This window comes from Pseudomonas sp. MWU13-2100 (assembly GCF_023242365.1).
Classification (GTDB): domain Bacteria; phylum Pseudomonadota; class Gammaproteobacteria; order Pseudomonadales; family Pseudomonadaceae; genus Aquipseudomonas.
Genome location: NZ_JALLIX010000002.1, coordinates 173,015 through 229,915 on the forward strand (window position 1 = coordinate 173,015; position 56,901 = coordinate 229,915).

Genomic DNA, 56,901 nt, shown 5'->3' on the forward strand with positions numbered 1-56,901 from the left:
AGGTGTCCCGGACATCATTTTCGGCGGGGTCATCTATCTTCCTTGAAGTTTACAGGCAGCCGGATACGCACCTTTATTCGATGGCCGACGAGCCGCTCGGGAATATAGGTAATTTCAACATGAGCCGCTCTTTCGCGCGCCATAAAGACTGAACGAGAAAACAACTAACAGACACGGGGCATCAAGTGCTCGCTTAATCGATTTGCCTCTGAATACTCAGGGCGTATCGCGCATCAGTACCAGGACGGCTCCATTCTTCAAGCGCACTTCATAACGATCCGCCTTCTGCCGATTGAAATGCACGATGCCGGTTCCTTCGCCCCCATACAGCCACAGGCCATCGGGGGTCGGTTCCCAGTTGGCCGGACGCTCGCCCAGCCAGCCGGCGATGCACTCCAGGTCACCACTCAAGCGCGGCGACCGCAGCGCCAGATCAAGCTCGCAGACCTGGTTTTTTTCACCTTCGGGGTACATCCGCCACTGGCCGACAAGGGCCTCGGGGCTGGTCATGAGCAGGCTGCTCGCCATGGTGACTTCTCCAGAAAACGCCAGAAACGCAGCCATCAGCCACGTCGAATAGGTACTGCGGACAAAGGTCTTGATCATGGACATGGACTACCAGGCCAGAAGGCAGCGCTGCAGCGCTGCCCTTACCGCATCAACTCAAGCCACGATATCCGTGACCGCTGCCTGGCCCACGGTGGTCACCAGGAAATCGGCGACGCCGTGCCCGGAAAAGTCCACCGCCAGGGTACCCAGGTTGGTGCCCGAGGCATACGTCAGCACCGCATCGCCGGCGTGACCGGTGAACGCATTGACGAAGCTCAGGCCCGCACCATGGGTGATCCCGGACAAATCGATCTTGTCCTGGCCACTGGTGAAATCCATGATCCGATCGACCGCTTTCGGCGCCGAGTCGGAAACCGCGGCGAACACGAAGGTATCGTTGCCCGAACCGCCCCAGAGCTTGTCGGCACCGCCAGCCCCGTAGAGGATGTCGTTGCCGGCACCGCCGCGCAGTTCGTTGGCCGCGTCGTTGCCGATCAGCAGGTCATTGCCCGAACCGCCAATGGCATTCTCGATCGTCACGCCCTGGGCAATGGAGATATTACCCACCATGCCGCCAACGTCGGAGAACGAGCCGTCATGCAGGTTGATCTTCTGGTTCTGGGTGAACCCGGAGAAGTCCAGGGTATCGTTGCCGCCACCGTCCCAGACCGAGAACACCAGCTTGTCCGCAGACGAGGTGGCGCTCATGTAGTCACGCCCGGCATTGGAGTTGAAGCCGTAGGTGGTATCACCGGAGCGGGTGCTGTAGTTGGCGCCGTAGAGCTTCTGGATCGCCGCGATATCATCCATCAGCGGGCCCGAGGAGTAGGCCTCGACCCCGCCTTTGCTGAAGTTCTGGCTGGTGTTGCTTTCGCTCCAGTAGCTCATGACGCTATAGCCACGGGTGTCCTGCCCATAGGTCGCGTCATTGTAGGTCGGGTTGCCTTCACCGGCGTTGTAGTCGCCGGGATGAGCCAGGCCAAGGGTGTGGCCGATCTCATGGGTCAGGGTCTGACGACCATAGTTGTTCAGGCCAGGCGTCTTGTTGACGTTGTAGCCGCTGCCGGTCAGGTACCAGGACTGGCCGTCGAAACCCGGCTCGGTGCCCGGCAGGAAGGCGAATGCGGCCGCGCCTTCCTGTCCGCCGCTGTAGTTACCGAAGGTCATATGACCGTCGCCACCCTTCGCCGCCTCGGTGAAGGTCACATTGGCCACGTCCGCCCAGGATTGCATGGACAGAACGGCCTGCGACTTCTGCAACGCGCTGAACTGACTGAACCCGGTGACGCCCAGACCGCTGAAGTTCGAGGTCGGGGACGTCAGAAAGGTGTAGCTCAGATCAATCCTGCCGTCACCGTTCGAATCGTGCCAGGCGGCACCGTCACGCAGCAATTGCGTGGCAGCCTGATCGACGGAGTAGGAGGGTTTGCCATTGACCGTGAGGTTGTCGCCACGGTCGTATTGATGGCTGAAGCTATCGATCTGGTTAAAGGCGGAACTGGTACCGTTGGCCGCCAGTGCCGCATCCGAAGAAACAATAGCTTTGGTTTTGACTTTCGACATAAACACACTTCCTTGTTTGCAAGTGAAACAGTTTTTGTCAGATAGCGACAATCCCTTGGCGAGATCATCCTATCACTCGCCCTTTTTGGAGGCAGCGAGAAACTGACACAATCTGAAATCAAACGTCCAGCGCTTTTTTTGATACCAAATCGCCTAAATACGGAAAACACCTACAAACATTGACCAAAGTCGTGAAAGTTTTTTCTGACAGTAACAGCTGACTCCTGCAAGCAGACTTTCGGAAAACTTCAAGTCACAAGAATGCATATGGGAAGTGCATCAATAAATGACCAGTTAGTCATTTTATTACTTATAAATTCCCAGATCGACCGTTCGTTCTCAATACATCCGGGACAACTTCGCCTTTTAACGCCGGCACCGCCGCTGGAGTCCTCGGTGCCGCCGCCGGTACGGGCGATACCGATGGCAACCCGTTGCGCCGGGCGCTGGGCCCTCGCTTCCCACCCGCCCATTCCCCTATCGGGGTACTGTCGAGCCCGTGCACGGATCTTCTAGACTGGGACATGGCTGCCAGCATTCACTGAAGCACTGCATGATTGACCACGACTCCGGAAACCCCATGTCCAGCACCATCAACCACTGGGTCGACCTGAACCAGGACCGGGACACCGGCATCGAAACCCTGCGCGCGCGTTTCCAGGGCCATAGCCATGCCTATGATGCCCACTGGCACGACAGCTATCTGGTGGGGGTTACCGAACAAGGCGTGCAGCAATTCAACTGCCGACGCACCCGCTACCAGAGCCTGGCGGGCAACGTCTTCCTGCTCGAACCCGGCGAGATCCATGACGGCGACGCGCCCACCGAAGGCGGCTTCACCTACCGCACGATCTATCTCGATCCGCACTGGCTGGAACGGGAACTGAGCGCACTGTTCGAAGAGGCTCCTGCGGGCAGCCAACTGAGCTTTGCCAACACCCTGGCCACCGACAGCCGCTTGGCCCAGGCGACCAGTGCCGCGTTCCAGGCCATTCACACCCAGGAATTGCGTATTGTCCGGCAAAGCGCCCTCGACCGCTTGTTCGACAGCCTCACCGACCATCTGCACTGGCGCGCCCGCTACCGTGAGGACCCGCGCCTGCCGCGGGTCGCGCAGGTCGCCCGCGAGTACCTGCACGCCCATCTGCAACACGACCTGAGCCTGGATGAGGTCGCCGCCGCCTGCGGTGTCGACCGCTTCCGCCTGACCCGCGCCTTCAAGGCCGCCTACGGCCTGCCACCCCACGCCTACCTGGTGCAATTGCGGGTGGCCAAGGCCCGGCAAATGCTGTCCCGGGGCGAAACGCCGGCGAACGTTGCCATGACCCTCGGCTTTGCCGATCAGAGCCACCTGGGCCGCTGGTTCGTGCGCGCCTACGGGCTGACACCCGCCGCCTACCGCAAGCGCTGCTCAAATCTTCCAGACGCCTGAGGCGGCACACCGGAAGATCGCTGTATCGATCTTTACCCGGAGCCCGCCGCCATGTTGTCCAGTTTTTCCAGCCTCCTGCCCTTTATGCTGTTCGCCATCGTCGCCTCCGTCACCCCCGGGCCGAACAACATCCTGGTGCTGAGCAACAGTGCCCGCCACGGCCTCGCGGCGGCGCTGCCGATCATCCTCGGTGCCGGTGCCGGAGCGGCAGTGATCGTCCTGCTGGTGGGCAGCGGTGTCGGTGGATCCCTGGCACAGTTGCCCCAGGTGCGCACGGGCATGCAATGGCTCGGCATCGCCTGGCTGAGCTACCTGGCCTGGCAGATCTTCAGTGCCCCGGCCAGTGACATCAACCCGGACGCGGCCCCGGTCAAACGTCTCGGCCTGCTGGGCGCAGCCAGCCTGCAACTGATCAACCCGAAGGTCTGGATGATGGCCCTGGCGGTGGTCGGCGTGTTCGCCGGCAGCGGCGCCGAGCGCCAGGCTCATGTGCTGTCGCTGTCGCTGGTGTTCTTCCTGGTGTCGTTGCCGTGCATGAGCCTGTGGGCAATGCTGGGGGTCGGTTCCGCGCGGCTGTTTCGCTCGCCTCTGGCGATGAGGCGTTTCAATCGCTGCATGGCGCTGTTGTTGCTGGTTTCGACCTGGCTGAGCCTGCTGGTATAACGGGGCGGGAGTCGCCGCAGTGCAAAAGCCGGTCGCACTGGTGCGCTTTTGCCAGCAGCCGGCTGCGTAACGTGGCCGGACGGTGCGTGAAGACACCGAACTCCACAATAAACGACCTGCCGCGAGACCTGCGTATCATGAAAAGACTGTTCAACAGCTGTCTGTTCCTCTGCGGTACCGCCCTGCTGAGCACCAGCGTGCTCGCCTCCGAAGACGCTTCCTGCAAGACCGTGCGCATGGGCGTGGTCAACTGGACCGACGTGATCGCCACCAGTGGCATGGCCGATGTGCTGCTCAACGGACTGGGCTATGAAAGCAAGCAGACCAGCGCCGTGCAGCAGATCATCTTTGCCGGGATCCGTGACAAGCGCCTGGATATCTTTCTCGGCTACTGGAAACCGGCGATGGACAAGAACATTGCACCTTTCATCGCCGCCAATCAGGTCAAGGTCCTGGCCCAGCCCAGCCTGTCCGACGCCCAGGCCACCCTCGCCGTGCCGCAATACGTGGCTGACGCGGGGCTGAAGACCTTCGCCGATATCGCCAAGTTCAAGGACAAGCTCGGCGGCAAGATCTATGGCATCGAGCCCGGCAGTGGCGCCAATACCACCATCAAGACCATGATCGACACCGATCACTTCGGCCTCAAGGGCTTCAACCTGGTGGAGTCCGGGGAAGCCGGGATGCTCGCGGCGGTGCAGCGGGCGGTCAATCGCAAGGAGTTCGTGGTCTTCGTCGGCTGGACCCCGCACCCGATGAACATCAATATGAAGATCGCATACCTGACCGGCAGCGAAGATGTCTACGGGCCCAACGAAGGCGCGGCTACCGTGTCCACCGTCACCGCCCCGGACTACGCCCAGCGCTGCCCGAACGTCAACAAGCTGCTGGAGAACCTGACCTTCAGCGCCGCCCAGGAAAGCCAGTTGATGGTGCCGATCATGGAGCGCCAGACGCCCCAGGACGTGGCGAAGAAATGGCTGCGCGATCACCCGGAAGATCTGCAGAAGTGGTTGAGCGGCGTGACCAGTGTCGATGGCAAGGACGGTGTGGCGAGCGTGCAGGCCAGCTTGAAGTAACGCCAATTGTAGGAGCGCAACGGCGGTGTTTGTGTGGGAGCGGTGCTTGCCCGCGAAGTGGCCCTCAAGACCGCCGCCACGGGCTCTCCCGCCCCCTGGTACAGGACTGAGACTGCGCATGACCGACTACCCGCTTTCCCCCGAACTCAGCGCCTTTGTCGCCAAGACCCTTGATTTCAACTACCCGGACAGCACGATCAATGGCCTGCGCAACGGCTACAGCGAGATGTGTCGGGCATTTACTCCGGCGCGTCCGGCGAACATCAGCGTCAACGAACAACTGATCGGCCAGGTGCCCGTGCGTCAATACCGCCCGACTTCAGCAACACCGGCCGATGGCTGGCCCTGCGTGGTCTACCTGCACGGTGGTGGCTGGGTGGTCGGCGACCTCGACTCCCACGATTTCATCACCGCTGAACTGGCCTCCCTGCTCAATGCCGTGGTCATCGCCGTCGACTATCGACTGGCACCGGAACACCCCTTTCCCGCCGCCTTCGATGATTGCCTGGCGGTGTGGCGCGGCTTGCAGGCCAGTGCCGCAACCTGGCAACTGGACCCGCAACGCATGGCGGTTGCCGGCGACAGCGCCGGCGGCAATCTGGCCGCCGCCGTATGCCTGGCGCTGCGCGATGCCGGGCAAGCGCAGCCGCGGCTGCAGGCCCTGATCTACCCGGGACTGGGTGGCGACGACCGGCTGCCCTCGCGCACCGAATGCGCCGACGCCCCACTGCTCAGCACCAGCGATGTGCACTGCTATCACGCGTTGTACCTGCCGGGTCCGGACAAGCCCTCGGCCTATGCGATGCCGTTGCAGGCCACTGATCTGCGAGGGTTGGCCCCGGCGTTTATCGCCGTGGCGCAATTCGACCCCTTGCGCGATGACGGCGTGCAGTACAGCGAGCGCCTGCAAGCGGCCGGCGTCGGCGTGGACTTCCATCCCGGTCACGGCCTGGTGCATGGTTGCCTGCGGGCCCGGGGCATCGCACCGGAAGTCGATCGGCTCTACGAAAAACTCCTCGCCGCCCTGCGCCGGTCCCTGGACCTGTAGCAAAAGTTACTTGACGACCGACCTTGCCTTGAGTTCTTCTGAAACCGGTTTCAGTACCAGTACAGCAACCGCCTGCTGATAACTCCAAGAAAAGGTTTCAGGCCGTGAACAGTTTTTCCGCTGCCCAACGCAGCCGCGTGACCATGCTCGATGTCGCTGAACGCGCCGGGGTCTCCAAGGCCAGTGTGTCGCGTTTTATCGGCGATGACCGCGCCCTGCTCTCCGAAGCCATCGCCCTGCGTATCGAGCAGGCGATCGGCGAACTGGGCTACCGCCCGAACCAGATGGCTCGCGGCCTGAAGCGCGGACGCACGCGTCTGATCGGCATGCTGGTGGCCGATATCCGCAACCCTTATTCGATTGCCGTGATGCATGGCGTGGAAACCGCCTGCCGTGCCCATGGCTACAGCCTGGTGGTGTGCAATACCGACCGCGACGATCAGCAGGAACGCCTGCATCTGGCGGCGCTGCGTTCGTACAACATCGAAGGCCTGATTCTCAATACCCTCGGTCATCACCTCGAAGAACTGCAGGAACTGCAGCGGGAAATGCCGGTGGTGCTGGTGGACCGCAAGGTCGAGCAGTTGGACAGCGACCTGGTCGGCCTCGACAACGGTACCGCCGTGCGCAGTGCCGTCGAGCACCTCGAAGAACAAGGTTACCGCGACCTGATGCTGGTCAGCGAACCCCTCGACGGCACCAGTTCGCGACTGGAACGGATCGAGCATTTCAACCTCGAGATCGCCAGGCGTGGCGCTCTGAGCGGTAGCATCGGCCATACCGGCGAGTCATTGCAGCTTCAGTTGCAAGACTTCCTGGCCACACCAGGCGCCGGTCCCAAGGCGCTGTTCTGTGCCAACGGCATCGCCGCCCTGGCCTGCGTACAGGCCCTGCGTGACCTGGGCTGCAACCTTTTCAACGATATCGGCCTGATCGCCCTCGACGACCTGGAATGGTTCCCGCTGGTCGGTAGCGGCATCACTGCCCTCGCCCAGCCCACGCAGCAGATCGGCGCCCATGCCTTCGACTGTCTGTTCAAGCGCCTGCGGGGCGACAAAGGCGCCGCCAGGGTCCTCGATTTTCCCGCGCAGCTGATCGTCCGCGGCTCCACCCAACGTACAAAATTGGCCTGAAGTATTGCGGCATCTGAATCACGCGGTAAGTGCCCGGGCAAAAATGAAACCGGTTTCAGAGGTACAACAACCATGAAAGAACAGCTGTTTCCCGTCTCCATCAGCCTCTCCAGCTATGGCGCGACACTGGTTCGAGAACGTGGCCAGGAAAGCTTTATCGAACTGCTGGTCGAGGCCGGCGCCCGCCGGATAGAGGTTCGCGAAGAACTGCTGAGCGATGAGGATCCGCAGCGCTTTGCTAGCCATGCGGCGGCCATGGGCCTGGAGTGTGCCTACTCTTCGCCCCTGGAGTTATGGCCCGCTGGCCAGTCGCGCCCCGACCCGCAACTGGCGGCGACCCTGCAACGCGCCGAAGCCTTTGGCGCGCGCTGGCTGAAAGTCTCCCTGGGCTACTTCAGCGAAAACTGCGACCTGTCGGCACTGGCTGGATTGCTCTCGGCATCACCGCTGCGCTTGCTGGTGGAGAACGACCAGACCACCCAGGGCGGACGCATCGAACCTCTGCTGCGCTTTTTCGATCAGGTCGAGCAACAGCGCCTGCCGGTGAAAATGACCTTTGATATCGGCAACTGGCACTGGCAGGACCAATCCGCCAGCAGCGCCGCGCGCCTGCTCGGCCGGCATGTCGACTACCTGCACTGCAAGGCCGTGGCCCGGTGCGCGGATGGCAGGCTCGTCGCCCTGCCACCGAGCGCCCTCGACCTGGATCTGTGGGAACCTTTGCTGGGCCAGATGAGTCAAGGCGTAACCAGGGCCGTGGAATACCCACTGCTGGGCGACGACCTGCTGGCCGTTACCCGCCAACAGGTGCACAACCTCGCCCGCCTGGGCCGCGCCATGGAGGAAACCGCCCATGCCTGAGATCGAAATCCTCTCGTTCGGCGAAACCATGGCGATGTTCGTCGCCGAACAAACCGGCGACCTGGCCCGGGTCGGACACTTCCACAAGCGCATCGCCGGAGCTGACAGCAACGTCGCCATTGGCTTGGCGCGTCTGGGCTTCAAGGTCAATTGGCTGAGCCGGGTCGGCGCCGACTCCCTCGGGCGCTTCGTCATCGACACCCTGCAAGGCGAAGGCCTGCACTGCGATTACGTCGACATTGACCCACGCTATCCCACCGGTTTTCAACTCAAGTCCCGGGAAGACCGGGGCCAGGACCCGCAGGTGGAATATTTCCGCCGGGGCTCGGCCGCCAGCCACTTGTCAGTGGCCGATATCCGCCCAGAGTTGCTCACGGCTGACCATCTGCACGCCACCGGCATTCCTCCCGCCCTGTCGGCCAGCGCCCGCGAACTGTCGTTCGAACTGATGACGCGCATGGCGGCCGCCGGACGCAGCGTGTCCTTCGATCCCAACCTGCGACCGAACCTGTGGACCAGTGAGAAACAGATGATCGAGGACGTCAACGCCCTCGCCGCCCTCGCCCACTGGGTCCTGCCGGGACTGGGCGAAGGTCGCTTGCTGACCGGCTACCAGGAGCCGCGCGATATCGCCGCCTTCTACCTCGACCAGGGCGCCGCCGTCGTCGCCATCAAGCTCGGGGCCGACGGCGCCTATTACCGGACCCAGCGGGACGAGGGTTTTGTCGCCGCAGTGCCAGTGCAAACCGTGGTGGACACGGTCGGGGCCGGTGACGCGTTCGCCGTCGGCGTGGTCAGTGCGCTGCTGGAAAACCACAGCGTGGCCCAGGCCATGGCGCGCGGTAACTGGATCGGTGCCCAGGCGGTGCAGAGCCGCGGCGACATGGAAGGCCTGCCGACCCGGGAACAACTGACAGCGGCCGGCCGGCCCGTATCCGCCGGCTAAGCAAGACCGTTTTTTTGAATGCCACCTGCTGCGACAAAAACAACAAGCTCAGGAGCCACACCATGCATACGCTGAAACTCGCCACCCGCCGCTGGTGGTACATCATGCCCATCGTTTTCATCACCTACAGCCTGGCGTACCTGGACCGCGCCAACTACGGCTTCGCCGCGGCCTCGGGCATGGCCGCCGACCTCAACATCACTCCCGGCCTGTCGTCGTTGCTCGGTGCGCTGTTCTTTCTCGGCTACTTCTTCTTCCAGGTACCCGGCGCCCTCTACGCGCAGAAACACAGTGTGAAAAAGCTGATCTTCGTCAGCCTGATTCTCTGGGGCGGCCTGGCCACCCTCACCGGCATCGTTTCCAACGCTTATATGCTGATCGGCATCCGCTTCATGCTCGGCGTGGTCGAAGCCGCCGTGATGCCGGCGATACTGGTGTATCTGTGCTATTGGTTCACCCGCGCCGAACGCTCGCGGGCCAATACCTTCCTGATCCTCGGCAATCCGGTAACCATGCTCTGGATGTCAGTGGCCTCGGGTTATCTGGTGCAGCACTTCAGCTGGCGCTGGATGTTTATCGTCGAAGGCCTGCCGGCGGTGATCTGGGCCTTTATCTGGTGGCGCCTGGCCGACGAACACCCAGCCCAGGCGAGCTGGCTCAGCGCCAAGGAAAAAAGCGATCTGGACAACGCCCTGGCCGCCGAGCAGGTCGGCATCAAGGCGGTGAAGAACTATGCGCAGGCCTTCCGCGAACCCAAGGTGATCATCCTCGCCCTGCAGTTCTTCTGCTGGAGCATCGGCGTCTACGGCTTTGTGCTGTGGCTGCCGTCGATCCTGAAAAGCGGCTTGAAGATGGACATGGTCGAAGCCGGCTGGTTGTCGGCGTTGCCGTACCTGGCCGCGGTGATCGCCATGCTCGCGGTGTCCTGGGGTTCGGACAAACTGCAGCGACGCAAACGCTTTGTCTGGCCGCCGCTGCTGGTGGCTTCGGTGGCCTTCTATGCCTCCTACGCCCTGGGCGCGGAACATTTCTGGTGGTCCTATAGCCTGCTGGTGATCGCCGGCGCCTGCATGTACGCGCCCTACGGGCCGTTCTTTGCCATCGTCCCGGAGATCCTCCCGGTCAATGTCGCCGGTGGTGCCATGGCGCTGATCAACAGCATGGGGGCCCTCGGTTCCTTCGGCGGCTCCTACCTGGTGGGCTACCTGAACAGCGAAACCGGCTCACCGGGCGCTTCCTACCTGCTGATGAGCGGCGCCCTGCTGCTTTCAGTGATTCTGACCGTTTTCCTCAATCCCGGCGTCAGCGACCGGGCAGCCCCCAAGGGTTTGCCGAGGCCGCGTGCGCTCTCCCATCCCTGAACTCTGTCGAGCGAACCCGATGAAAAAACCGATAGTGTTGTACAAGAAGCTCTCGCCCCCGCTGATGGCCCGCCTGCATGAGCACACCCAGGTCACCCTGATCGACGACCTCGGTGACAACGGCCAGGCGCAACTGCGCGCCGCCCTGCCCGAGGCCCGTGGCCTGCTCGGTGCCAGCCTGAAGCTGGATGCCGCGCTGCTCGACCTGGCGCCACGGCTGGAAGCCATCGCCAGTGTTTCGGTAGGTGTCGACAATTACGATATCGATTACCTGACCCGTCGACGGATCCTGCTCAGCAACACCCCCGACGTGCTCACCGAAACCACCGCCGACACCGGCTTCGCCCTGATCCTGGCCAGCGCCCGGCGCGTGGTGGAGTTGGCGAACCTGGTGCGCAACGGACAGTGGACCCGGAACATCGGCCCGCTGCATTTCGGCACCGATGTGCATGGCAAGAAGCTCGGCATCATCGGCATGGGACGTATCGGTGAAGCCCTGGCCCGGCGCGGGCATTTCGGCTTCGGCATGCCGGTGCTCTACCACAGCCACTCGCCCAGGCCTGAAGCGGAACAGCAGTTCAATGCGCGCTACCTGGGGTTGCACGAACTCTTGCAGGAAGCCGACTTTGTCTGCCTGACCTTACCGCTGACCCCTCGGACCGAGGGGCTGATCGGTGCCAGGGAATTGGCCCTGATGCGCCCGGAAAGCATCCTGATCAATATTTCCCGGGGCAAGGTGGTGGACGAACAGGCGCTGATCCAGGCCTTGCAGAACCGACAGATCCGTGGCGCCGGCCTGGATGTGTTCGAGCGCGAACCGCTGGCGCCGAACTCGCCGTTGCTGAACCTGGCCAATGTGGTGGCCACGCCGCATATCGGCTCGGCCACCTATGAGACCCGCGAAGCCATGGCACGCTGTGCGGTGGACAATCTGCTCGCGGCCCTGGCCGGAGAACGCCCACCGAATCTGGTCAATCCCCAGGCCTACCAACACTGAGCCCCATGCCGGCAGCGAGCGTTGCCATGGCGCGGCAACGCTCGAAGGTCAGATCACGAAGCGCGCGACCATGGCATTGAGGTCCACCGCCAGGCGCGACAGCTCATGGCTGGCGGCGCTGGTCTGATTGGCACCGGCGGCCGACTGGGAAGCCAGGTCGCGGATATTCACCAGGTTGCGATCCACTTCGCGGGAAACCTGTGCCTGCTCTTCCGAGGCGCTGGCAATCACCAGGTTGCGCTCGTTGATCAGGTTGATCGAGTGAGTGATCTGCTCCAGCGCCACACCGGCGGCACGGGCCATCTCCAGGGTACTCTGGGTCCGCTGGTTGCTTTGCTGCATCGATTGCACGGCCTGACCGGTGCCATTCTGGATACCAGCAACCATCTGCTCGATCTCCTTGGTCGACTGCTGGGTACGATGGGCCAACGCCCGCACTTCGTCGGCCACCACGGCAAAACCGCGCCCGGCCTCGCCCGCCCGTGCCGCCTCGATGGCGGCGTTGAGGGCCAGCAGGTTGGTCTGTTCGGCAATGGCACGGATCACGTCCAGTACCTGACCGATGTCACGGCCCTGGGTCGCCAGGCCTTCGATCAGCACCGAGGTGTTTTGTACGTCCTGGGTCATGGTCTGAATCGCCTCCACCGTCTTGACCACCCGGTCACGGCCTTCCCGTGCCGCCTGGTTGGATTCCTGCGAGGCTTCGGAGGTCGACACCGCGTTGCGCGCCACTTCTTCGACTGCGCTGGTCATTTCGTTGACCGCCGTGGCTGCCTGCTCGATCTCGTTGTTCTGCTGCTGCAGCCCGCGGGACGACTCCTCGGTCACTGCGCTGAGCTCTTCGGCCGCCGACGCCAACTGGGTGGCCGAACCGGAGATCTGTTCGATGGTCTTGCGCAGATTGCCTTGCATTGCCAGCAACGCGCCGAGCAAACGGGCCGGCTCATCTTTGCCTTCAACGGCAATGGCCTTGGTCAAGTTACCGCCGGCAATGGTTTCAGCCGCCTCGACAGCCTTGTTCAACGGCACTACGATACTGCGAGTCAATAGCCAGGCCAGCAGCACGGTCATCAGCGCCGCCACCACCGAGACCAGGATAATACCGAAACTGGCATTGCCGTATTGCTCACCGGCCTGGGCCGACGCAACCTTGGCGCCAGCCTTGTTGATCTCAACCAACTGATTGAGCTGTACCCCCATCAGGTCCGTACCGGCCTTGATCTGGTTGTTGATCAGATTACGCATGTCCTCGATCTTGTCCTGCCGTGACAACTCCAGCATCTGGCTCTGGTCCCGAATATAAGTGTCGAGCGTGACCGAAAACTCCTTGTACTTGGCCAGTTCTTCACCTTCAGCAGGCAAATCGGCGTAACTCTTCACGTCCTTGCGAACTTTGTCCACCAGAGCAGCAACCCGCGTATTAGTGTCCTGCAAGGATGCGGAATCACGGTTGAGCAGCAGGCGAAAAGACAGGATGCGCATACGCAGGACGTCTTCGAGCGCATTGCCGAGAAACCCGACGCTAGGCAGTTGATTCGTTTCCATATCAATGGACGCCTGGCGAATCACCGTCATGCGGGTCTGGGAAAAGACGCCCAGCACAATCACCAGCAATGCAATGAACGCAAAACCGAGAAACGCACGCGGGGCGATATTCATATTTCGTAGGGACATGGGCTGTTCTCTATAAGACGTGAGGACTACTAGCTTCCATGCCGGACACCTGTCAGATGGCAAGTTGCCATACCGACAGTGTTGCACCACTCTTCGTCTGCGACGGTGGGCTTACAACTGATTATCGGCAGAAGTTGTGAATTCATTCAGCGGGATTGAAAAAATATTTCACTCTATGACTTGGCATCGCCAAATATTTCATCATTGATACATTTGCTGCCCTGCACACTTTAAATCATGGCTATAGGCCATTAACTGTACAGGCATGTTCAATGTTCTGGAGCTGTAACTTGTGGGAACACTGAACTCCCACAAGCGAGCGTGGGCTTGTGGCGAATCATTCTCCGGTCTCGATCTCGGCTTGCAGGATATCGCCGGAGAAACCGACCGCGACGCAGATATCGCCGTTGGTCACGCTCGTCGAGGCCTTGCTTGTAAAGTTTATCCAGGTAGGCGCGCAGGCTGCGTTCCTGCTCGGGGTAACGCGCGGCGCAGTACAAAGCCCCACCCTTGCGGTAGTCGCAGTCGATGCCTTCGCGATCGATAACCCGCCGGACCTCGTCGGGCCTGGCATAGGCCTTGGGCGACAGGCCAGTGCGCTGGCGAAAGCACTTGTAGAAGGCCGACAGGGAATTGAACCCGGCGGCGATCGCCAGTTCGTCGATGCATACCGGTGGCACGGCCTGGTCCAGCGCCGCCAGCAGGTGCTGCAAGCGCGCCTGGTTGACGTGGCGGTAGAAACTCTTGTGGCGCACTCGAATCAAGATATATAGACGCAGATCAACTTACACGAAAACAATCGCCGAACGGCTTGAAAAAACTCTCCTGCCCCATTGAACGGATGCTATTTTTAAGCCTTCTGCTGGTGGGACCATGAGGTCCCGCCGTTCCTACCCGCGAGCAAAAGGAAGCGCTCAAAGAAACAGGTGGGCGACATGAGTAAAGTCTTCAGCCAGGTGACCTTCCCCAACGCTTGCCAACTGATGCGCTGGCATTTTCATCCCATGGGCTTCGAAGCCAGCATGGATGCGCCAGACAGCATGGTCGCCCGGCTGTTCGACCGGGCCAGTGGCGAAACGCTGATCGCCATCGCCGGTATTCCCTGCGCCACGGTGATGAACGCCGCCGATGTGGAACGGATCATCGAGGCGGTTGAGGATGAGCTCGAATCCTTCGTACCGCCCATGAGCCTGCGCGCCCTCAATTGACTCGAAGGCTTGCCAGCCAGTCAAGGCCAAACACCACAACCTGTGGGAGCGGAGCTTGCCCGCGAAGCTTCTGGCGTCCTCACCGGCGTCTTCGCGGGCAAGCTCCGTTCCCACAAGTTACCGGGTGCTTTCAACCCCTCTGTACAACTTGATAGCTCAGCGCAACCCTCAGGGTTTGACCCGTAAATCGGCGAAAAACGCCTTGTCCCCCGCCACCCGATCCGAGGCCTTCGGCCCGTTCGTGGCCTGGCCGTCCTGCCCGTCCAGATACCAGTAGCAGTGCTTCACCGCCCGGGTGATGCCGACGTAGGCCAGCCGCAGGATCTCATCCTTCTGCGCATTGTCGTAGGCCTCGGCATCGCCCTCGTCCCCCAGCCCGGCCATGCGATAGACCTGGTTCTTGTAGGGCGAACGGGTCAGGTGCAGGCAGTCGCCCAACAGGAATACCACATCGGCCTGCAACCCCTTGGCACTGTGATAGGTCAGTTGTCTGAGCCGGCGCTGCTCGGCAGGCAAGCTAGAATCAACATTAACTACAGAAGATATATACTCATTAATCAGTAACTTATCGCTACTTTTTCGAAACAACATTAAGATACTTTCGCCACGCCGGTAGTGCTCTTCCAAGCGCGCGGCCAAACCGGCATCGTCACGATCCAGCACATTGACCGGCCACAGTTCCTTCGGCTCGCCGCTGGCCTTGGCCTTCTTCCCGGCAATCGCCGGTGCCGCCCGGACGATATGCTCGGCCGCATCGATGATGTGCTGATGACTGCGATAATTGTCGCTGAGCATGACCCGGGTAGTCGCCGGCGAGGGGAACTGTTTGCTGAACTCCATGAAGTACTTGGGCGAGCTACCCCGCCAGCCATAAATGGACTGCCAGTCATCGCCCACGCACAACAGCGACGAATGCCGGGCCGCGCGACCGACCTGCATCGCCGGACCACGACGACGGATTTCCCGCAGGCTGGCCCGTAGCCAGGAGACGATCTGCGGTGAAACGTCCTGGAACTCGTCGATCATCAGGTGCGACAACGGACGCAAGAGCTCGTCGCTGAGCAGCGCCTGGTTTTCCGGGGTATTTTCGCCGAACAGCGAAAACATGCGGTTATAGGTCATGATCGGTGGCGACTGGACCAGCAGATGGGTCTCCAGGGCCTTCCAGAACAGACTGAGGGCTTCGAAGAAGAAACGGTCCGGATCGTCCCCGGCGAACCTCATCCGCGCCACGGCGGCAGGCACATCCAGGCCGAGGTTCTCGATAAAGCCGGCGGCCATCACAAAGCAGTCTAGCAGTGGCGCGGATGCCAGCTCACCCTTGACCTTGTAATCGAAGCCGGGTCCGGCCGTGGCATCTCCAGCCAGAGAGGCCAGGACACACTTTGCCGATTCATAGCTATCCAGCCATATCAATGGCTTACGACAGAAAGCTTGAAACAGCGTGCGTTTCACCGCCCATTCGGCGCGCACTGTGAGCCTGGACCCTGGCCGACTGATCTGCGGACTTTCCCGCGGATCGAAGCCCAGCACCACCCAGGCCTCCAGTTCAGCAATGTAACCATGGCAATGGAACGGCGAACCATTGATCTCGATGACCTCACGGTCCGGCTCAATCCCCGGAATCGGCCAGGCGCCCGCGCGAAACCACAAATCCTCCAGGGTGTCGCACAGCTCCTCGTCACGTTTGGACGCCAGTTCGGTGACGGCCATGCGCTTGCGTACATCCGGGTGGTCCTGATCCAGCTCCCGCAGTTGCAGGGCCTGCTTGTAGAGCGGCACCAGCACCTCGCGAAAACGCGGATTGTCGGTATGCAAACGTTGATAGCAGGCATTCAGTTGCTGGCGCTGGGCGTCGTTGATCCGCAGGTCGAACGGGTTGCTGTCGGCACCTTCCTCGGCGAACAGATTGCGCTCACTGAGATTCTCGAACGCCTGCAACTGACTGAAACCTGGCAGGCTGCGGACCATGGGCAGAATCCGCGAGTGAAAGGTGCGTACCACGTCACGGGCATCCCGAGGGCTGAGCACATGCCCCCAGAGGCCCATGACCTCCACAAGCTTGGCCATGAAGTCCTTGCGCGACTCCCGGGTGAAGGTCACCACGGTCATCGCGTCCAGCTCGAAGCCCAGGTAGTGGGTCAGCAGCAGGATACGCAGCACCAGCGAAGTCGACTTGCCGGCACCGGCGCCAGCGATCACCGCCGTCGACGGCGTGTCGCTGAAGATCATTTTCCATTGCGCCGCACTGGGCTGCGCTTGTGCGGGCAGGAGCCGGGCCACATCGGCCTTGATCCGCTTCTTCAACTCCGCCGTCAGCGGCAGACGCCAGTCGTCGAACAGGTTATCGTCGACCCCGGGCGCGCGATGCTCCAGCGGCCGCGTATCGCGGATCAGCAGGACCTGGCGCCCCTCCTCCAGGCCGTCGCGTCGTCCCTCGTCGTAACCGTACTCGACGCCTGCGCCGTGGCCGCTACGAAAGCCGTCGGCCTGGCCCTGCAACCAGGACGCCGCGTGCTGGGCACGCAGACGGCTCAGTCCGCCGCCCAGCAACTTGGCCAGCAAGCGCTTGAACAGGGGCAATTGAGCCAGGGAGGAAAGTTCGGCAGGCGGTTCGGGTGTCGGTGATGGCACGCTGACTCCAGGTAAGCGACGGTCTAGGCGAAAGGTCTATGGTCGCTCCATTACGTTCGGAGTTCTAGTCAATTGCTTGTCGATCAGCCATTTAGGCGACGAATTGAAAGTCGGGAGACAACTATAAATATCAAATAATGCGATTGATTTAAGGCATTTTTTACGCTTTTTATCGATATCAATTTAATAGATGATCGCTGCCATCAACCACCGGTTACCGTCCTGCCCCGGCTCCTGCCGGCCCATGACGAACCTGAACAGGAGAAGACTCATGCTGCAACTTCGACCCTTCAAGACCCTGGGCGGCGCTGATCATGGCTGGCTGGACGCGCACCACCACTTTTCGTTCGCCGAGTACCATGATCCGCAACGCATGAACTGGGGCAACCTGCGGGTCTGGAACGACGACGTGATCGCCCCCGGCACCGGCTTTCCAAAGCACCCGCACCGGGACATGGAAATCATCACCTATGTCCGTGAAGGCGCCATCAGCCACGAGGACAACCTCGGCAACAAGGGCCGCACCGAAGCCGGTGATGTCCAGGTCATGAGTGCCGGGACCGGGATCGCCCACAGCGAGTACAACCTGGAATCGACGCCGACCAAGATCTTCCAGATCTGGGTCATTCCCAACGAGGCCGGTTCGGCACCGTCCTGGGGGGCCAAGCCGTTTCCCAAGGGCGAGCGTGGCGAAGGTTTCGTCACCCTGGCCAGCGGTAAGGCCGGCGACGACCAGAGCCTGCGGATTCGCGCCGATGCCCGGCTGGTAGCGGCCAACCTGAAGGCCGGGGAAAGCGCCGAGTACCGCTTGGACAGCGGTCGTCGCGCCTACCTGGTACCGGCCACGGGGGTGATAGAGGTCAATGGTCTGCGTGCCGAGGCACGTGACGGGGTTGCGGTGGCTGATGAGCAGCTGCTGCGGGTGACCGCGGTGCAGGACAGCGAAATCATTCTGGTGGACCTGGCTTGATGCACTGATCGGCACCACAAAAGGCGAACGACAACTGTGGCGAGCGGGCTGCAAACTTCCTTAGCTGAAGCGCTTTGTGGCAAGCCTGCTTGCCACAAAGTCACGCGCAGCCTCAAGGATCAGTTTGGCGAAATCGCCCCGTCCACCAGCACCTGGGCTTCTTCCACCAGACGCTTGAGGTGATCGTCACCGATAAAGCTCTCGGCGTAGATCTTGTAGATGTCCTCGGTGCCCGAAGGACGCGCGGCGAACCAGCCGTTCTCGGTCATCACCTTCAACCCGCCAATGGCCTGGTCGTTGCCCGGTGCATGACTGAGGATGCGCTGGATCGCTTCACCGGCCAGTTGCGTCGACGTCACCTGCTCCGGCGCCAGCTTGCTCAACAGGGCCTTCTGCGCCGGCGTCGCCTTGGCATCGACGCGCACGGAGAACGGCTCGCCCAACTCATCGGTCAGGCCGCGGTAGATCTGGCTCGGGTCACGACCGGTGCGCGAGGTCATTTCCGCCGCCAGCAGGGCCGGGATCAGACCATCCTTGTCGGTGGTCCAGACGCTGCCGTCCTTGCGCAGGAACGACGCGCCCGCACTCTCCTCGCCACCAAAGCCGAGGGAGCCGTCGAACAGGCCGTCGGCGAACCACTTGAAACCCACCGGCACTTCGTACAGGCGCCGACCCAGGCGGGCCGCGACCCGATCGATCAGGCCGCTGCTGACCACGGTCTTGCCCACCGCCGCGTCGCGGCGCCACTGCGGACGGTTCTGGAACAGGTAATCGATGGACACCGCCAGGTAGTTGTTCGGTGCCAACAGGCCACCGGATGGGGTAACGATGCCATGGCGGTCATGGTCCGGGTCGCAGGCAAAAGCCACGTCGAACCGTTCTTTCAAACCGATCAGGCCCTGCATTGCATGGCTGGAGGACGGGTCCATGCGGATCTTGCCGTCCCAGTCCACGCACATGAAGCGAAAGGTCGGGTCGACTTCGGTGTTGACCACTTCCAGGTTCAACCGATAGTGCTCGGCAATCGCCGACCAGTAGCGCACCCCGGCCCCACCCAGCGGGTCCACGCCCAGGCGCAGGTCGGCGGAGCGGATGGCATCCAGGTCGATGACATTGATCAGATCGGCCACGTAGGTATTGAGGTAGTCGTGGCGATGGGTGGTGCTGGCCTTGAGCGCCTGTTCGTAGCTCACGCGTTTCACGCCGGCCAGACGGTTGGCCAGTAGTTCATTGGCCTTGGCCTCGATCCACTTGGTGACATGGGTATCGGCCGGACCGCCATTGGGCGGGTTGTACTTGAAGCCGCCACTTTCCGGCGGGTTGTGGGACGGGGTGATGACCACGCCGTCCGCCAGGCCCGCGGTGCGGCCGCGGTTGTAGCAGATGATCGCATGGGACACCGCGGGCGTCGGCGTGTACTCGTCGGCGGCGGCGATCATGGTTTCCACGCCATTGGCGGCGAACACTTCCAGCGCGCTGGCGCCGGCCGGCGTCGACAGGGCGTGGGTATCGATGCCGACGAACAGCGGACCGTCGATCCCCTGGGCCTGGCGGTACAGACAGATGGCCTGGCTGATGGCCAGGACATGCCACTCGTTGAAACTCAGCTCGAATGAATTACCACGATGCCCGGAGGTGCCGAAGGCCACGCGCTGGGTGGAGATCGCCGCATCGGGCTGGCCGGTGTAATAGGCCGAAACCAGTCGCGGGATATCAACCAGCAACTGTGCCGGTGCCGGCTTGCCCGCAAAAGGACTGAGTGTCATGCAAAACCTCTGGAGATGGATGGTACGGGGGAAGACGCGCAGTTTACTGGCAGTTCGACACTGACGTTAAGAGTTCTATCCGTTGACGTGAATATTTTCCATACGGTACGCGCTCCCCCAGGCCGGGAAAGCGCGTGTTTCGGTGAGCGCAAATGAACCGGCGCGTTAGCGCGCCCGGGTTTTCACTTCGCCAAGAGCGGCGACCTGATGATTTTTCAGGTCGAAGCGCAGCCCTGCAATCAGCTCGGAAATGGCCCGGCTGCTATCCAGTCTGGAAGCCTGGATGCCGGTAACCACCAGGTCCACCCGTTCGGATTTTTGATCGAAGACTTTGACCGTCAACGACTCGTCCGCTCCCAGGCTGCATTGGCAGCGCGTGGGCAGGAAACTGCTCTCGATGATGTTGCGTAACTCCAACGTGGACAATACTTGCATGGCGACTCTCTCCTTTATGTGAGACGGCCAGGTCTTTGGCAGAACAGCCAGGGTTAGCCATTCACATCTGCGTTTCAGGCGGGCGCCCGTTCCAGCCTTGGAGGACGACACCGACTTTTAGATTAGGCCTTTTCACGCGGACCGTTAAGGTTATTCGTCTGACAATCCGACACAATGACCTTGCACTCAACGTGCCGAAACAAGATGAATTATTGTTTGTTGGAAAAATCGATGTATTAAGGCACTAATAGGCCCGTGCGCCAATGCAAAATGCATTAAATGCCTTCTAGGGTCGGACAGTTTGCCGGTATCGTGGCAAACGCCCCTGGCCTGGACCGGCATCCAATGCCAGTGTCATTCGGCAAGGTGCCGCCACCGCATCCATCAAACGAGGGAGTCCCCCTCATGACAGGGCAACGAGAGCTCATGAATTCGACGACTATCGCCGCAACCTTCCTGCTGGCGCTAACCACTACCACTGGCGCATTCGCCGCCGACAAAGCCGACCTGGCGCCGTTTCCCAAGGCCGAAGACGGTTTCATCCGTTCGGTCATTCGCGTACCGAAGATGACCAAGGACTCCGACCACCGGGTCGAGATCATCGCCGGCAAGGTCATGCCCGTCGATTGCAACACCAAGCGCCTGGGCGGCAACCTGGACGAGAAAAACCTCGAGGGCTGGAGCTACTCCTATTATCGCCTGGAGAAAGTCACCGGACCGATGTCCACCCTGATGGCCTGCCCGCCCGGCAGCAAGACGAAAAAAGACTTCGTCCCGGTGATCGGCGAAGGCTACATGCTGCGTTACAACAGCAAGCTGCCATTGGTGATCTACGCGCCCGACGACCTCCAGATCCGTTATCGGATCTGGACGCCCTCCAAGCTGATCAAGCCCGCCAGCCGCGAGTAGCTCGCCCTGAGTCACGCGGCCCCGCCCAGGGCCGCGCGCTCGGCAACGTGGCGCAGGCTGTCGAAGTTGATGTTGGCCCCCGAGTTGATCGCCACCAGGGTCTGGCCGCGTAGCCCATGCGCCGCCACGTACTGCTTGATGCCCGCCACCGCCAACGCACCGGAAGGTTCGGTGATGGAGCGGGTATCGTCATAGATGTCCTTGATCGCGCGGCACAGCTGGTCGTTGCTGACGGTGATGACCTCATCGACATATTCACGACAGACTGCAAAGCCGCACGCGCCGATCTGCGCCACGGCCACGCCATCGGCAAAAGTTCCGACCGTGGGCAACACTACCCGCTCTCCCGCCCTTAGTGCCGCCTGCAGGCAGCTGGAGTGCTCCGACTCCACGCCGATGATGCGCACCTCCGGCCGCAAGTATTTGACGTAGGCGGCGATGCCGGCGATCAGCCCGCCACCGCCCACCGGGACGAAGATCGCATCCAGTGGCCCTGGGTGCTGGTTGAGCAACTCCATCGCGACGGTGCCCTGTCCGGCGATCACATCCGCATCGTCGAACGGTGAGACAAAGGTATAGCCACGCTCCTCCGCCAGTTGCAGGGCATGGGCCAGGGCGAACGGAAAGCTCTCCCCATGTAGCACCGCCGTGGCCTCGCGGCTGCGCACGCCCTGCACTTTCAGTTCCGGCGTACTGGTGGGCATGACGATGGTCGCCTGGATCCCCAGGGTCCGAGCCGCCAGGGCCACACCCTGGGCGTGATTGCCGGCCGAGGCCGTGACCACGCCCCGGCGACGCTGGACCTCGCTGAGCTGGACCAGCTTGTTGTAGGCGCCACGGATCTTGAAGGAGAAGGTCGGTTGCAGGTCCTCGCGCTTGAGCAGGATCTGGTTGCCCAGGGCCAGGGACAACGCCGGGGCCACTTGCAACGGGGTACGGATTGCCAGGTCGTAGACCGGCGCGGCGAGGATCTTGCGCACATAGTCGCCAAGCAGGTGGGTATGGGTAGCAGGTTCCAGGCTAAGGGTTACGGTGCTGGGCATGGCGGTCTCCGGGTGAACGGTTGGCCTCGGAGACAAACAAAAAACCCGCCTCGGAGGCGGGTTTGGGTAACAGATACAGGTCAGCCCGCCAGATAAGGAATGGCGGTAATAATGCTTGGCTGAGAAAAGCGCTGTACGGAAGTCATGTGTCGACGTTATCCGGGCACCACGGCCAAGTCAATGCCCGGATGCATCGATTACCAGGCCTGGCCACGACGCTTGAGCTCCAGGCGCCGGACGAACTCCTCGAGCACCAGGCCGTAAAGATCATCCTGCAGATAGGCGTCCTCGATGCCGGCGTCCATGTTCGGATTGTCGTTGACCTCGATCACCACCACCTTGTCGCCGGACTGCTTGAGGTCGACGCCGTAGAGACCGTCGCCGATCAGGTTGGCGGTCTTGACCGCCAGTTCCACCACCGCCCGCGGTGCTTCGTGAACCGCCAGGGTGCGGCACTCGCCGTTGATGTCCTGGCCCTTGGCCTTGTGGTTGTAGATCTGCCAATGGCCCTTGGACATGAAGTACTGGCAGGCGAAGATCGGCTTGCGATTGAGGACACCGATGCGCCAGTCGTATTCGGTGTAGAAAAACTCCTGGGCCAGCAGCAGGACCGAGTGTTCGAACAACTCGGCGGTGGCCTCCAGCAGTGCTTGCTGGCTTTCGACCTTGATCACGCCACGGGAGAAACAACCGTCAGGGATTTTCAGCACCAGGGGGAAACCCAATCGGTCTCCGACCCGTTCGAAATCCTCCGGTCGTTCCTTATAGAGAATCTCGGTGGCGGGCATGCCCAGCTTATGACTCTTGAGCAGGTCGGTCAGGTAGACCTTGTTGGTACAACGCAGGATCGAGGTTGGATCATCCATCACCACCAGGCCTTCGCTTTCGGCTTTCTTGGCGAAGCGGTAGGTGTGGTTGTCGACGCTGGTGGTCTCGCGGATCAGCAGGGCGTCGTATTCGGCGATGCGCGAATAATCCTTTTTCTCGATCAATTCGACATCGATGCCCAGGCCCTTGCCGACCCGGATAAAGTTCTCCAGTGCCTTGGCATTGGACGGCGGCAGCGCCTCCTGGGGATCATGCAACACCGCCAGGTCATAACGAGCCAGGCGTCGCGAACGGGGCACGCGCCAGATCTTGCGACTGAAACTGTCCAGGGACTGGGCAAAGTGATCTTCCTGATCTTCGCGCAACTTGTGCAAGGTGCCCGACTTGACCCCTTCGATATGCCAGGCGTTGGTCTTTTTAAACTCGACCAACAATATCGGGCAGGGAAAAACTTCAAATAACTGACGCGCCAGATCCTGTAACGGCTCGATCACCGTACTGCCAAAATACAAGGTCAGGGTAAAGCCTTCGGTGCCTTGGTAAAGTTGATGGCCCAGGGCTTTATCGAGGGTTTTGTCGAGATCGTCCAGGGCCAGTCCGTACAGCGCCTTGCGGGTCAATTCGCTGATGGTGCGCACCGACGGAATGACCTTGTGCCCCCGGGCTTCGGCCAGCAATGAGCAGTAATAACCGTGGCCCAGGTACTTGTAGCTGCGGCACAGGTTGATCACCTGGACACGCTTGCCGGGCTCATTGCCCCTGGACTGCTCAAGGTACTCCTGGGCCGTGACGATGTCTTCGCTGGGAAAATAAGAAGCCCAGTCTTCCTTGCGCTCGACGATAATAACCAGCTGACTACCAAGGCTATTTGAAGTGGACAAAATATTTGCCGTAGTTATTGCTGTCAGTACAGTTTGCTCGGATACTTCGCGCCAATGACCTTGTACCGCTGACATAAAAACCGACCCCATGGAAAACAAGACACTTCCTATTAAGCACGAAGTTTTTTGAAAGTCCCGTTTCGTTACACAACTTTTACGGTGATTATATGGATCTTGTCTTTCGCATTGCCACGACCGATGATTTGCCCGCCTTGCTGGAACTGGAAGAGCACTGTTTCACCACCGACCGGCTGACCGCCCGCAGCTTCCAGTGGATGGTCAGCCGTGCCCATGCGCAGTTGATGGTCGCCCAGCAAGCGGACGGTCGACTGGCCGGCTATGCCCTGGTGCTGTTTCATCGCGGCACCTCCCTGGCGCGCCTGTACTCCATCGCCATCGCTCCCCATGCTCGCGGCACCGGACTGGGCAAGGCGCTGCTGCAACGTAGCGAAGCCTGCGCCCTGGAGCATGACTGCGCCTACCTGCGCCTGGAAGTGCGCAGCGACAACGCCGCCGCCATCGCCCTTTACGAACGCAACGGCTATCGCCGCTTCGGTCGGATCAGCGATTACTATGAGGACCACGCCGACGCCCTGCGTCTGGAAAAACGTATTCTCGAGCATCGTGACAGCCGCGACCTGCATGTCCCCTACTACGCCCAGACCACCGAGTTCACCTGCGGGCCGGCCTGCCTGCTGATGGCCATGGGCGCGTTGCAGCCCGGGCGTAGCGCCTCGCGCCGGGAAGAGGTGCAGATCTGGCGCGAGGCGACCACGGTGTTCATGACCTCCGGCCATGGCGGTTGCAGCCCGCAGGGCCTGGCATTGGCTGCCTGGCGCCGGGGTTTCGCGGTGCGCCTGCAAGTGAGCATGAGCGGCCCCTTGCTGCTCAACGGCGTGCGCAACGAGCATAAGAAAGACGTGATGCGCCTGGTCCATGAGGATTTTGAAAGCGAGCTGGCGTCAACCGACGTCGAGCAAGTGCTGGGCGGCCCGCTGGACCTGCCAGGCTTGTTGGCCGCAGCCGGCCAGCCGCTGGTGCTGATCAGCAGCTACCGCCTGACCCGCTCCAAGGCACCGCATTGGGTGATCGTCACCGACTGCGATGAAGAATTCGTTTATCTGCACGATCCAGATGTGGACCACAGCCAGCATCGCCAACCCCTGGATTGCCAGCATCTGCCGGTCAGTCATGCCGAGTTCGACAAGATGAGTGCTTTCGGCAGCAGCAAGCTGCGGGCGGCGGTGATTGTCTATCGGCGTGAGCAGCAATAGTGTGGGAGCGGTGCTTGCCCGCGAAGTTTTTAGCGATCTCACGGGCCTCTTCGCGGGCAAGCACCGCTCCCACAGCGACCGTGCTCGGCCTTACTTGAACGGCCTGGCTCAGCGCTGCGTATTCGGAGCACTGCGGGTGCCCGGCTGGATCGGCACCGCCATCGGCGCTGACTGATCACGCGGGTAACCGTTCTGGATCGCACCATTTTCGATGGTCGAGGGCCGTGGCTTGGGTAGCGTATTCGGACCGCGCAACGGCGGCGCACTGGACTCGGAGCCCTGGCGACTGTTGGGGTTGGCCCGGCGAATCGGGCTGTTATAGGGGTTGTCGCTGTTGGGCAGGTTTTGCGCCAGCAACTGGGTTGCCGGCGGCATGCTGCCCTGGGGAGCACATTCGGCAGGAAGGGCAACGATCAGAAGCCCGACAAGCAGCACGGCGGCAGGAGCGCAGACAATTCTGTTCATGACGCCTCTCTTCAAGGATGAATTGGTTATGGGGTTTGGACAATGCCTCGCCCCATAATATACCCGCGACCTTCTCCACTTCTGCGGCGCAGCAGCACGGCGTGCCGCCTTGCTGCCGACTCAGCCTCGCCAGTACGCCACTCAGCGCCTGGGGTGGCAGTTGCAATTTCGTCCCGCGCTGCGCCGGCCCGTCGCGGACAGACACCCGCCGACAGCCATGTAACTGTCGTCATCCATATGCGACAATAGGCCCAATGTCTGGAATGAATCCCGCCTTTAAATTGCACAGCAGCTCGGACACACCGTCGGATGCTGCTCTTTACGTACGCGCGCTGGCTGAACTCTAGCGGTGAGCGGAGCGAGATGGAAAAGCTCCTAAGATGCCCAGGGAATGGCCAAAGCACCCAATCAGCAGCGCGTAACCCCTTGATAGGTAAAGTAATTGATCTCCACCGCAAATATCACCATGCAGTTCGGCGCCAAGCCGCTCTTCGAGAACGTCTCGGTCAAATTCGGCGCCGGTAACCGCTACGGCCTGATCGGCGCCAACGGTTGCGGCAAGTCGACCTTCATGAAAATCCTCGGCGGCGACCTCGACCCGTCCGGCGGCCAGGTCATGCTGGAGCCGAACGTACGCCTGGGTAAACTGCGCCAGGACCAGTTCGCCTACGAAGAATTCAGCGTGCTCGATACCGTGATCATGGGTCACGAAGAGCTGTGGAAGGTCAAGGCCGAGCGCGACCGCATCTACTCGCTGCCGGAAATGACCGAAGAAGACGGCATGACCGTGGCCGAGCTGGAAACCGATTTCGCCGAGATGGACGGCTACACCGCCGAATCCCGCGCCGGTGAATTGCTGCTGGGCCTGGGTATCGGCATCGAGCAGCACAACGGCCCGATGAGCGAAGTCTCCCCGGGCTGGAAACTGCGGGTGTTGCTGGCCCAGGCGTTGTTCTCCGATCCGGAAGTGTTGCTGCTCGACGAGCCGACCAACCACCTGGACATCAACACCATCCGCTGGCTGGAAAACATCCTGACCCAGCGCTCCAGCCTGATGATCATCATCTCCCACGACCGTCACTTCCTGAACAGCGTCTGCACCCACATGGCGGACCTCGACTACGGCGAGCTGCGTCTGTTCCCGGGCAACTACGATGAGTACATGACCGTGGCGACCCAGTCCCGCGAGCAGTTGCTGTCGGACAACGCCAAGAAGAAAGCGCAGATCTCCGAACTGCAATCCTTCGTCAGCCGCTTCTCGGCCAACGCCTCGAAAGCCAAGCAGGCCACTTCCCGCGCCAAGCAGATCGACAAGATCCAACTGGCCGAAGTCAAGCCCTCGAGCCGCGTCAGCCCGTTCATCCGCTTCGACCAGACCAAGAAGCTGCATCGCCAGGCGGTGATCGTCGAGCGGATGGCCAAGGGTTTTGATGGCAAGACCCTGTTCAAGGACTTCAGTTTCACCGTGGAAGCCGGCGAGCGTGTGGCGATCATCGGCCCGAACGGGATCGGCAAGACCACCCTGCTGCGCACCCTGGTCAACGAGCTGACCCCGGACGCCGGTACCGTCAAATGGACCGAAGCGGCCGAACTGGGCTACTACGCCCAGGACCATGCCTCGGACTTCGAAGACGAATCCAACCTGTTCGACTGGATGGGCCGCTGGACCAAGGAAGGCGAACAGGTGGTTCGCGGCACCCTGGGGCGCATGCTGTTCTCCAACGACGAGATCCTCAAGTCGGTCAAGGTAATTTCCGGGGGTGAACAAGGTCGCATGCTGTTCGGCAAGCTGATCCTGCAAAAGCCGAACGTGCTGATCATGGACGAGCCGACCAACCACTTGGACATGGAGTCCATCGAGGCCCTCAACCTGGCGCTGGAGAACTACCCGGGCACGCTGATCTTCGTCAGCCACGACCGCGAGTTCGTATCGTCCCTGGCCACCCGCATCATCGAGCTGAGCCCAAGTGGCGTGATCGACTTCAGCGGCACCTATGACGATTACCTGCGCAGCCAGGGCGTGGTGTTCTGACACCGCGCAAAACCTTGCCGGCGATGGCGATGCTTGTCCCGCCATCGCCAGCAAGCCGGCTCCTACAGGGTTCCTTGTACGACGACAGTTTACAGTCGACCGTGTACTGGTGGGAGCCGGCGTGCTGGCGATAGCGTCGGTGAATCCCCCACCGCCATCACTGACCAACCGATCCCTTCCCCCATAAGAAATTAGTTAGCCTGCTTTCTTTTATCCTCCGCTCCCGCCATCATGCTGGTCTCTAACCGCCCGCCCGCGAACGAGCCTTCATGTCCGCCCAGCAACCGCCCAGACCGACCAGCAACCTGACGATCACCCTGCAGATCGTTTCCATTGTCTTCTACACCTTCATCGCCTTCCTCTGCATCGGCCTGCCGATTGCGGTGCTGCCCGGCTATGTGCACGGACAACTGGGGTTCAGCGCGGTGATCGCCGGCCTGACCATCGGTTCGCAGTACCTGGCGACCCTGCTCAGCCGCCCCATGGCCGGGCGCATGGCCGACGGCATCGGCACCAAACGCTCGATCATCTATGGCCTGTCGGGCATTGTTCTCAGCGGCGCGCTGACCTGGCTGTCGACACAACTGCAGCACCTGCCGCTGCTCAGCCTGGGGATTCTGATCGGCGCGCGCCTGCTGCTGGGGATCGCCCAGGGCCTGATCGGCGTCGGCACCATCAGTTGGGGCATCGGCCAGGTCGGCGCCGAGCAAACCGCCCGAGTCATCTCCTGGAACGGCATCGCCTCCTATGGCGCCATCGCCATCGGCGCGCCACTGGGGGTGCTGATGGTCGAGGATTACGGCTTTGCCAGTCTCGGCATCGCCTTGTCGATCCTGGCCCTCGGCGCGCTGCTGCTGATTCGCAACAAACCCTCGGTACCGGTGATTCGCGGCGAGCGCCTGCCGTTCTGGGCAGTGTTCGGGCGTATCGCTCCCTATGGCGCCAGCCTGACCCTGGCCTCCATCGGCTACGGCACCCTGACCACTTTCGTCACCCTGTTCTATCTCAGCCGCGGCTGGACCGGCGCCGCCTATTGCCTGACGGTGTTCGGCACCTGCTTCATCCTCGCCCGACTGTTCTTTATCGGCTGCATCAACCGCTTCGGCGGTTTCAAGGCGGCCATTGCCTGCATGAGTATCGAAACCCTCGGCCTGGTGCTGCTCTGGCTGGCGCCTTCCCCCGGTGTGGCCCTGGCCGGTGCGGGCCTGGCGGGGTTTGGCCTGTCCCTGGTGTATCCGGCGCTGGGTGTGGAAGCGATCAAACAGGTGCCGAACAGCAGTCGCGGTGCCGGCCTGAGCGCCTATGCGGTGTTTTTCGACCTGGCACTGGCCATCGCCGGTCCGGTAATGGGAGCGGTGGCCTCGAACCTGGGCTATTCGTGGATTTTCTTCACCGCGGCACTCTTGTCGGTCAGCGGCCTGTCCGTCACGGTGTTACTGGCGCGTCGCGCGACAGCTCACTGACTCACTGATTGGCGGTCTGCATCCCGCCATGGCTCGGCGTGCTCAGGGTCTTGGTGAAGAAGCGCCCGGCTTCGTGGATCAGGTCGCGATGAATATCCTCGCGGTTGACCCCTTCGGCATCGGTACACAGCCCCGGCGTGGCCTGCAATTGCTCTGGGCTGCACGGCGCCATGAAGACAAAATGCCCTGCCCCGGCGATCAGCTTGAATTGCGGCGCCACCGGCAGCTTGCGCGCCAGGGCGGCGGCATTCTTGTCCGGAAACACCAGCGTGTCGGCACCACCGCTGTACATCAGCACCGGTACATGGACGTCAGACAGCGTATGGCGGCCGAACATCAGGCCCAGCGGCGCCATCAGCAACAACGCATGCACCCGTGGATCGGCCACCGGCTGCAAGTCATCGCGATCGACGATCAATTCGCCCTTGGTGTTGCAGGCGTCCTCGTCATCCGGATGCTGTCGGCAATAACGGCGCAAGCGCTCCAGGTTCGGCTGGGCTCCAGCCAGGATCAGCGCGGTTTCGCCACCCGCCGAATAACCGATCACGCCAACATTCTCGGCTTCGATAAAAGGTGACAGCGTCGGGTCGCCGAGGGCGGCGGTGATGGCTTCGGAAATCTGCATGGGCCGACCATAGAGGTTGCTCAACGTCCCCAGGCGGCTTTGATCCTTGTAGTTATCGCCCGGATGCAACACGGCGACCACGATAAAGCCCTTGCGCGCCAGGGAGGTGATCAGGTCGTGCAGGGCCAGGGGCGTACCGGTGTTGCCATGGGACAACATCAACAGTGGATAGCGGCCAATGGCGACGTTGGTATCTGCGCCGGCCCGGATCGTATAGTTGCCGATCCGGCTCGTGTGCTCACGATCACTGGAAGGGTAGAAGGCAATCGCCGACATCGGCTTGAGGTCCAGCGGATCAAGGAACGTCAGGCGATGATAGCCGACGCTCCAATGAACAGGTGGCGCCGCCTGCGCCGTCAGGAGGCTGCTGGACAAACAGATCAGTAACACTGCACAAAGACGCATCATGGGGATGCCCACCTTTGCTGCGAAATTAGCACACCAATTCTCTTCAATTCCTTGAAACTAAAGCTCTGCAGCAGGGCTTTGACTGATTTTCGAGGTTTTTCAGAGCACCTATGGTTGATCGATTATGCATAACCCGAGCCAAATCCGAACCGCCAGATGCAAAAAACTCCGTACGCTGACCATTCAGAATGATCAGCCTACGAAGTTTAATAGGTGTTCCAGAAAGAAGCTTGCGTGTTTACCAAAGCTTTACGCGGTGGCGAACAGCTCCTCGCGAATGCGTTCCTGCGCGGTGCTGATCGCCTTGGCGCGGACCTCTTCACCGTAACCCAGGCCGTGGGCGCGAACAAATTCGATATCGCTGATGCCGAGGAAGCCGAACAGCACGTTCAGGTAGTCCTCATGGGCAACGCCGGTAGGCATGCCGACATGCAGGCCGCCGGAGGTGGAGACGATCACCAGTTTCTTGCCAACCGCCAGGCCTTCAGGACCGGCGTCAGTGTAACGGAAAGTCTTGCCAGCAACGGTAATACGGTCGATCCAGGCCTTGAGTTGGGTCGGGATGCTGAAGTTGTACATCGGCGCGGCGATGACGATGGCGTCGGCGGCGAGGAACTCTTCGAGGGTCGAAGCACTGAGTTCGGCTTCGTGGCGCTGGGCCGCGTCACGCAATTCGGCGGCAGTACCGCCCGCTACCAGGGTCAGGCTGGAAAAGTGGCTGATGGCATCGCTGGCCAGGTCGCGGTAAGTCACCACGGCGCCAGGCTCGGCGAGCTTCCAGGCGTCGACGACCTGACGGCTCAATTGACGGGAGGCGGAGTTGTCGCCGAGGATGCTGGAATCGATGTGCAAGAGTTTCATGTGGGATCTCCAAGTGAGGATCGCCACTGGGCGATCAAGTTGAGATAATCCTACAGGTGAAACCAATAGCCGATTAGCAGGCTAAAATGTGATAGTACGTCCCATCCATGGAACGATTCGTTCACTGCCCACACCTGGCCTCGGGAACCGAGGCACAGCTATCGCCGTGGCTTCGCAGCCGCAGCACAAAGCCGATCTCAACGCGCCAACTGCCTGGCCTCGACGCATTCGGGCCTGAATTCAAATACGATATCCCTGTCCGGTTTGACCAGTTTGTGATTCTTGCCCTTGTAATCCAGTTGCGAAAGGATATCGCGGATTAAATTGAGGCGCGCCAAGCGCTTGTTATCCGCCCGTACAATGCGCCACGGCGAGACGGCGGTATGGGTTTGCACGAGCATTTCGTCTCGGGCAATGGAATACGCCTTCCAATGTTTGATGGCGACAGCATCGATCGGACTGATTTTCCATTGTTTGAGCGGATCACGCTTTCGCTCCTGCAGCCGGTCCCGCTGCTCACCTTTGCTAATGTCAAGGTAATACTTCAGCAGCCTGGCACCTGAGTTGACAAGTATTTCTTCAAACTTGGGCACCGACTGAATGAACTCTTCATACTCCTGCTTGGAACAAAACCCCATCACACGCTCGACACCGGCACGGTTGTACCAACTTCGATTGAACAGGACAAATTCCCCGGCCACCGGAAGGTGGGCCACGAAACGCTGGAAATACCAGCCATTTCGTTCGCGATCAGAGGGTTTGTCGAGCGCCACGATCCGGGTTTCCCGTGGGCTCAGATGCTCGACGATACGCTTGATGCTGCCGTCCTTGCCCGCGGCATCCCGCCCCTCCAGCAGCACGATGATCCTGTCGCCACAGCCAATGAAGTGCCTTTGGAGCTTGACCAGCTCAATCTGCAAATCACGCAGCTGCGATTCGTAGTCTGCGTGGGAGATTGAAGCCTCGGTTTGCCCTCTGTCACCGACAACCTCCTGCGCCGCAATAGCGCTATCGCCGGCAACGGCCAGGGTAACCTTGTCTCCCGCCCCGGCCTGTTTGTTTTTTTTAGTCATGACTGTACCCCCCGCCCCTGCTCAGTCGCCCGAATCTTCAGCACTGAGCTCAGTTTTAATTACGCTGACAGCGCGATATATCATTATGGCTGATTGTATGACTTTCAATTATTGAGCCACTATTAAAAATATCATCATCCGCCATCGCTTTTATTTGATCTCTATCAACCGCCCCCTACCCGATAATGCTATGTTCACCCATTAGCCTGCCCCACTGAAGAAAGTGATCTCTCCAATACAGTCAATCCGCACAGGTATTTTCTTACCCGCGACGCTGTTCATGATCGGCCTTGGCCGAGCGATAAGGATGCCCATGAAATGACAACACGAATTCAAGAGGTCCGTCGTTTTGAAGCCGTCGACAAACAAGGCAGGCTGTACACCATCATTGAATCAGCCCAGCAGGCGGTGGATGCCAGGCTGGCATCGGGCGAAAATGATGCGATTTTTTTTCGGGCGCTCAATTTCGGCCCGGTCAGCCAGATCAGCGACTCCGAGTTCCAGATTTTTCTCAGCGGAGTAAAACTGAAACGCCTTTGATCGCAAGCCGGGATCGTCCCCGCGGGATGAGGTCGAGGCAGTCCCAGAGGCGAAGCCAATCACCGATCAACCGCCTTGAATATGCTAGGTTGTTCCACTTTTGGAACAACCGAGTCACTGCTCATGCAAGACCTCAACGACCTCTACTACTTCGCCAAGGTGGTCGAAGCTGGCGGCTTCGCGGCGGCCGGACGCCTGCTGGGAATTCCCAAGTCGCGCCTGTCGCGGCGGATCGCCGAGCTGGAAGAACGCCTCGGCGCGCGCTTGCTGCAACGCACTACCCGGCAACTGAAACTGACCGCTGTCGGCGAGCGCTACCTGCGCCATTGCCAGGCGATGCTACTGGAGGCCGAGATGGCCGACGAAGCGGTGGCCAGCATGTCCAGCGAACCCCGCGGACGCTTGCGCGTCTCCTCTCCGGTGGGTTTGGCTCAGGAGTTCATGCCCTGGGTGATCTCCAGCTTCCTGAGCGCGCACCCGCTGGTCCAGTTGGAAATGCTGATGGTCAACCGGCGGGTCGACCTGGTGACCGAAGGCATCGATGTGGCCCTGCGGGTCCGCGAACAAGGCGATGAAGACCCGTTGCTGGTGACCCGCCGCCTGCGCCAGGCGCAGACCTTTATCCTGGCGACCCCGGCCTTTCTCGAACAATATCCTATCGCTACCCTGGACGACCTCAGGCAGGCTCCTGTTTTGGGCGCCCTGGAGGCCGATCGGCTGGTGCACCTGAGCCTGATCAATGATGTCGGCGAAAAGCGCGAACTGGCCCTCGAAGCCCGGCTTGGCGTCGACGACTTTGTCGTGCGCAAGGCTTGCGCCCTCGCTGGCCTGGGCTTCACCGTGCTACCGATGCTGTATTGTGAGGAAGAGCTGGCCAACGGCACCTTCGTGCGGATACTCCCCGAATGGTCCTTGCCCGGCGGCTGGTTGCAGGCCGTCTACCCCCATCGGCGCGGCGTATTGCCAGCGGTGCGGGCCTGGATCGACCACCTGGCCGAAGTTTTCAAAGGTTGCGGAGATAGAACACTGTGAAAGGATCGAGCCTGAGTCGGGAGGACGTCGCGCATTTCTGCCTGACACTGCCCGGAGCGCGGGAAGACTACAAATGGGGTGGCGTGCGGGTATTTTCCATTGCCGGGAACAAGATGTTCGCCGTGCAGGGGCTGCGCGGCGACTCCCTGGCCTTCAAGGTCGACCAGGAGCTGTTCCTCGGTCATGTCGACCGTCCGGGGATCGGGCCCGCACCGTATCTGGCCAGGGCCCACTGGATCATTATGGATGCGCCCTACCCGCTGGGCCGCGAAGAGCTGCAAGAACTGATCCAGCGCTCCCACCAACTGGTGGTCGCAAAACTGCCCAAGCGCGTCCAGGTCGGCCTGCTGCTATAAAAACGACAGGTGTCCCAGGCTGGCGCCGAGAAACAGGTAGTCGATCCAGAAGACCTGGTGCAGTAGCACGATCAGCCAAAACACCAACTGATACGAGACTTTGCGGGTCTTGTGCCGAAACACCTGCTGGGCAATCAGCGCTCCTGGCCAGCCACCCAGCAGTTCGATGGCATGGAGGACCTTTTCCGGTGTGCGCCAGGTCTCGTCGCGGGCCTTGCGCTTGTCGCTCCAGTAGAGGAAAAACGCCACCAGGCTGACGCCACCGTAAGCCCACAGCGGCAGCGCGGAGCCACCGCCGAGCCACATCCGCAACGCACCGACTCCGGGCAACAGGCAGAGCACCAGCAGCACCGCCAGCTTGAGCTTGAGGTGCTGGACCCGGCCAGCGGCCTGGCGACCGGGCTCCTGACTGCGTAGCGCCCTCATCCGTGGCTCGACCAGTCGACCCAGCCGAACTGCCAGGTAGCCAGGATCACCAGGCCGAAGGCAATCCGGTACCAGGCGAACGCCACGTAGGTGTGGCTGGCGATGAATTTCAACAAGCCGCGCACGGCGATCATCGCAAAGACAAAGGAAGTCACGAAGCCCAGGGCGATCACTGGCAGATCCGCCATCTGGAACTGATGACGGAAACCGTAGCCGGAGTACACCGCGGCGGCGACCATGGTCGGCATCGCCAGGAAGAACGAAAACTCGGTGGCGGTCTTGCGCGACAGCCCGAACAACAAGCCGCCGATAATCGTCGCCCCGGAACGCGAGGTACCGGGGATCATCGCCAGGCATTGGGCGAAGCCGACCTTCAGGGCATCTTTCCAGGTGATGTCATCCACCGTTTCGGCATGCACCACATGCTGGCGGCGCTCGGCCCAGAGGATGATCAAGCCGCCCACCACCAGCGCGGCGGCGACGGTGATCGGGTTGAACAGATAGGTGGCGATGATATCCTTGAACAACACCCCCAGCACCACCGCCGGCAGGAACGCTACCAGCAGGTTGAGGGTGAAACGCTGGGCATTGCGCTGCTTCGGCAGGTCCCGGACCACCGAAAACACCTTGAGGCGAAACTCCCAGACCACCGCCAGGATCGCCCCGAGCTGGATGATGATATTGAAGGCAATCGCCCTCTCCCCGCCGAAGTTCAGCAGGTCTGCAACGATAATCTGGTGCCCGGTGCTGGAGATCGGCAAGAACTCCGTCAAACCCTCGACGATACCCAGAATCACTGCCTGTGCGGCGGTCCAAAGATCCATTATTCCCCCATGCTGCCACGCACTCCGCGCGACATTTGAAAAATTCAACGTCCGATAATCTGCCCGCAGGCAGCCGATGCCCAGCGTGCCGCACCGCTTGTCGTCAAAGCGTAAAAAATGCCTGAAAAATCAAACATCAACTCAGGTTTGCCGGTTTCGGGCCGAAATCCTATCAGAGACATCTGTCTGTGACTGCCTGGAAAGTAGCCAAAAGCCTACTGGGCAGCAGCGACAAAACCTGTTTGGATGCAGATCGGCGATGATCACAACAAGAAGAAACAAGGAGCGCTGCCCTCATGAATAGTTTGCGAAATGTGTCGATCAGTCGGCGGTTGTGGCTCATCCTCATCGTCGCCATGGCGATGCTGCTGACCCTGGGCCTGTTGATGCTCCAGCAGATCCATGACGACCTCTACCAGGGCAAGGCGCAGAAGACCCAGCACCTGGTCCAGGTCGCCAGTGGCGTCCTCAACTACTACCATGACCTGGAAACCGCCGGCACCCTCAGCCGCGAAGCGGCGCAGAAGCAGGCTTTGAGCGTGATCCGCGGCCTGCGCTACAACCAGACCGACTATTTCTGGATCAACGACCTGCGTCCGGTGATGGTCATGCACCCGGCCAACCCCAAGCTTGAAGGCCAGGACCTGTCGGGGATCAAGGATCCGGACGGCTACGCCCTGTTCAACGAAATGGTCAACCTGACCAAAGCCAAGGGCGCGGGCCTGATCAACTACCGCTGGCCGAAACCAGGCGCCAGCGCCCCGGTGCAGAAAACCTCCTATGTCCAGCTCTTCGAGCCTTGGGGCTGGATCGTCGGCTCGGGCGTCTACGTCGACGACCTGCAGGACGAGTTCTATGGCCGGGTGTGGCGAGCGTCGCTGATCGGCCTGGGCATTGCCGTGATCATGGCACTGCTGGTGACGATGATTGCCCGCAGCATCGTGCGGCCCTTGCAGGAAACCGTGAACGCCATGGCCAATATCGCCAGTGGTGAAAGCGATCTGACCCGCAGCCTCGATACCCACGGGCAGGATGAAGTGACACAACTGGCCCGCCACTTCAACGGTTTCACCAGTAAGCTGCGCGGCGTGATCGGCCAGCTCCAGGCCTCGGCGACGGCACTGGGACAATCCTCCTCCGAGCTGGGCAGCAACGCCACCCAGGCCCAGGCCCGTAGCCAACAGCAATCACAGCAGATGGAAATGGTGGCGACGGCGATCAACGAAGTCACCTATGGCGTGCAGGATGTCGCGAAGAATGCCGAACAGGCCGCCAGCGAGATGCGCGATGCCGAAGCCCAGGCTCGCCAGGGCCAACTGAATATCGACAACAGCCTGCAACAGATCGATTCGCTCTCCGCCACCATCCACCAGGCAGTGGAAGTGATCCGCACCCTGGCGGCCGAAAGCACGCAGATCGGCAGCGTCCTGGAAGTGATTCGCTCCATTGCCGAACAGACCAACCTGCTGGCCCTGAACGCCGCCATCGAGGCCGCCCGGGCCGGTGAGCAGGGTCGCGGCTTTGCCGTGGTCGCCGATGAAGTGCGCCTGCTGGCCCAGCGTACACAGAAATCCACGGCGGAGATCCAGTCGATGATCGAACGTCTGCAAGGCCATTCCGAAGCCGCGGTAAAAGTCATCGGCGACAGCAGCCGCGCTTCGCAACTGACCATCGAGCAGGCCGGCCTCGCCGGCGAGAGCCTCAACGCCATCGGCCAGGCCCTGCGCAACCTCAACGGGCTCAATGCCTCGATTGCCAGCGCCACCCTCGAGCAGTCCCATGTGGTCGAGGAAATCAACCAGAATGTCACCGACGCGGCAGGCCTGTCCCACAGCACGGCCCTGGCGGCCGAGCAGTCCAGTATCGACAGTGAAAAACTCAAGAACCTGAGCCAGCAGCTCAATACCTTGCTCAAGCAGTTCAAGGTCTGAAAGCAGGAGGGTACAATCACCCTCCTTTTTTCGAGCCCAAGGAATCTCCATGCCTGCGCCCATGAAGGTCGTCGTCCTGGCGGGGCCTGAGTCCAGTGGTAAAAGCGGGTTGTCCGCCGAACTGCAAGCACAGTTCGGCGGCCTGCTGGTTGGCGAGTACGTGCGTTATTTCATCGAATGCAACCCTCGTGATACCTGCCTGGCGGATATCACGGAGATCGCCCGCCGACAGCTGGAGTGGGAAGACACGGCTCGCGGGCAGGCACCGGCGCTGCTGATTCTCGACACCCACCTGCTGAGCAATCTGCTCTGGAGCCGGACCCTGTTCGGCGAATGCCCGGCGTGGATCAAACAGGCCCTGCAGGCGCGCCACTATGACCTGCACCTGTTACTGCGCCCCGAAGGCGTGGCTTGGACCGACGACGGCCAACGCTGCCAACCGGAGCTGGGCGAACGCCAAGCGTTTTTCGCTGCCAGTCTGGACTGGCTGACGCGACATGGACAAGCGGTAACGGTGATTGACGGCGATTGGCAGGCACGTCGCGATCAGGCCTTCGCGGCCGTCACCCGACTGCTTGAAGAATCCTGAAAACACCGCCCCCTATAGGAGCCGGCTTCTACGATGGGGGCGTTTTCAAGGTCAAATCCGAGGATTTTCCAGCCTTGTGTCCGATTCTGAAACACCCTGTGCATAGCCGAAGCCTGAAAATCAATGCTTAACACCTGACAATGCCCCAGGTGTTAAGCCACTGATACACCTGCCCTGAAAGGCCCGCATTACTGCGTTGCGCCGAATTCCCCCCCTCCCTGTTCCCTCGATACTGTCTCATCCCTGAAACAGCTCTCGTACGCTTGCTCCGCAATCAAAAACAAACCACTGTTTTTAAAGGAAAAACAAAAAGCGGCACAGCTTCTGCTCTTTCCCTCTCAACGCCAGGCTAGGGCCGGCGTACTGAAGAAGGATGCCGTCATGGGAACTTTCACTAGCGGCTTTACCCGCACCGTGCTGATCAGCTTCGCAATCAGTTCGACGCTCTGCCTTACGGCCCAGGCCGGGGGCAACGGAGTGATTGTCCTTGATCGTACCGTTCAACCTCAGAGTTATGGGCGCCCTGCGCTCCAACCTGATCCCAACCCGACCACGGTCAACGCCAACCCTTCCGCCCGTATCACCTCGCTTACCGGTCGGGAACTGAGTGACGGCGATATCGCTAGCGTCAGCACCGGCGGCTCCATCAGCCAACTGATCGACACCAATACCACCAGCCTGCCGGGCCTCAACAACCCCAACGGCCTGCCCGGCATGACCGCCGGACACGGCGGCGGCAACGGTGCCAGCATCGCCAACACGGTCAACCGCGGGTTGTCGGCGGGTATGAACGCCCTCGGCGCCATCGGCAAGGGGCAATGACATGCGCCACTCACTGTTTTTTCTTGCCCTGTTCGGCAGCGCAAGCGTACTGGCCGACTCCGGAAGTCCGGTCATCGACAGCGCCACGCTCAACAACAGCGGCCAGCAATACAACGGCAACGCGATGGTCAACCAGGCCGCCGGCGATCAGCAGCAACAGCTCAACAGCCGCGCCATCGCCGTCGGCACCAACGCCAGCGCCAGCACCTCTCTGACCCAGAAAATCACCAGCGTGGCCAATACCGCGGTCGACGCCAAGGCCGCCATCCAGGGCAATTCCTTCAGTAACGGCAACGGCATGATCGGGGTCAACCAATCCGCCGGCGCCAACAACCAGATGATCAATGCCGTGCGGCTCAGCATCAGTGCCGCACCGCAAAGCATCGACGACAGCGTCCTGTCTCAACAGAACGTGGCGCTGTCATCGAACTCGGGCTCTTCCGCACCTTCAGGCAGCCGCCAGGTCGCTACCAGCGACCAGGCCTTCACCGGCAGCCGAGGGGTGATCCAGGTGAGCCAGAGCGCGGGGGTGGGCAACCGTATGGCCAACACCCTCAGTATCCGGGTCGCGGATTGACCTGTGCAGTGCCCATTAGAAAGTACCAACACTTAACTCAACTAATACAGCACGGAGATACACACCATGAAACCTACAATGGCTCTCAAACCACTGGTTTTCGCTCTGGCCGCCATCATGGCAATGGCCGCCCAGGCAGGCGGTGATGAAGGACACGGTCGTCGTCATCATGACCATGACAGAGGCCCCGACCTGGCGACCCTGCTGCAAATCACCGCCGGCGCCAACGCCTCGGTGAATGACACTCAGGACAGCCACGGCAATTCCGTCACCAACGAAGGCACCCAGAACAACGGCAGCATCAACAGTTCGTTGAACAATGCCAGCGGCAACATGGGCGCCAACGCCGCGGCCGGCGATGGCAACCAGCAGCTCAACGAAGCCGCGCTGGCCACCGCCGACGAAAGCTTCATCTTCGGCAGCGCCGTCTCCAGCACCACTTTGACCCAAACCAACCACAACAACACGGTCCTCAACCAATCCACCCAAAACAATGGGTCATTGAACAACTCTGGTAACAACGGCTCCGGCAACATGGGTGTCAACGTGGCCGCCGGTAACTTCAACCAACAGAAAAACGACCTGGCCATCGCCGTATCCGGCGGTCGTGTCGCTTCGGCAAGCGGCGCGGCTACCCAAAACTCCAACGGCCTGCAAGTGGCCAATGCCGCGGTCCAAGCCTACAAAGTCACCACCCTCAAATCCACTATCGATCTTGATGGCAGCTACAAAGGGACCTTCACCGGTACCGAAAGCAGCGGCAAAGGCGGTTATGGCAATGACGGCTGGGGTGGCGGTGACCACGGAAAAGGCAAAGAAACCCTCAAAGGTACCGAGATGGGTACTATCGAGCTGAATGGCGTCGCCACTTATCAAGTGCTGACACCTAACGGCTGGACCATGCCAGTGGTCAACAACGCCAGTATCAACAACTCGCTCAACAATGCCTCGGGCAATGTGGGTGCCAACGTGGCGGCCGGCGTCGGCAACCAACAAGGCAACACCCTGTCCATCGCTGCCGGCTGCCGCGCCTGCATGTAGTGGCAACAGTACTGAGAGCCCCGGAAACGGGGCTCTTTTTTCAGCTCTGGGAGGCGTATGACCATGCGTATTATCGCCGTTGCCCTCGCGCTATTTCTCTCTATCCCCATTCAGGCCGCTACCATGGCGGTGCCCGGTCTGCCCGGCGCCGTGGTGTTCTACAAACATGTACAAAGCATTCGCGAGCGGCGCTTTTCCGACCTGGTCGAGCAGAAAACCGACTTCAGTTGCGGGGCCGCCGCACTCGCCACCCTCTTGCGCCAGGCCTATTGGCTGGACGTCAACGAAGAACAGATCATCAAAGGCATGCTGACCACCTCCAATCAGGAGCAGGTCAAGAAGCAAGGTTTCTCCATGCTGGACATGAAGCACTATATCGAAAGCATCGGCATGCGTGCGCGGGGCTACAAGATTCCCCCCGACAGTCTGCCCAGTGTGACCATTCCGGTCGTGGTGATGATGGACATCCGCGGCTACAAGCATTTCGTGGTGATGCAGCGCGCTGACAAGGACTGGGTCTATATCGGCGACCCGGTGCTGGGCCACAAGCGCTACAGCAATGCCGACTTCAAGAAAGGCTGGAACGGCATCATCTTTGCCATTATCGGCCCCGGCTATGACAAGAGTAACGCCTTGCTCGACCCGCCGGCTCCGTTGACGGCCAAGAACAAGATGGACACCTTCCACCCGGTCAAGGACGCGGAACTGATGGATTTCGGTTTTATCCAGAGCGACTTCTTTTAAGGTGCAAAAAATAAAGGGGGCAGGAAGCTCCGGGAGCAACACATGAAAACATCACACAGGTTGATGGTCAGTTGTCTGGTGCTCGCCTGCCTGCCGGCACACGCAGCCCTGCCCTTCAAACCGATAGAACTGAAAGATTCAGAGATGTCCGAACTGCGTGGTCGCTACGTCATGCCGGGACGCATCATCAGTTTTGGGATTGTCATGCAAAGTACTTGGACCAACGCCCGGGGCGACACCATAGGCGCGGCTACTTCCCTGCAGATCCAGCAATCAACGATCAAACCGCAATTCTACGTCACCACCTACAGTAGCCAGGGCAATGGCGCGGCCCCCACCCAAGGCACCGGTACGGTGATCGGCGGTGCCGGCCTGAACGCCTCGGCGGGTGTGACCCAGGTGGTGCGCGCCGCCGGCGATGGCAACGGCGCCAGCAACAACGTTGCAATCAATGTCAGCGAAGCCAACCAGGTCCCGAGCAGCCCTCAGCAAATGGGCCAAGCGCTCACCAGCGGCGGCAGCATCACCGGCTCCGGCGCCGCCGGCAGCGTCACCGTCTCTGCCGCAGCCAGCGGCGTGAAAATGCAGATACAAGCCAATAACAATCAGGGTAATGCGCTGCAACAGATCGCCCAGGGCGGCGTGTTGCAGTCCACCACCCTTCTAGGTGGCAGCAATCTGGTCAACAGCATGACCCAACTCAATGTGGTATTGCAGAACAACATGCCTACTGTGGGGGCACTGGATTGCAGCCTGACTCAACTCAAGGGACTACGCAGTATGGGATTCTGAACTACGCTCACTCTCGACCATTGGGTGTCAGAAAAGGACGGTTTATTTCATGTCTCTATCGCTCTCGCTACGCACAGCAGTTTGTGTGGGTGCGCTCTTCCCGGCGGCGATGCTGCAAGCAGCGCCTGATACTGAAGTCGAGGCCCTGAAACAGGAACTCCAGGAGTTGAAACAACGCTACGTACAACAACAACAAGCTTTGTCGGTATTGGAACAACGGGTTCGTCAGGTCGAAGCGCAGCCAGCTCCGCCGCCGCCCAAACGCCTGGTCAAATCTCCAGCGGACTTGAAAAAGGGGCAAACGGTGGCGGCAGCCGGCTCGAACGCCTCAGGATCGGCGGCCAGCACCTCCGGCGCCTCTTACGGCCAAGCGCTCAAGGATGATTCGGCGCCGGCCCAGAGTGTGTCCGACTTGTACAACGAGGCCAGCGGCTTCTTCGGTAATGGCAAGTTCAGCGTCGAGACGGGGGTCACGTATTCGCACTACGATACCCGGCAGTTGTTTCTCAATGGGTTTCTGGCCCTGGATTCGATTTTCCTCGGCAACATCAACCTGGATCGGATCAAGTCCGATACCTGGACGCTTGACCTGACCGGCCGTTATAACCTCGACAACAGATGGCAGTTCGACATAAACGCCCCGATTGTCTACCGGGACTCGGTCTATCAAGCGGGGGGCGGCAATGGTGGCGCGGCCGGAACCACTGTCGAACAAACGGTGAGGCAGGATCCGGCCTTGGGTGATGTCAACTTCGGCGTGGCCTACAAGTTCCTCGACGAGTCGGAGAACTGGCCGGATGCCGTCTTCAGTTTCCGGATCAAGGCGCCTACCGGCAAGGATCCATATGGCATCAAGTTCCTCACCTCATCTCAAAGCACCAGCCTGACTTATCCGCAAAGCTTGCCGACCGGCAACGGTGTCTGGTCCGTCACACCCGGCATCTCGCTGGTCAAGACCATTGACCCGGCGGTACTGTTCGGCACCCTGGCCTACACTCATAACTTCGAGCGGTCGTTCAGCGATATCAGTGCACAACAGGGCGTCGTCGTTCCGGGCAAGGTCCAGCTCGGCGACAGCTTCCAGATCGGCGCCGGCGTGGCCTTCGCCCTGAACGAAAAGATGAGCATGTCCTTCTCGTTCTCGGACCTGGTGCAAAGCAGGAGCAAGCTCCAGCAAACCGGCCAGAGCTGGCAGAACGTGATCGGCAGCGATGCCAACTCCGGGTTCTTCAACATCGGCATGACCATTGCCGCTTCGCCGAACCTTACCATAGTGCCCATGCTGTCCCTGGGCATGACACCCGACGCACCGGACTTCTCCTTCAGCGTGAAGTTTCCTTACTACTTCTGACCCCGCTCCATGGAAAAGGCCCGCAACATCTGAATGTTGCGGGCCTTTTCGTTTCGCTCGCCGCGCCCTAGCGGATCTGGTGCTTGTGCAGCAATCGGTAGAAAGTCGGACGCGACACCCCCAGCACCCGGGCGGCCACGCTCATATTGTCACTGTGCCGGTTCAGCACATCGCACAAAGCCTGATGCTCGGCACGGTGCACATAGTCTTCCAGCGTACCCATGGGGACGCTGTCACAAGGCAGGCTGTTGAGCCCCAGGTCCTGGGCCTCGATCTGCCGTCCTTCGGCCAATACCAGCCCGCGCCTGACCCGATTGGCCAGCTCGCGGACATTGCCGGGCCAGGCATGATTGCCCAGGGCGACCAGCGCTTCTTCGCTGAAGCTGCGCGGCCGGCGCCCGGTTTCCTGGCTGTAGAAATGGGAAAAATGGTTGGCGAGCATCGCCACGTCGCCATGCCGCTCGCGCAGCGGTGCCGTCATCACTTGCAGGACGTTGAGTCGGTAATAGAGGTCCTCACGGAAACGCCCGCTGCCGATCGCCGCTTCCAGATCGACATGGGTCGCCGCCAGCACCCGCACATCCACCGAGATGGGTTGGCTGCCGCCGACTCGCTCGATATGTTTTTCCTGCAGGAATCGCAACAGATTGGCCTGCAACTCCAGCGGCAAATCACCGATTTCATCGAGGAACAAGGTGCCGCCATTGGCCGCCTCGATCCGCCCCACCTTGCGCTGGTGCGCCCCGGTAAAGGCGCCCTTCTCATGGCCGAACAACTCGGATTGGATCAGGTGTTCCGGAATCGCCCCGCAATTGATCGCCACAAACGGCTTAGCGTGCCGCTGGGACTGACGGTGCAGAGTGCGCGCCACCAACTCCTTGCCGGTGCCGCTTTCTCCACGGATCAACACGGGCGACTCGGTAGGTGCCAGTTTACCCAGCAGCTTGCGCAACTCGCGGATCGGCCGGCTATCGCCGAGCAACTCGTGCTCCGGCTGGTCGACATGGATCGAACCCTGGCCGCGCAAGCGCGCCATGCCGAAGGCGCGACCCAATGTCACCTGGACGCGGGAAACATCGAAGGGCAAAGTATGAAAGTCGAAGAACCACTCGCAAACGAAGTCCCCGACGTTCTGCAAACGCAACACTTCCTGGCTGAGGACCGCAATCCACTCGGTGCCGCTGCGGCTGATCAGGTCCTTGACCGCTTCAGGACGTTCGAGATGAAAAGGTTGCAGGCGCAACAGGCCGACATCGCAGGCGCGGTCGCCAGCGGCATCCAGATTGCAGCTGTCGACATCCCAGCCCACCGTGCGCAAGCCGGGTAACAGGCGATGACAGTCGTCGCAAGGATCAACCACCAGCAGACGTCTGAGCGGAACCGCTTCTTGCATGACTGATCCTTGACGTCAGAGTTTTTAAATATTTATTAGAAACAAGTAGTTGGAAAACCTGTCTGTAACACTAGCAAGAACTTGACGCTGACTTGTATCGTTTGGTTATAACACTGTCGATGGATAAGCCATAAACCGGAAAAGCCACGAGCCAGAGCCTTCGGACAGCAACTGCCAGCCCACCGAAACTGTCCTGGCCATCCCGGGGTTTGAATTGAGTATATGAAAGAAAGTGAAAAAAACTTTATGACTTGTGTGACCTGATGCCCGCGATCGGACATCAGTACAAGTAACCGACCGAAACGGTGAGCCCAAACCGACGGTCCAGCGAATTGTTTGGGCATACTTGAGAGAACAACCCATGAACGCCCCGCTCCGTATGAACGAAGCACTTCTGATGGCCGGCCAGGCCCTTAAACCCTTCCAGTGTGTTGCCTGGATGGCGCAAGACAAAGGCGAACTGAGCCTGACCGTGATCGACCGGACCAATAACAGCATCGGTCGCCAGCAGATTCCTTGCAGCACCTACTCCGACCCCGAACAACTGGTGAGTCTGTTGCAACAGGCCCGAGCGGAGTTGAGCCAGAAAGGCTACGACCTGCAGCCGTGGACATTGTCGGCCTGATTACGCTCCAGAGAACACCGCAAGATCCTGTAGGAGCAGCCGGTCGACGCTCGAGTCTTCATGGACGCCGCAGCTCTAAGGTGAATGGCCGCTTACAGCGGTTCGCGAGCCAGCTCTGCTCCTACAGTTGACCGCGTTCTTCTGCAGGATCGCAGTGCCTGTCAGACCCTTGTCAGGTCTTCGATATGCCGATACTGCGCGCCCAGCTCCGCAGCCAGCTGCACCGCCCGCCCCAGGCGAATCGGACCTTTTTCCAGGTCCACCAGCACCGCCTGGCAGTTGAAGACCGGCAAGCCGGACCAGGCTTTCAAACGCCCGTCCGTCAGCAACAGCACCCGCTGCTGTTCAGCCGCAAAGCGCTTCCGCCGCTTGGCCAACCAATTCGCGGCTTGAACCAGCGCCGCCTGCAAGGGCGTGCCGCCCCCGGCTCCCAAGTCCTCCAGCCAACCACCCAAGTCACTCGAGGCCTTCAGCCCCTGCAGCTGCCACCTGGGCCGATCACCGCTGGCGGTCATCAGCGCCAGGCGCGCCCGCTTGCGGTAAGCATCATCAAACAACTGCGCCAGCAGGCCCTTGGCCTCGCTCAACGCCTGGTGCCGTCGGGTCGAGGCCGAAGCATCGACAATCACCAGCCACAGTTCATGGGCCGAACGGCTGCGCGGACGAAAACGCAGGTCCTTGCGCGAGCGCGGGCGTCCGCCAAGCAAGGTCTCCACCCAACTGATCGTACCGCTCTCGCCAGACCGGCTGGCACCTTGACGCCCAGCGGACAAACGACCTGAGCAAGGCCTGGCATCCGTCCCCGGCGTCAGTCGAGGGCGGATGCCTGGGGCTTTTTTGGCCAGCTCGGGATCTCCCGGCGCGCCCCGACTGGCAAGGCCTGGGCCGGCAGTTCTCCCCATTGCCCCTGGCCCTGGGCCGGATCGCTTGCCGCATCGGGTGCGCCCCGCGGATTCGAGGCGGGTGAAGATGTGGGCGGCACGCCTTCGCGACGACGATGGCGCAAGGCAAACTCGGCCACCGCCTCGATATCCTCCGTGGCAATCTGCTCGGCTCCACGCCAGGCCGCATGGGCCCAGGCGGCACGCAACCACACCAGGTCGGCGCGCAGGCCGTCGACACCCGCGGCAAAGCAGCGCTGGGTAATCGCCTCCAGGGTCTGGTCATCCAGGGCGATCTCCGGCAGGCGTGCCCGAGCCTGGCGACAGCGCTCGCGCAAAGCCTCTTGCGCCGGCGCCCACTGCTCGCAGAAAGCGTGTGGATCGCTGTCGAAATCCAGGCGCCGACGGATAATCTGCCCTCGCTCGCTCGGCGGCGGCTGACCGCTGAGGGCTACGTTCAGGCCGAAACGGTCCAGCAACTGTGGGCGCAACTCGCCCTCTTCCGGGTTCATGGTGCCGATCAATACAAACCGCGCCGAGTGCCGATGGGAAATGCCGTCGCGTTCGACCCGATTGACGCCACTGGCAGCGACATCCAGCAGCAGATCCACCAGATGGTCGGGGAGCAGGTTGACCTCGTCGACATACAGCACCCCGCCGTCGGCCTTCGCCAGCACGCCCGGGGAAAACTGCGCCCGACCGGCGCCCAGGGCCGCGTCCAGGTCGAGTGTGCCCACCAGCCGCTCTTCCGTCGCGCCCAGGGGCAAGGTGACAAACAGCCCGCTGGCCAGCAGATCGGCCAGGCCACGGGCCAGGGTCGACTTGGCCATGCCCCGCGGCCCCTCGATCAGCACGCCGCCAATCTTCGGATCAATCGCTGTCAGGCACAGCGCCAGCTTCAGGTTATCGGCAGCAACCACGGCCGACAGCGGGAAATGCGGGGTATCGCTCATGACTTGCACACCTCAGGAATCTTCTTCTATATCCAGCAGCAGGTTTTCCAACGCCTCGCGGTACTCGCCCGGCTCGCTCCACAACCCACGCTGCTGGGCCTCCAGCAGCCGCTCGGTCATGTCGCGCAGCGCCGCCGGATTGTGCTCGCGGACAAAGTCGCGGGTGTCCGGGTCCAGCAGATAGGCATCGGCCAACAAGGCGTACTGGTGATCGTCGATCAGGCCGGTGGTGGCGTCGAACGCAAACAGGTTGTCGACGGTCGCCGCCAGTTCGAATGCGCCTTTGTAACCATGGCGCTTGACCCCGTCGATCCATTTCGGGTTCGCCGCCCGCGAGCGGATCACCCGGTTCAACTCGTCCTTGAGCGTGCGGATCTTCGGCAGGTCCGGCTGGCTGTGGTCGCCATGATAACTGGCGGCCGGTGCGCCGCGCAGGGTTTCCACCGCCGCCAGCATGCCGCCCTGGAACTGGTAGTAGTCATTGGAGTCGAGCAGGTCGTGCTCACGGTTGTCCTGATTTTGCAGCACCGCCTGTACCTCGCCCAGGCGTTGCGCAAACTGCCCGCGCGCCGCAGTGCCATCATCCTGGCCGCCATAGGCATAACCGCCCCAGTTCAGATAGACCTCGGCGAGGTCCTCGCGGCTCTGCCACAAGCGCCCGTCGATGGCATTCTGCACCCCGGCGCCATAGGCCCCCGGTTTGGCGCCGAAAATTCGCCAGCCGGCCTGGCGGGCAGCCTGTTCCTCATCCAGACCTTCAGCCTGCAACTGCTCACGCTCGGCGCGGACCCGCGCGGCTAGCGGGTTCAGGTCCGCCGGTTCGTCCAGCGCCGCCACGGCCTGCACTGCGGCGTCGAACAGGCGGATCAGGTTGGCGAAAGCATCGCGGAAAAATCCAGACACGCGCAAAGTCACGTCCACTCGCGGACGGTCAAGCAGGCTCAGAGGCAGGATCTCGAAATCGTCGACCCGCTGGCTGCCGGTGGCCCATACCGGCCGTACGCCCATCAGCGCCATGGCCTGGGCGATATCGTCACCGCCGGTGCGCATGGTCGCCGTGCCCCAGACCGACAGGCCGAGCTGACGCAAATGGTCGCCATGGTCCTGCAAATGCCGCTCAAGAATCAGGTTGGCCGACTGGAAGCCAATGCGCCAAGCCGTGGTGGTTGGCAGGTTGCGGACATCCACGGAAAAGAAATTGCGCCCGGTGGGCAATACGTCCAGGCGTCCGCGACTTGGTGCACCGCTGGGGCCGGCGGGCACAAAACGCCCCGCCAGGGCATCGAGCAACCCGCCCATCTCCGCCGGCCCACAGGCATCCAGGCGCGGCGCGACCACCGTCAGCAGCCCGTCGATGATCAACCGCACATCGCCCCACAACGCCGTATCCGGCCAGTCGGTCTGACCTTGCAGCGCACGCTCGATCAGTTGCCCGGCGTACAGTTCCAGGCGCTCGCGGCTATCGCCGGCGGTGCGCCAGTTTTCCGAGCTGACGGTTTGCAATGACTCAGGTCGAGGCCCGGTCCAGGGTTCGGCCAGGACGCAATCCAACGGATCGAAGCCCAGTTCGAAGGCCCTGGCCAAGGCCCGCAACACGCTGGACTGGGCGCCACGCCCGTCACCACGGGGAATCCGCAGCAAGGCCAGCAGCGTATCGATGCGCAGGCGGCCGGCCGGCGACTCGCCGAACACATGCAAACCGTCACGGATCTGCGACTCCTTCAAGTCGCAGAGGTAGGTGTCCAGCCGTGGCAGCCAGATCGCCGCGTCGGCATCGCTGTCCAGGCCGGCATCCAGCTGCAATTCACGGTCGATCTGCGTCTCGCGCACCAGCCTGAGAATGTCACGCTGCAATTCGCCGGCACGGCGTGGGTCGAGCAACTGCGCTTCGTAGTATTCGTCGGCCAGCAACTCCAGATCGCGCAGCGGCCCGTAGGTCTCGGCCCGGGTCAGCGGTGGCATCAGGTGATCGATGATCACCGCCTGGGTACGGCGCTTGGCCTGGGCGCCCTCGCCCGGGTCATTGACGATAAACGGATAGATATTCGGCAACGGCCCCAGCAACGCGTCCGGCCAACACTGCTGCGACAGCCCGACGCCCTTGCCCGGCAACCACTCCAGGTTGCCGTGCTTGCCGACATGGATCAGCGCATGGCTGCCGTAGGTGTGCCGCAGCCAGAAATAGAACGCCAGGTAGCCATGGGGCGGCACCAGGTCCGGGTCATGGTAGACCGCGCTGGCGTCGACCTGATAACCCCGGGCCGGCTGGATACCGACGAAGGTCAGGCCAAAACGCAAGCCGGCGACCATCATCCGCCCGCCACGGAACATCGGGTCCTGTTCCGGCCGGCCCCAGCGCGCTATCACTGCCTGGCGATTGGCCTCGGGCAGGCGCTCGAACATTGCCCGGTAGTCGGCCAGGGCCATGCTCTGGTGACAAGGGCGCAGGTCGAGGCTGTCGAAATCATTGCTGACACCACCGAGCAAGGCCTGGATCAGCGCCGTGCCGCTTTCGGGCAACTCTTCGCTCAACGGGTAGCCCTGGTCCTTGAGCGCCCGCAGGATATTCAGCGCCGCCGCCGGGGTATCCAGGCCCACGCCATTGCCGATCCGACCGTCGCGGGTCGGGTAGTTGGCGAGGATCAGGGCGACGCGCTTGTCCGCATTGGGTACCCGCGCCAGATCGACCCAGCGCCGGGCGAGTTCGGCAACGAAATCCATGCGTTCGGGCTGGGCGCGATAGCAAACCACATCACTCTGGCTGCGCTCGCTGCGCCAGGCCAGGTCCTTGAAGCTGATGGGCCGACTGATGATGCGCCCATCCAGTTCCGGCAAGGCGATATGCATGGCCAGGTCACGGGGCCCGAGGCCCTGCTCGCTAGCCTGCCAGCCGGGCTCGTTGTCCTGGGCACAAATAGCCTGGATCACCGGGATATCCCGGCGAAACGGCCGCAGATGCGGCGCTTCGGGGCTGGACTGGGCAAATCCAGTGGTATTGAGGATGATCGCGGCCGCCACCTCGTCCAGCAGGTCCTCGACCACGTCCAGGCAGGCGGACTCCTTGAGACTGGCCACGGCAATCGGCAAAGGGTTGAGCCCGGCAGCTTGCAAGCGCTGGCAGAACACATCGACAAAGGCGGTATTGGCCGCCTGCAAATGCGAGCGATAGAACAGCAGCGCCGCGACCGGTTGACCGACCTGCCAGTCAGCGCGCCAATCAGCCAATCCGGCGCCGCTATGGCGCGGATGATAGATCGCCGTGCGCGGCAAGGGTTGCGGCTCGGCCCAGGTATAGTCGCGCCCCAACCAGCGGTTGGCGAGACAGCGATACAGGTCCAGGGCATTGCCCATGCCACCCTGGCGCAGAAAATGCCAGAGCCGCCGGCCATCCTCGGCGGACACCGTGCTCAGGTCGCTCAGCTCCGGATCCGGACGATCGTCCCCGGGCACCAGGATCAAAGTCACCCCGCGCTCGGCCAACTGCACCAGACGCTCGATACCGTAGCGCCAATATCCGATCCCGCCGTGCAGGGACAGCAGGATGACCCGTGCGCGTTGCAGCACCTGGTCGAAATAGAGGTCGACCGAGGCGTGGTTCTGCACCTGCATCGGGTTGGCCAGGCGCAGACTCGGATAATTTTCCGGCAGTTGCTGCGCCGCTTCGGCGAGCAATGCCAGGCTTGAATCGCCGCTGCAGAGGATCACCAACTCGGCGGGGGTTTGCCCCAGGTCGGCGATATTGTCATCCGACACGAAACCGCCGGGCTGGGTCCTGAGCAGGTGCATGGGTCAGGCGGTCAGCGCGGTGCGCAGGGTCGATTCGAGCAGCGCGGCATCCAGTTCCTGGCCGATCAGCACCAGGCGGGTGACACGCGGTTCATCCGCCGCCCAGGCGCGGTCGAAGTGCTTGTCAAAGCGGCTGCCCACCCCCTGGATCAGCAGGCGCATCGGCTTGTTCGGGATTGCGGCGAAACCCTTGACCCGCAGGATGCCGTGCTTGCCCACCAGTTGTGTCAGGGCGTCCAGCAACAGGCTTTCATCGGCTTGCGGCAGTTCGAGGGAGATCGAGTCGAAGGCGTCATGATCGTGATCGTCATGATCGTCGCCGTCATGGTGGTGATCGTGGTGGCTGTGGCGAGTGTCGATATGTTCCTCGGAACCGGCGCCCAGGCCCAGCAGCACGTCCAGGGGCAGGCGACCGCTGCTGGCTTCAATGACCTTCACCGCCGGCGGCAGCTCCTCGGCCACTTCCAGGCGCACCCGGGCCAGGTCTTCAGGGCTGATCAGGTCGGCCTTGTTGAGAATCACCAGGTCGGCGCTGGACAGTTGGTCGGCGAACAGCTCGTGCAGCGGTGATTCGTGGTCCAGGTTCGGGTCGAGCTTGCGCTGGGCATCCACCTGGTCCGGGAACGCGGCGAAGGTACCGGCGGCCACGGCCGGGCTGTCGACCACGGTGATCACCGCATCGACGGTGCAGGCACTGCGGATTTCCGGCCACTGGAAGGCTTGCACCAAGGGCTTGGGCAGCGCCAGGCCAGAGGTTTCGATCAGGATATGATCGAGGTCGCCACGGCGCGCCACCAACTCACGCATCACCGGGAAGAATTCTTCCTGGACCGTGCAGCAGAGGCAGCCGTTGGCCAGTTCATAGACACGGCCACTGGCTTCTTCTTCAGTGCAGCCGATCGAGCACTGCTTGAGGATCTCGCCGTCGATGCCCAGTTCGCCGAACTCGTTGACGATCACCGCGATGCGGCGGCCCTGGGCGTTGTCGAGCATATGGCGCAACAGGGTGGTCTTGCCCGAGCCGAGAAAGCCGGTGACGATGGTGACGGGAAGCTTGGCCAGTGTTTTCATCGGATGCCCTTTGGCAAAGTGGCGGGCATGCGGGACGAGAACCGCGGCCCTTGGGCGCGGATGTGTTCGCCACCGGATCACCCCGCCCGGTTGTAGTGAGAAACGGTCACGAGGCAGGTCTCCTGGCTTACGGTCGGGCGGGCGGCGCTCCTTCCCGGGAGCAGGCCGGCCAGCCAGTCCTTGCGCCTTCCCGCCCGGAGGCAGTGGCAGTGCAGGGCTATCGAACCGTTTACAGTTGCGGGGGCAGCCGCGGCATACCGCGTTCCCTTCTTAGCTTCGGCCGAGTGCCGAAGAACCTCGAAGCTGCAAGGCTACGCAGTGCGTCGGGGCAGGTCAATCGCGAGCGCCGCTGTGGTTTAATTGCGGCCCTTTTCCCGCCCTGCCCGTTTCAAGGAATCGTGTTATGAACGCCACCGACATCACCCAGGTCCTGGTTATCGGTTATGTCTGGCCGGAACCGCGCTCGTCGGCCGCCGGCGGGCACATGATGCAGATCCTCGAAAGTTTTCTCGAAGCCGGCTGGCGCATCACCTTCGCCAGCCCCGCCGCAGTCGGCGAACACAAGGCCGACCTGGCGAGCCTGGGCATAGCGGAATGTCGCATCGAGCTCAATAACAGCAGCTTCGACCGTTTTGTCGCCGACCTGCAACCGGACGTGGTGCTGTTCGACCGTTTCATGATGGAGGAGCAGTTCGGCTGGCGCGTGGAAAAACACTGCCCCGCAGCACTGCGCGTGCTGGAGACCTCGGACCTGCAAAGCCTGCGTGATGCCCGCCAGCAGCAGCTCAAGGCGCGTCTGAAAGACCCTCAGGACCTGAATGACTTCAGCGCGCTGTTCGCTCCCGACCAGCGGCAAATATTCGAACAGATGAGCGAGACCGATCAGGCCCAGCGGGAAATCGCCGCCATCTACCGGTCGGACCTGAACCTGATGATTTCCGATGTCGAGTCGCAATTGCTGATCGAGCAGTTCAAGGTCCCGGCGGCGTTACTGCACTGGTGCCCATTGATGATCGACACGCCCGTGGCGGCGTACCGCAATTTCGACGAGCGCGCGCACTTTCTCAGCATCGGCAACTTCCGCCACGCGCCGAACTGGGATGCCGTGCTCTGGATGAAGAGCACGATCTGGCCTCTGATCCGCCAGCAGTTGCCCACGACCCAGTTGCATATCTATGGCGCCTACACCCCGCCCAAGGCCACCGCGCTGCACAATCCCGCCCAGGGTTTTCACATCATGAACTGGGCCGAAGACGCCCTCGAAGTCATGACCGCGGCGCGAGTTTGCCTGGCGCCGCTACGTTTCGGCGCCGGTATCAAGGGCAAGATCGTCGACGCCATGCTCTGCGGCACACCGAATGTCACCACCCCCATCGGCGCCGAAGCCATGCACGGCGGGCTGCCCTGGGCCGGTGCCGTCGAAACCAGCGCCGTCGCCCTGGCCCAAGCGGCTGTGCGCCTCTATCAGGACCGCGTGCTGTGGCAGCAGGCCCAGGCCAACGGCCAGGCGCTGCTCGCCGAGCGTTATGAGCGCCGGATCCACGGCCCCGCATTGATTGCCCGGATCCAGGCCTGCCGCCAGGACCTGGCGGCCCGGCGCCGGGACAATTTCACCGGGGCGATGCTACGCCATCATCACCACAAGAGCACCCAGTACATGTCGCAGTGGATCGAGGCGAAGAACCGCGTCGACTGAGTCGTCAGGAGGCCCCCAGCACCCGACGGATCTCGATAAGTTGCGCCGGTTCGCCGGACACCACCACATGGGCAGACAACGGCGGTAGCTGGCGACCCTCCGGCGTGCGGCTGGGCCTGACGGAGAAGTTGACGGTAATCAGGGTACCGTCGGCAAAGGTCGAGCGCTGCAGCAGGCGATCCCCGGACAACACCTGGAAATCGTCCATGGCCTGGCTGAACAAGCGCTCGTGCAGGGGGCGGAACACCTTGTCGTAGGCGCTGATCAGCGGCAAGTCGCGGGCAATCACCTGATCGTTGAGGTGATACAGCGGCGGCACCATATACAACAATTGCAGCAAAGCCGTGACATCGCGTTCGCTGGAGAACTTCAGCGAGCCGTACTCCCAATGATGGGTGCTGACCAGGCTGTCATGCAGCGCTATCTGGTACAGCGGCAGGCGGAATTCGGCCGAAGTCACGAAGCGCGCCACCTCCGGCTTGAGCGGGACCGCCTTGAAATACAGGTTGGGCGTTTCCGGCGGCCAATACCCCCCCACGTAATAGCGCGAGCGCTTGTTCTTGCGCATATCCGCGTCCATCCAGGCAAAGGGCTGGGTGGCAATGCCATGGCTGAAGGCGATGATCGATGCATAGAAGGACAGCCCGCCCTCGCTGCCCGTGACCAGGCCCAGCGCCTGGACCGGATACGCCAGGCGGCGCCGGCGCGCCTCGGCGTCCTGTGCCTGGCTGGTTTCCCGCCCCGGCGTGTAGTCACTGAACTCGGGGCCGGCGGCATCGACATCGAGAAAGTAGCTGTTCAGGCGCCCCGCTCGCGCCACGGCACTGATCCGTCGCCGGGCATAGGCTTCGACAATGCGCGGATTGACGAAAACACCGCGACCATTGAAACCCTGGACCTTCTTGCCCCGCTCGTCGGTATAGCCGGCGGCGGCCAGCTCGTCGCCCATCTTCGCGGTCGCCCAACTGGCTTGCAGATTCGATGGATGCGCGCTGCCATAGCTGTCGTAGGCCGACACCAGATAGCCGGCGGCTTTGGCAGCGTCCACCGCCTCGGGGTGCCAGAAGGTATCGCGCCAATCATCGGCACCCAACCAGGCCCGTGCCAGGCCCGCGCCTTGCAAGGCGGCAACGGTATCCAAGGACAATCCACCGCCCCAGCGCTCGGCCGGTGCCAGCAGATCGCCAAAGGCCTCGCGCAACTGACGACGCACCGTTTGCCCCCAGGCCACCTCGGCCTGTGGGTCATGATTGCCGGGCAACGGCGCCTGGGCCTCACGCACGACCACAGCCGGCAACCCGGAATTGATCGCCCTGATCACCTGGATCCGGGCAAAAGGCGGAACCTGTTCAAAAGCGCTATCGGCTTCGCCCAGCGCCAGCAGGAAGGCCTCGCGGGCCTTGAGCTCGAAGGCCCCCCAGAGCCTGGACGCCAAGTGATCGCTGTCGTCCCGGTGCCGGGCAAAAAAGCGCAGGAACTCCGGCCAGTGCAGGATATCGCCAGCCTTCAGCGGCCCGGCATCCCACAGATAGATATGCGGCGCGCCACCCAGGCGGGCGATCTGCGGTTGCGTGTGGATTTTCTCGCCCAACGAGACGAACTGATCGTGATCGCGCAGCCATTGTCGGTACAGCCGCGCGCCGATCAGCGGTTCCCGCGGACCGACAACGATGCGCACCCGGTAAGGTGCGTCGGGGGCCAGGCGATTGAAGGCATGGCTGAGGGTCGGCAGGGGGCGACCGTTTTGTTCCTTGATGCCAAAGCTGGTGTTGAACGGCGTCTCGACGATCCAGGTGAGCGAATAGTCCTTGCGCAGTTCGGTCCAGAACGGCATCGACAGCACCCCGTTGAGCCGGGCCGGCTGATAACGCCGCAGCAGCCAGTCGAGCCATTTCGGATCGTCGCTGGGGACATAGGCACCTTCGCCAAACGGAATCGCATGGGCCTCGATCGCCCCGTCCTCGACGGGCCTGGGCCATTCCAGCCGACCCGGTTGTCCGGCATGCACCGTCACCACCAAGGCATCACGATCCACCCCGACCTCAACCCTGAAGTCCTGGTCCGCCTGGCGGATCCGCCAGCGGTTGCCGGTGCGCTCGATGACCTGTGCGCCCTTGTCGAAGGCCGCGGCGCTGAGCAGGGCCTGGTGCCGATTTTCGTCGTTGTGGTGCAGGGCCACGACCAGGGTGGCCGGGTCGATGACAAAGGTCCCTGAACGATGAGGCAGATAGACCTGGGAAGCCCCTTCGGCGTTCAGGGCCAAGGTCCATCCGAGCAGGGTCAGCCAGATCGGCAGGCAGCGACGATCATTCATCCACCGCGGCGGCATGGCCTTCATGTTGTCCTCGTCGATTCAGGTGTGTAAACCGACGAACCTTAACTGACCAAGAAGGAAATGCTCTGTAGTCTCCTTCTTCTCAAATCGAGTGAAAACACTAAAAATCTGCCTGAGGTTGCGGCTCAAGACTTGAGTGGCCGGCGCAACAGGTAACAGTCCATGATCCAGCCTTTGCGCTTGCGCGCCGCTTCGCGCACACGGCGAATCCGCTCGCCCACTTCGTGCAGCTTGCCGGCCACCAGCAGTTCGTCTTCGGTGCCCAGGTAGGCGCCCCAATAGATTTCCAGGTCCTGGTCGGCGAACTGGCCGAACGCGCAGCGGGCATCGAGCATGACCACCACATTGTCCAGGTCGGCTGCCTGCAGGCGCCGCCCGGTGGTGATCAGCAACGGCTCGCCGATGCGATTCAGGGGGATCCGATGTTGCGCGGCCAGCACCTGGATACTGCTGATCCCGGGAATCACCTCGACGGCGAACGCCGGACCACCGAGCGCACGGACCCGCTCGAGAATCCTCAGGGTACTGTCATAAAGCCCCGGATCGCCCCAGACCAGGAACGCGCCGCACTCATCCTCGCCGAGTTCTTCGTCGATCAGCCGCGCGAACAGGGCCGCCCGTTGCCGATGCCAGTGCTCGACGCCCGCCTCGTAGGACGCCGCCGAGTCCTCGCGTACCGGATCGCTGACCTGGACCTGCCGGCATCCGGGCTGCCGGATATAACGCTCGCAGATGTCCTTGCGCAAATTCAGCAGATCGTCCTTGGCTTCGCCCTTGTCCAGCAGGAACAACACCGAGGCACGGTTGAGCGCATTGATCGCCTGGACGGTGATCTGCTCCGGGTGGCCGGGGCCCATGCCGATCAGCAGGAGGGTTTTCATGGCTGGCGCTCCGCTTGTTGGCGCCTGGCACGGCCCCCTCTTGGGCACGGTGCAACTGGCGCGATGGCGAGGAT

The 56,901-nt window shown here is 61.7% G+C and carries 50 protein-coding genes, 3 pseudogenes and 1 riboswitch (1 of these 54 running past the window's edge); of the genes and pseudogenes, 28 read left to right on the top strand and 25 right to left on the bottom strand.

All coding sequences use genetic code 11. The features are described 5' to 3' along the window. The 4 genes and pseudogenes from M5B99_RS02375 to M5B99_RS02390 all read right to left on the bottom strand — a co-directional run. Window positions 1–33, bottom strand: the beginning of a protein-coding gene (locus M5B99_RS02375) for a type I secretion system permease/ATPase (RefSeq protein ID WP_318654553.1). It extends 1,749 nt beyond the left edge of the window; 33 of the gene's 1,782 nt are visible here — the first part of the coding sequence; its start codon is at window positions 31–33; the stop codon falls past the left edge of the window. A gap of 183 nt (window positions 34–216) precedes the next feature. After that, window positions 217–612 carry an AprI/Inh family metalloprotease inhibitor gene (locus M5B99_RS02380; RefSeq protein ID WP_248802465.1) on the bottom strand — a complete coding sequence of 132 codons (396 nt, stop codon included), beginning with the start codon at window positions 610–612 and terminating at the stop codon, window positions 217–219. Between the two features lie 51 nt (window positions 613–663). Then, window positions 664–2,112 (bottom strand): serralysin family metalloprotease, encoded by a 1,449-nt coding sequence (locus M5B99_RS02385; protein ID WP_248802466.1) that lies wholly within the window; start codon window positions 2,110–2,112, stop codon window positions 664–666. Window positions 2,113–2,492: 380 nt separating this feature from the next. Continuing rightward, window positions 2,493–2,567 (bottom strand): annotated as a pseudogene (locus M5B99_RS02390) (hypothetical protein); the annotation flags it as partial. Between the two features lie 125 nt (window positions 2,568–2,692). On the opposite strand from M5B99_RS02390, the gene M5B99_RS02395 reads away from it, so the two are divergent. The 9 genes from M5B99_RS02395 (at window position 2,693) to M5B99_RS02435 (ending at window position 11,632) form a co-directional block, all read left to right on the top strand. Then, window positions 2,693–3,544 (top strand): AraC family transcriptional regulator, encoded by an 852-nt coding sequence (locus M5B99_RS02395; RefSeq protein ID WP_248802467.1) that lies wholly within the window; start codon window positions 2,693–2,695, stop codon window positions 3,542–3,544. 51 nt (window positions 3,545–3,595) lie between these two features. Then, entirely contained in the window at window positions 3,596–4,207 is a 612-nt protein-coding gene (locus M5B99_RS02400) for a LysE family translocator (RefSeq protein WP_248802468.1), read from the top strand. A 137-nt stretch (window positions 4,208–4,344) separates the two neighbouring features. Then, the gene (locus M5B99_RS02405) at window positions 4,345–5,286 is read left to right on the top strand and encodes a choline ABC transporter substrate-binding protein (RefSeq protein WP_248802469.1); all 942 of its coding nucleotides are present in this window, start codon (window positions 4,345–4,347) and stop codon (window positions 5,284–5,286) included. Between the two features lie 118 nt (window positions 5,287–5,404). Beyond that, the gene (locus M5B99_RS02410) at window positions 5,405–6,334 is read left to right on the top strand and encodes an alpha/beta hydrolase (RefSeq protein WP_248802470.1); all 930 of its coding nucleotides are present in this window, start codon (window positions 5,405–5,407) and stop codon (window positions 6,332–6,334) included. A 104-nt stretch (window positions 6,335–6,438) separates the two neighbouring features. Further along, window positions 6,439–7,467, top strand: coding sequence for a LacI family DNA-binding transcriptional regulator (locus M5B99_RS02415; RefSeq protein WP_318654554.1), 1,029 nt, complete (start codon window positions 6,439–6,441; stop codon window positions 7,465–7,467). 72 nt (window positions 7,468–7,539) lie between these two features. Continuing rightward, window positions 7,540–8,328, top strand: coding sequence for a sugar phosphate isomerase/epimerase family protein (locus tag M5B99_RS02420; RefSeq protein ID WP_248802471.1), 789 nt, complete (start codon window positions 7,540–7,542; stop codon window positions 8,326–8,328). Beyond that, a complete protein-coding gene (locus tag M5B99_RS02425) occupies window positions 8,321–9,274 on the top strand; it encodes a sugar kinase (protein ID WP_248802472.1) in 954 nt (317 codons plus the stop codon). Before M5B99_RS02420 ends, M5B99_RS02425 begins: the two co-directional genes overlap by 8 nt. Before the next feature lie 62 nt (window positions 9,275–9,336). Continuing rightward, the gene (locus tag M5B99_RS02430; RefSeq protein WP_248802473.1) at window positions 9,337–10,635 is read left to right on the top strand and encodes an MFS transporter; all 1,299 of its coding nucleotides are present in this window, start codon (window positions 9,337–9,339) and stop codon (window positions 10,633–10,635) included. A 19-nt stretch (window positions 10,636–10,654) separates the two neighbouring features. Next, complete coding sequence (locus M5B99_RS02435) at window positions 10,655–11,632, top strand: NAD(P)-dependent oxidoreductase (protein WP_248802474.1); 978 nt, start codon at window positions 10,655–10,657, stop codon at window positions 11,630–11,632. Window positions 11,633–11,680: 48 nt separating this feature from the next. Here the strand turns inward: M5B99_RS02435 and M5B99_RS30110 are convergent, their stop codons facing one another. The 3 genes and pseudogenes from M5B99_RS30110 to M5B99_RS30120 all read right to left on the bottom strand — a co-directional run. Then, the gene (locus M5B99_RS30110; protein ID WP_412548687.1) at window positions 11,681–12,544 is read right to left on the bottom strand and encodes a methyl-accepting chemotaxis protein; all 864 of its coding nucleotides are present in this window, start codon (window positions 12,542–12,544) and stop codon (window positions 11,681–11,683) included. 42 nt (window positions 12,545–12,586) lie between these two features. Then, window positions 12,587–13,306 (bottom strand): annotated as a pseudogene (locus M5B99_RS30115) (MCP four helix bundle domain-containing protein); the annotation flags it as partial. Window positions 13,307–13,710: 404 nt separating this feature from the next. Further along, window positions 13,711–14,061 (bottom strand): annotated as a pseudogene (locus tag M5B99_RS30120) (helix-turn-helix domain-containing protein); the annotation flags it as partial. Window positions 14,062–14,241: 180 nt separating this feature from the next. Here M5B99_RS30120 and M5B99_RS02455 point away from each other — a divergent pair. Continuing rightward, window positions 14,242–14,514 carry a DUF1652 domain-containing protein gene (locus M5B99_RS02455; protein WP_248802476.1) on the top strand — a complete coding sequence of 91 codons (273 nt, stop codon included), beginning with the start codon at window positions 14,242–14,244 and terminating at the stop codon, window positions 14,512–14,514. A gap of 168 nt (window positions 14,515–14,682) precedes the next feature. Here the strand turns inward: M5B99_RS02455 and M5B99_RS02460 are convergent, their stop codons facing one another. Beyond that, window positions 14,683–17,148: a UvrD-helicase domain-containing protein gene (locus tag M5B99_RS02460; RefSeq protein WP_248802477.1), complete on the bottom strand. Its 2,466-nt coding sequence runs from the start codon at window positions 17,146–17,148 to the stop codon at window positions 14,683–14,685. A gap of 271 nt (window positions 17,149–17,419) precedes the next feature. Between M5B99_RS02460 and M5B99_RS02465 the strand changes: the two genes are divergently transcribed. Beyond that, window positions 17,420–18,118: a pirin family protein gene (locus M5B99_RS02465; protein WP_248802478.1), complete on the top strand. Its 699-nt coding sequence runs from the start codon at window positions 17,420–17,422 to the stop codon at window positions 18,116–18,118. A gap of 119 nt (window positions 18,119–18,237) precedes the next feature. On the opposite strand, the gene pgm is transcribed toward M5B99_RS02465, so the two are convergent. Continuing rightward, window positions 18,238–19,884 (bottom strand): phosphoglucomutase (alpha-D-glucose-1,6-bisphosphate-dependent), encoded by a 1,647-nt coding sequence (gene pgm / locus M5B99_RS02470; protein WP_248802479.1) that lies wholly within the window; start codon window positions 19,882–19,884, stop codon window positions 18,238–18,240. A gap of 165 nt (window positions 19,885–20,049) precedes the next feature. Further along, entirely contained in the window at window positions 20,050–20,319 is a 270-nt protein-coding gene (locus M5B99_RS02475) for a DUF1652 domain-containing protein (RefSeq protein ID WP_248802480.1), read from the bottom strand. Between the two features lie 426 nt (window positions 20,320–20,745). Between M5B99_RS02475 and eco the strand changes: the two genes are divergently transcribed. Continuing rightward, complete coding sequence (eco, locus tag M5B99_RS02480; protein WP_248802481.1) at window positions 20,746–21,228, top strand: serine protease inhibitor ecotin; 483 nt, start codon at window positions 20,746–20,748, stop codon at window positions 21,226–21,228. An 11-nt stretch (window positions 21,229–21,239) separates the two neighbouring features. On the opposite strand, the gene ilvA is transcribed toward eco, so the two are convergent. Continuing rightward, the gene (ilvA, locus tag M5B99_RS02485; RefSeq protein WP_248802482.1) at window positions 21,240–22,271 is read right to left on the bottom strand and encodes a threonine ammonia-lyase, biosynthetic; all 1,032 of its coding nucleotides are present in this window, start codon (window positions 22,269–22,271) and stop codon (window positions 21,240–21,242) included. Window positions 22,272–22,468: 197 nt separating this feature from the next. Beyond that, window positions 22,469–24,055, bottom strand: a complete 1,587-nt coding sequence (locus M5B99_RS02490; protein ID WP_248802483.1) for a RimK family protein — start codon at window positions 24,053–24,055, stop codon at window positions 22,469–22,471. Window positions 24,056–24,147: 92 nt separating this feature from the next. Here M5B99_RS02490 and M5B99_RS02495 point away from each other — a divergent pair, with 92 nt between their 5' ends. Beyond that, window positions 24,148–25,254, top strand: coding sequence for a GNAT family N-acetyltransferase/peptidase C39 family protein (locus tag M5B99_RS02495; protein ID WP_248802484.1), 1,107 nt, complete (start codon window positions 24,148–24,150; stop codon window positions 25,252–25,254). Between the two features lie 108 nt (window positions 25,255–25,362). Here M5B99_RS02495 and M5B99_RS02500 read toward each other — a convergent pair whose 3' ends face one another. Beyond that, on the bottom strand, window positions 25,363–25,719 hold the full coding sequence (locus tag M5B99_RS02500; protein WP_248802485.1) for a hypothetical protein: 357 nt from the start codon (window positions 25,717–25,719) through the stop codon (window positions 25,363–25,365). A 442-nt stretch (window positions 25,720–26,161) separates the two neighbouring features. Between M5B99_RS02500 and M5B99_RS02505 the strand changes: the two genes are divergently transcribed. Together M5B99_RS02505 and M5B99_RS02510 are read left to right on the top strand one after the other, a co-directional pair. Continuing rightward, window positions 26,162–27,751 carry an ABC-F family ATPase gene (locus M5B99_RS02505; protein ID WP_248802486.1) on the top strand — a complete coding sequence of 530 codons (1,590 nt, stop codon included), beginning with the start codon at window positions 26,162–26,164 and terminating at the stop codon, window positions 27,749–27,751. Between the two features lie 269 nt (window positions 27,752–28,020). Then, window positions 28,021–29,214, top strand: a complete 1,194-nt coding sequence (locus M5B99_RS02510) for an MFS transporter (protein WP_248802487.1) — start codon at window positions 28,021–28,023, stop codon at window positions 29,212–29,214. A 1-nt stretch (window position 29,215) separates the two neighbouring features. Here M5B99_RS02510 and M5B99_RS02515 read toward each other — a convergent pair whose 3' ends face one another. From M5B99_RS02515 to ppk2, 3 genes are all read right to left on the bottom strand, one after another. Further along, entirely contained in the window at window positions 29,216–30,247 is a 1,032-nt protein-coding gene (locus M5B99_RS02515) for an alpha/beta hydrolase family protein (RefSeq protein ID WP_248802488.1), read from the bottom strand. A 249-nt stretch (window positions 30,248–30,496) separates the two neighbouring features. Continuing rightward, complete coding sequence (locus M5B99_RS02520) at window positions 30,497–31,108, bottom strand: FMN-dependent NADH-azoreductase (RefSeq protein ID WP_248802489.1); 612 nt, start codon at window positions 31,106–31,108, stop codon at window positions 30,497–30,499. Window positions 31,109–31,305: 197 nt separating this feature from the next. After that, complete coding sequence (ppk2, locus tag M5B99_RS02525; protein ID WP_248802490.1) at window positions 31,306–32,181, bottom strand: polyphosphate kinase 2; 876 nt, start codon at window positions 32,179–32,181, stop codon at window positions 31,306–31,308. 318 nt (window positions 32,182–32,499) lie between these two features. Here ppk2 and M5B99_RS02530 point away from each other — a divergent pair, with 318 nt between their 5' ends. The 3 genes from M5B99_RS02530 (at window position 32,500) to M5B99_RS02540 (ending at window position 34,109) form a co-directional block, all read left to right on the top strand. After that, entirely contained in the window at window positions 32,500–32,721 is a 222-nt protein-coding gene (locus tag M5B99_RS02530) for a hypothetical protein (RefSeq protein WP_248802491.1), read from the top strand. A 123-nt stretch (window positions 32,722–32,844) separates the two neighbouring features. Next, window positions 32,845–33,753, top strand: a complete 909-nt coding sequence (locus M5B99_RS02535) for a LysR substrate-binding domain-containing protein (RefSeq protein WP_248802492.1) — start codon at window positions 32,845–32,847, stop codon at window positions 33,751–33,753. An 11-nt stretch (window positions 33,754–33,764) separates the two neighbouring features. After that, on the top strand, window positions 33,765–34,109 hold the full coding sequence (locus M5B99_RS02540) for an MmcQ/YjbR family DNA-binding protein (RefSeq protein WP_263860375.1): 345 nt from the start codon (window positions 33,765–33,767) through the stop codon (window positions 34,107–34,109). Here the strand turns inward: M5B99_RS02540 and M5B99_RS02545 are convergent. Both M5B99_RS02545 and M5B99_RS02550 read right to left on the bottom strand, forming a co-directional pair. Further along, complete coding sequence (locus M5B99_RS02545) at window positions 34,104–34,535, bottom strand: DUF1294 domain-containing protein (protein ID WP_248802494.1); 432 nt, start codon at window positions 34,533–34,535, stop codon at window positions 34,104–34,106. The two genes, M5B99_RS02540 and M5B99_RS02545, sit on opposite strands and share 6 nt — an antisense overlap. Next, a complete protein-coding gene (locus tag M5B99_RS02550) occupies window positions 34,532–35,359 on the bottom strand; it encodes an undecaprenyl-diphosphate phosphatase (RefSeq protein WP_248802495.1) in 828 nt (275 codons plus the stop codon). Before M5B99_RS02550 ends, M5B99_RS02545 begins: the two co-directional genes overlap by 4 nt. Window positions 35,360–35,655: 296 nt before the next feature. Here M5B99_RS02550 and M5B99_RS02555 point away from each other — a divergent pair, with 296 nt between their 5' ends. From M5B99_RS02555 to M5B99_RS02590, 8 genes are all read left to right on the top strand, one after another. Beyond that, window positions 35,656–37,290, top strand: coding sequence for a methyl-accepting chemotaxis protein (locus tag M5B99_RS02555; protein ID WP_248802496.1), 1,635 nt, complete (start codon window positions 35,656–35,658; stop codon window positions 37,288–37,290). A gap of 61 nt (window positions 37,291–37,351) precedes the next feature. Next, entirely contained in the window at window positions 37,352–37,879 is a 528-nt protein-coding gene (locus tag M5B99_RS02560) for an AAA family ATPase (protein WP_248802583.1), read from the top strand. A 381-nt stretch (window positions 37,880–38,260) separates the two neighbouring features. Continuing rightward, window positions 38,261–38,701 (top strand): hypothetical protein, encoded by a 441-nt coding sequence (locus tag M5B99_RS02565; RefSeq protein ID WP_248802497.1) that lies wholly within the window; start codon window positions 38,261–38,263, stop codon window positions 38,699–38,701. A gap of 1 nt (window position 38,702) precedes the next feature. Continuing rightward, window positions 38,703–39,278, top strand: coding sequence for an adhesin (locus M5B99_RS02570; RefSeq protein WP_248802498.1), 576 nt, complete (start codon window positions 38,703–38,705; stop codon window positions 39,276–39,278). 66 nt (window positions 39,279–39,344) lie between these two features. Next, complete coding sequence (locus M5B99_RS02575) at window positions 39,345–40,319, top strand: heme utilization protein (protein WP_248802499.1); 975 nt, start codon at window positions 39,345–39,347, stop codon at window positions 40,317–40,319. Between the two features lie 63 nt (window positions 40,320–40,382). Next, complete coding sequence (locus tag M5B99_RS02580) at window positions 40,383–41,063, top strand: C39 family peptidase (protein WP_248802500.1); 681 nt, start codon at window positions 40,383–40,385, stop codon at window positions 41,061–41,063. A gap of 42 nt (window positions 41,064–41,105) precedes the next feature. Further along, window positions 41,106–41,855, top strand: a complete 750-nt coding sequence (locus M5B99_RS02585) for a hypothetical protein (protein WP_248802501.1) — start codon at window positions 41,106–41,108, stop codon at window positions 41,853–41,855. A gap of 49 nt (window positions 41,856–41,904) precedes the next feature. After that, window positions 41,905–43,206, top strand: coding sequence for a hypothetical protein (locus M5B99_RS02590; protein ID WP_248802502.1), 1,302 nt, complete (start codon window positions 41,905–41,907; stop codon window positions 43,204–43,206). Between the two features lie 67 nt (window positions 43,207–43,273). On the opposite strand, the gene M5B99_RS02595 is transcribed toward M5B99_RS02590, so the two are convergent. After that, a complete protein-coding gene (locus M5B99_RS02595) occupies window positions 43,274–44,599 on the bottom strand; it encodes a sigma-54 dependent transcriptional regulator (RefSeq protein WP_248802503.1) in 1,326 nt (441 codons plus the stop codon). Window positions 44,600–44,960: 361 nt separating this feature from the next. Between M5B99_RS02595 and M5B99_RS02600 the strand changes: the two genes are divergently transcribed. Further along, window positions 44,961–45,224 (top strand): hypothetical protein, encoded by a 264-nt coding sequence (locus tag M5B99_RS02600; protein ID WP_248802504.1) that lies wholly within the window; start codon window positions 44,961–44,963, stop codon window positions 45,222–45,224. Between the two features lie 161 nt (window positions 45,225–45,385). Here M5B99_RS02600 and M5B99_RS02605 read toward each other — a convergent pair whose 3' ends face one another. From M5B99_RS02605 to cobW, 4 genes are read right to left on the bottom strand one after another with little or no spacing between them, the layout of a single operon-like run. Then, on the bottom strand, window positions 45,386–46,126 hold the full coding sequence (locus M5B99_RS02605; RefSeq protein WP_248802505.1) for a vWA domain-containing protein: 741 nt from the start codon (window positions 46,124–46,126) through the stop codon (window positions 45,386–45,388). After that, window positions 46,033–47,058 carry an ATP-binding protein gene (locus M5B99_RS02610; RefSeq protein ID WP_248802506.1) on the bottom strand — a complete coding sequence of 342 codons (1,026 nt, stop codon included), beginning with the start codon at window positions 47,056–47,058 and terminating at the stop codon, window positions 46,033–46,035. Before M5B99_RS02610 ends, M5B99_RS02605 begins: the two co-directional genes overlap by 94 nt. A 12-nt stretch (window positions 47,059–47,070) precedes the next feature. Next, window positions 47,071–50,844: a cobaltochelatase subunit CobN gene (gene cobN, locus M5B99_RS02615; protein ID WP_248802507.1), complete on the bottom strand. Its 3,774-nt coding sequence runs from the start codon at window positions 50,842–50,844 to the stop codon at window positions 47,071–47,073. A gap of 3 nt (window positions 50,845–50,847) precedes the next feature. Beyond that, window positions 50,848–51,915 carry a cobalamin biosynthesis protein CobW gene (gene cobW / locus M5B99_RS02620; protein WP_318654555.1) on the bottom strand — a complete coding sequence of 356 codons (1,068 nt, stop codon included), beginning with the start codon at window positions 51,913–51,915 and terminating at the stop codon, window positions 50,848–50,850. A gap of 94 nt (window positions 51,916–52,009) precedes the next feature. Beyond that, a riboswitch (cobalamin riboswitch) is annotated at window positions 52,010–52,230 on the bottom strand. Between the two features lie 88 nt (window positions 52,231–52,318). Between cobW and M5B99_RS02625 the strand changes: the two genes are divergently transcribed. Continuing rightward, window positions 52,319–53,611: a glycosyltransferase gene (locus tag M5B99_RS02625; protein ID WP_248802509.1), complete on the top strand. Its 1,293-nt coding sequence runs from the start codon at window positions 52,319–52,321 to the stop codon at window positions 53,609–53,611. Between the two features lie 4 nt (window positions 53,612–53,615). Here the strand turns inward: M5B99_RS02625 and M5B99_RS02630 are convergent, their stop codons facing one another. Next, the gene (locus M5B99_RS02630; protein ID WP_248802510.1) at window positions 53,616–55,949 is read right to left on the bottom strand and encodes a glycoside hydrolase; all 2,334 of its coding nucleotides are present in this window, start codon (window positions 55,947–55,949) and stop codon (window positions 53,616–53,618) included. A gap of 122 nt (window positions 55,950–56,071) precedes the next feature. Continuing rightward, window positions 56,072–56,827: a precorrin-6A synthase (deacetylating) gene (cobF, locus tag M5B99_RS02635; RefSeq protein WP_248802511.1), complete on the bottom strand. Its 756-nt coding sequence runs from the start codon at window positions 56,825–56,827 to the stop codon at window positions 56,072–56,074. Window positions 56,828–56,901 lie beyond the last annotated feature (74 nt).

What these genes read in the sequence shown, in the direction of transcription:
- M5B99_RS02380 (WP_248802465.1), bottom strand. Translation starts at nt 612, where the DNA reads ATGTCCATGATCAAGACCTTTGTCCGCAGTACCTATTCGACGTGGCTG.
- M5B99_RS02385 (WP_248802466.1), bottom strand. Translation starts at nt 2,112, where the DNA reads ATGTCGAAAGTCAAAACCAAAGCTATTGTTTCTTCGGATGCGGCACTG.
- M5B99_RS02395 (WP_248802467.1), top strand. Translation starts at nt 2,693, where the DNA reads ATGTCCAGCACCATCAACCACTGGGTCGACCTGAACCAGGACCGGGAC.
- M5B99_RS02400 (WP_248802468.1), top strand. Translation starts at nt 3,596, where the DNA reads ATGTTGTCCAGTTTTTCCAGCCTCCTGCCCTTTATGCTGTTCGCCATC.
- M5B99_RS02405 (WP_248802469.1), top strand. Translation starts at nt 4,345, where the DNA reads ATGAAAAGACTGTTCAACAGCTGTCTGTTCCTCTGCGGTACCGCCCTG.
- M5B99_RS02410 (WP_248802470.1), top strand. Translation starts at nt 5,405, where the DNA reads ATGACCGACTACCCGCTTTCCCCCGAACTCAGCGCCTTTGTCGCCAAG.
- M5B99_RS02420 (WP_248802471.1), top strand. Translation starts at nt 7,540, where the DNA reads ATGAAAGAACAGCTGTTTCCCGTCTCCATCAGCCTCTCCAGCTATGGC.
- M5B99_RS02425 (WP_248802472.1), top strand. Translation starts at nt 8,321, where the DNA reads ATGCCTGAGATCGAAATCCTCTCGTTCGGCGAAACCATGGCGATGTTC.
- M5B99_RS02430 (WP_248802473.1), top strand. Translation starts at nt 9,337, where the DNA reads ATGCATACGCTGAAACTCGCCACCCGCCGCTGGTGGTACATCATGCCC.
- M5B99_RS02435 (WP_248802474.1), top strand. Translation starts at nt 10,655, where the DNA reads ATGAAAAAACCGATAGTGTTGTACAAGAAGCTCTCGCCCCCGCTGATG.
- M5B99_RS30110 (WP_412548687.1), bottom strand. Translation starts at nt 12,544, where the DNA reads ATGCAAGGCAATCTGCGCAAGACCATCGAACAGATCTCCGGTTCGGCC.
- M5B99_RS02455 (WP_248802476.1), top strand. Translation starts at nt 14,242, where the DNA reads ATGAGTAAAGTCTTCAGCCAGGTGACCTTCCCCAACGCTTGCCAACTG.
- M5B99_RS02465 (WP_248802478.1), top strand. Translation starts at nt 17,420, where the DNA reads ATGCTGCAACTTCGACCCTTCAAGACCCTGGGCGGCGCTGATCATGGC.
- pgm (WP_248802479.1), bottom strand. Translation starts at nt 19,884, where the DNA reads ATGACACTCAGTCCTTTTGCGGGCAAGCCGGCACCGGCACAGTTGCTG.
- M5B99_RS02475 (WP_248802480.1), bottom strand. Translation starts at nt 20,319, where the DNA reads ATGCAAGTATTGTCCACGTTGGAGTTACGCAACATCATCGAGAGCAGT.
- eco (WP_248802481.1), top strand. Translation starts at nt 20,746, where the DNA reads ATGAATTCGACGACTATCGCCGCAACCTTCCTGCTGGCGCTAACCACT.
- ilvA (WP_248802482.1), bottom strand. Translation starts at nt 22,271, where the DNA reads ATGCCCAGCACCGTAACCCTTAGCCTGGAACCTGCTACCCATACCCAC.
- M5B99_RS02490 (WP_248802483.1), bottom strand. Translation starts at nt 24,055, where the DNA reads ATGTCAGCGGTACAAGGTCATTGGCGCGAAGTATCCGAGCAAACTGTA.
- M5B99_RS02495 (WP_248802484.1), top strand. Translation starts at nt 24,148, where the DNA reads ATGGATCTTGTCTTTCGCATTGCCACGACCGATGATTTGCCCGCCTTG.
- M5B99_RS02500 (WP_248802485.1), bottom strand. Translation starts at nt 25,719, where the DNA reads ATGAACAGAATTGTCTGCGCTCCTGCCGCCGTGCTGCTTGTCGGGCTT.
- M5B99_RS02510 (WP_248802487.1), top strand. Translation starts at nt 28,021, where the DNA reads ATGTCCGCCCAGCAACCGCCCAGACCGACCAGCAACCTGACGATCACC.
- M5B99_RS02515 (WP_248802488.1), bottom strand. Translation starts at nt 30,247, where the DNA reads ATGATGCGTCTTTGTGCAGTGTTACTGATCTGTTTGTCCAGCAGCCTC.
- M5B99_RS02520 (WP_248802489.1), bottom strand. Translation starts at nt 31,108, where the DNA reads ATGAAACTCTTGCACATCGATTCCAGCATCCTCGGCGACAACTCCGCC.
- ppk2 (WP_248802490.1), bottom strand. Translation starts at nt 32,181, where the DNA reads ATGACTAAAAAAAACAAACAGGCCGGGGCGGGAGACAAGGTTACCCTG.
- M5B99_RS02530 (WP_248802491.1), top strand. Translation starts at nt 32,500, where the DNA reads ATGACAACACGAATTCAAGAGGTCCGTCGTTTTGAAGCCGTCGACAAA.
- M5B99_RS02535 (WP_248802492.1), top strand. Translation starts at nt 32,845, where the DNA reads ATGCAAGACCTCAACGACCTCTACTACTTCGCCAAGGTGGTCGAAGCT.
- M5B99_RS02545 (WP_248802494.1), bottom strand. Translation starts at nt 34,535, where the DNA reads ATGAGGGCGCTACGCAGTCAGGAGCCCGGTCGCCAGGCCGCTGGCCGG.
- M5B99_RS02550 (WP_248802495.1), bottom strand. Translation starts at nt 35,359, where the DNA reads ATGGATCTTTGGACCGCCGCACAGGCAGTGATTCTGGGTATCGTCGAG.
- M5B99_RS02555 (WP_248802496.1), top strand. Translation starts at nt 35,656, where the DNA reads ATGAATAGTTTGCGAAATGTGTCGATCAGTCGGCGGTTGTGGCTCATC.
- M5B99_RS02560 (WP_248802583.1), top strand. Translation starts at nt 37,352, where the DNA reads ATGAAGGTCGTCGTCCTGGCGGGGCCTGAGTCCAGTGGTAAAAGCGGG.
- M5B99_RS02565 (WP_248802497.1), top strand. Translation starts at nt 38,261, where the DNA reads ATGGGAACTTTCACTAGCGGCTTTACCCGCACCGTGCTGATCAGCTTC.
- M5B99_RS02570 (WP_248802498.1), top strand. Translation starts at nt 38,703, where the DNA reads ATGCGCCACTCACTGTTTTTTCTTGCCCTGTTCGGCAGCGCAAGCGTA.
- M5B99_RS02575 (WP_248802499.1), top strand. Translation starts at nt 39,345, where the DNA reads ATGAAACCTACAATGGCTCTCAAACCACTGGTTTTCGCTCTGGCCGCC.
- M5B99_RS02580 (WP_248802500.1), top strand. Translation starts at nt 40,383, where the DNA reads ATGCGTATTATCGCCGTTGCCCTCGCGCTATTTCTCTCTATCCCCATT.
- M5B99_RS02585 (WP_248802501.1), top strand. Translation starts at nt 41,106, where the DNA reads ATGAAAACATCACACAGGTTGATGGTCAGTTGTCTGGTGCTCGCCTGC.
- M5B99_RS02590 (WP_248802502.1), top strand. Translation starts at nt 41,905, where the DNA reads ATGTCTCTATCGCTCTCGCTACGCACAGCAGTTTGTGTGGGTGCGCTC.
- M5B99_RS02595 (WP_248802503.1), bottom strand. Translation starts at nt 44,599, where the DNA reads ATGCAAGAAGCGGTTCCGCTCAGACGTCTGCTGGTGGTTGATCCTTGC.
- M5B99_RS02600 (WP_248802504.1), top strand. Translation starts at nt 44,961, where the DNA reads ATGAACGCCCCGCTCCGTATGAACGAAGCACTTCTGATGGCCGGCCAG.
- M5B99_RS02605 (WP_248802505.1), bottom strand. Translation starts at nt 46,126, where the DNA reads ATGGGGAGAACTGCCGGCCCAGGCCTTGCCAGTCGGGGCGCGCCGGGA.
- M5B99_RS02610 (WP_248802506.1), bottom strand. Translation starts at nt 47,058, where the DNA reads ATGAGCGATACCCCGCATTTCCCGCTGTCGGCCGTGGTTGCTGCCGAT.
- cobN (WP_248802507.1), bottom strand. Translation starts at nt 50,844, where the DNA reads ATGCACCTGCTCAGGACCCAGCCCGGCGGTTTCGTGTCGGATGACAAT.
- cobW (WP_318654555.1), bottom strand. Translation starts at nt 51,915, where the DNA reads ATGAAAACACTGGCCAAGCTTCCCGTCACCATCGTCACCGGCTTTCTC.
- M5B99_RS02625 (WP_248802509.1), top strand. Translation starts at nt 52,319, where the DNA reads ATGAACGCCACCGACATCACCCAGGTCCTGGTTATCGGTTATGTCTGG.
- M5B99_RS02630 (WP_248802510.1), bottom strand. Translation starts at nt 55,949, where the DNA reads ATGAAGGCCATGCCGCCGCGGTGGATGAATGATCGTCGCTGCCTGCCG.
- cobF (WP_248802511.1), bottom strand. Translation starts at nt 56,827, where the DNA reads ATGAAAACCCTCCTGCTGATCGGCATGGGCCCCGGCCACCCGGAGCAG.